51 protein-coding genes and 1 tRNA gene (2 of these 52 only partly in view) are annotated in these 57,671 nt (G+C 59.2%); 22 read left to right on the forward strand and 30 right to left on the reverse strand.

The window, feature by feature from the left end:
* The 10 genes from ACP3TY_RS28385 to rpsU all read right to left on the reverse strand — a co-directional run.
* Positions 1-439: the 5' portion of a carbon-nitrogen hydrolase family protein gene (locus ACP3TY_RS28385; protein WP_426619009.1), read on the reverse strand. Its footprint begins 356 nt before the window's first position; only the first 439 of its 795 coding nucleotides appear in the window; it begins with the start codon at positions 437-439; its stop codon lies beyond the left edge, outside the window.
* 12 nt (positions 440-451) lie between these two features.
* Positions 452-2,134, reverse strand: a complete 1,683-nt coding sequence (locus ACP3TY_RS28390) for a flavin monoamine oxidase family protein (protein ID WP_008085177.1) — start codon at positions 2,132-2,134, stop codon at positions 452-454.
* A gap of 222 nt (positions 2,135-2,356) precedes the next feature.
* Complete coding sequence (locus tag ACP3TY_RS28395; protein ID WP_150749676.1) at positions 2,357-2,818, reverse strand: Lrp/AsnC family transcriptional regulator; 462 nt, start codon at positions 2,816-2,818, stop codon at positions 2,357-2,359.
* A gap of 298 nt (positions 2,819-3,116) precedes the next feature.
* On the reverse strand, positions 3,117-3,557 hold the full coding sequence (locus ACP3TY_RS28400) for a hypothetical protein (protein WP_400648777.1): 441 nt from the start codon (positions 3,555-3,557) through the stop codon (positions 3,117-3,119).
* A gap of 145 nt (positions 3,558-3,702) precedes the next feature.
* Positions 3,703-4,005, reverse strand: coding sequence for a DUF3077 domain-containing protein (locus tag ACP3TY_RS28405; RefSeq protein WP_426619010.1), 303 nt, complete (start codon positions 4,003-4,005; stop codon positions 3,703-3,705).
* Between the two features lie 401 nt (positions 4,006-4,406).
* Positions 4,407-4,483: transfer RNA gene (locus ACP3TY_RS28410), tRNA-Ile, on the reverse strand.
* A 15-nt stretch (positions 4,484-4,498) separates the two neighbouring features.
* On the reverse strand, positions 4,499-8,245 hold the full coding sequence (locus tag ACP3TY_RS28415) for a bifunctional diguanylate cyclase/phosphodiesterase (protein WP_053124422.1): 3,747 nt from the start codon (positions 8,243-8,245) through the stop codon (positions 4,499-4,501).
* Positions 8,246-8,371: 126 nt separating this feature from the next.
* Positions 8,372-10,216, reverse strand: coding sequence for an RNA polymerase sigma factor RpoD (gene rpoD, locus ACP3TY_RS28420; RefSeq protein WP_053124420.1), 1,845 nt, complete (start codon positions 10,214-10,216; stop codon positions 8,372-8,374).
* A 67-nt stretch (positions 10,217-10,283) separates the two neighbouring features.
* Positions 10,284-12,248 (reverse strand): DNA primase, encoded by a 1,965-nt coding sequence (gene dnaG / locus ACP3TY_RS28425; RefSeq protein WP_053124418.1) that lies wholly within the window; start codon positions 12,246-12,248, stop codon positions 10,284-10,286.
* Positions 12,249-12,733: 485 nt separating this feature from the next.
* On the reverse strand, positions 12,734-12,949 hold the full coding sequence (gene rpsU, locus ACP3TY_RS28430) for a 30S ribosomal protein S21 (RefSeq protein ID WP_002551877.1): 216 nt from the start codon (positions 12,947-12,949) through the stop codon (positions 12,734-12,736).
* Positions 12,950-13,148: 199 nt separating this feature from the next.
* Here rpsU and tsaD point away from each other — a divergent pair, with 199 nt between their 5' ends.
* Positions 13,149-14,174 (forward strand): tRNA (adenosine(37)-N6)-threonylcarbamoyltransferase complex transferase subunit TsaD, encoded by a 1,026-nt coding sequence (gene tsaD / locus ACP3TY_RS28435; protein WP_426619011.1) that lies wholly within the window; start codon positions 13,149-13,151, stop codon positions 14,172-14,174.
* A gap of 23 nt (positions 14,175-14,197) precedes the next feature.
* Here the strand turns inward: tsaD and plsY are convergent, their stop codons facing one another.
* Positions 14,198-14,767: a glycerol-3-phosphate 1-O-acyltransferase PlsY gene (gene plsY / locus ACP3TY_RS28440; protein ID WP_212544994.1), complete on the reverse strand. Its 570-nt coding sequence runs from the start codon at positions 14,765-14,767 to the stop codon at positions 14,198-14,200.
* Positions 14,768-14,841: 74 nt separating this feature from the next.
* Here plsY and folB point away from each other — a divergent pair, with 74 nt between their 5' ends.
* The gene (folB, locus tag ACP3TY_RS28445) at positions 14,842-15,198 is read left to right on the forward strand and encodes a dihydroneopterin aldolase (protein ID WP_158953239.1); all 357 of its coding nucleotides are present in this window, start codon (positions 14,842-14,844) and stop codon (positions 15,196-15,198) included.
* Entirely contained in the window at positions 15,189-15,704 is a 516-nt protein-coding gene (folK, locus tag ACP3TY_RS28450) for a 2-amino-4-hydroxy-6-hydroxymethyldihydropteridine diphosphokinase (protein ID WP_426619012.1), read from the forward strand. Before folB ends, folK begins: the two co-directional genes overlap by 10 nt.
* A 91-nt stretch (positions 15,705-15,795) precedes the next feature.
* Here the strand turns inward: folK and ACP3TY_RS28455 are convergent, their stop codons facing one another.
* The 11 genes from ACP3TY_RS28455 to ACP3TY_RS28505 all read right to left on the reverse strand — a co-directional run bounded on the left by ACP3TY_RS28455 (position 15,796) and on the right by ACP3TY_RS28505 (position 29,912).
* Entirely contained in the window at positions 15,796-17,019 is a 1,224-nt protein-coding gene (locus ACP3TY_RS28455; RefSeq protein ID WP_426619013.1) for a multifunctional CCA addition/repair protein, read from the reverse strand.
* A gap of 63 nt (positions 17,020-17,082) precedes the next feature.
* Positions 17,083-18,645, reverse strand: coding sequence for a SpoVR family protein (locus tag ACP3TY_RS28460; RefSeq protein WP_053124404.1), 1,563 nt, complete (start codon positions 18,643-18,645; stop codon positions 17,083-17,085).
* Positions 18,642-19,913, reverse strand: a complete 1,272-nt coding sequence (locus ACP3TY_RS28465) for a YeaH/YhbH family protein (RefSeq protein ID WP_053124403.1) — start codon at positions 19,911-19,913, stop codon at positions 18,642-18,644. The genes ACP3TY_RS28460 and ACP3TY_RS28465 overlap by 4 nt, the downstream gene beginning before the upstream one ends.
* A 121-nt stretch (positions 19,914-20,034) precedes the next feature.
* Entirely contained in the window at positions 20,035-21,957 is a 1,923-nt protein-coding gene (locus ACP3TY_RS28470) for a PrkA family serine protein kinase (RefSeq protein WP_007910115.1), read from the reverse strand.
* Positions 21,958-22,254: 297 nt separating this feature from the next.
* The gene (gene glpE, locus ACP3TY_RS28475) at positions 22,255-22,584 is read right to left on the reverse strand and encodes a thiosulfate sulfurtransferase GlpE (protein WP_016983139.1); all 330 of its coding nucleotides are present in this window, start codon (positions 22,582-22,584) and stop codon (positions 22,255-22,257) included.
* A 33-nt stretch (positions 22,585-22,617) separates the two neighbouring features.
* The gene (locus ACP3TY_RS28480; protein WP_159814854.1) at positions 22,618-23,499 is read right to left on the reverse strand and encodes a symmetrical bis(5'-nucleosyl)-tetraphosphatase; all 882 of its coding nucleotides are present in this window, start codon (positions 23,497-23,499) and stop codon (positions 22,618-22,620) included.
* Entirely contained in the window at positions 23,499-23,879 is a 381-nt protein-coding gene (apaG, locus tag ACP3TY_RS28485; RefSeq protein WP_426619014.1) for a Co2+/Mg2+ efflux protein ApaG, read from the reverse strand. Before apaG ends, ACP3TY_RS28480 begins: the two co-directional genes overlap by 1 nt.
* Before the next feature lie 112 nt (positions 23,880-23,991).
* Positions 23,992-24,810 (reverse strand): 16S rRNA (adenine(1518)-N(6)/adenine(1519)-N(6))-dimethyltransferase RsmA, encoded by an 819-nt coding sequence (rsmA, locus tag ACP3TY_RS28490; protein WP_053124397.1) that lies wholly within the window; start codon positions 24,808-24,810, stop codon positions 23,992-23,994.
* Complete coding sequence (gene pdxA / locus ACP3TY_RS28495; RefSeq protein ID WP_212544990.1) at positions 24,807-25,796, reverse strand: 4-hydroxythreonine-4-phosphate dehydrogenase PdxA; 990 nt, start codon at positions 25,794-25,796, stop codon at positions 24,807-24,809. The genes rsmA and pdxA overlap by 4 nt, the downstream gene beginning before the upstream one ends.
* On the reverse strand, positions 25,793-27,109 hold the full coding sequence (gene surA / locus ACP3TY_RS28500; RefSeq protein ID WP_156316189.1) for a peptidylprolyl isomerase SurA: 1,317 nt from the start codon (positions 27,107-27,109) through the stop codon (positions 25,793-25,795). The genes pdxA and surA overlap by 4 nt, the downstream gene beginning before the upstream one ends.
* Positions 27,090-29,912, reverse strand: coding sequence for an LPS-assembly protein LptD (locus tag ACP3TY_RS28505; protein WP_426619015.1), 2,823 nt, complete (start codon positions 29,910-29,912; stop codon positions 27,090-27,092). Before ACP3TY_RS28505 ends, surA begins: the two co-directional genes overlap by 20 nt.
* A gap of 130 nt (positions 29,913-30,042) precedes the next feature.
* Here ACP3TY_RS28505 and ACP3TY_RS28510 point away from each other — a divergent pair, with 130 nt between their 5' ends.
* Genes ACP3TY_RS28510 through ACP3TY_RS28520 form a run of 3 tightly spaced genes read left to right on the forward strand, consistent with a single transcriptional unit; the run spans position 30,043 to position 32,499 of the window.
* A complete protein-coding gene (locus ACP3TY_RS28510) occupies positions 30,043-31,062 on the forward strand; it encodes an aminoglycoside phosphotransferase family protein (protein WP_426619016.1) in 1,020 nt (339 codons plus the stop codon).
* On the forward strand, positions 31,059-31,730 hold the full coding sequence (murU, locus tag ACP3TY_RS28515; protein WP_212550064.1) for an N-acetylmuramate alpha-1-phosphate uridylyltransferase MurU: 672 nt from the start codon (positions 31,059-31,061) through the stop codon (positions 31,728-31,730). Before ACP3TY_RS28510 ends, murU begins: the two co-directional genes overlap by 4 nt.
* A gap of 1 nt (position 31,731) precedes the next feature.
* Positions 31,732-32,499 carry a TerB family tellurite resistance protein gene (locus ACP3TY_RS28520; protein ID WP_053124388.1) on the forward strand — a complete coding sequence of 256 codons (768 nt, stop codon included), beginning with the start codon at positions 31,732-31,734 and terminating at the stop codon, positions 32,497-32,499.
* A 94-nt stretch (positions 32,500-32,593) separates the two neighbouring features.
* Here ACP3TY_RS28520 and ACP3TY_RS28525 read toward each other — a convergent pair whose 3' ends face one another.
* Positions 32,594-33,583 carry an alpha/beta hydrolase family protein gene (locus ACP3TY_RS28525; protein WP_426619017.1) on the reverse strand — a complete coding sequence of 330 codons (990 nt, stop codon included), beginning with the start codon at positions 33,581-33,583 and terminating at the stop codon, positions 32,594-32,596.
* Between the two features lie 74 nt (positions 33,584-33,657).
* Between ACP3TY_RS28525 and ACP3TY_RS28530 the strand changes: the two genes are divergently transcribed.
* The 10 genes from ACP3TY_RS28530 (at position 33,658) to trpE (ending at position 46,165) form a co-directional block, all read left to right on the forward strand.
* The gene (locus ACP3TY_RS28530) at positions 33,658-36,051 is read left to right on the forward strand and encodes a PAS domain-containing sensor histidine kinase (RefSeq protein WP_426619018.1); all 2,394 of its coding nucleotides are present in this window, start codon (positions 33,658-33,660) and stop codon (positions 36,049-36,051) included.
* 106 nt (positions 36,052-36,157) lie between these two features.
* The gene (locus ACP3TY_RS28535; protein ID WP_008085218.1) at positions 36,158-36,787 is read left to right on the forward strand and encodes a response regulator; all 630 of its coding nucleotides are present in this window, start codon (positions 36,158-36,160) and stop codon (positions 36,785-36,787) included.
* 319 nt (positions 36,788-37,106) lie between these two features.
* Positions 37,107-38,231 carry an ABC transporter ATP-binding protein gene (locus ACP3TY_RS28540; RefSeq protein ID WP_426619019.1) on the forward strand — a complete coding sequence of 375 codons (1,125 nt, stop codon included), beginning with the start codon at positions 37,107-37,109 and terminating at the stop codon, positions 38,229-38,231.
* Positions 38,232-38,279: 48 nt separating this feature from the next.
* Complete coding sequence (locus ACP3TY_RS28545) at positions 38,280-39,323, forward strand: ABC transporter substrate-binding protein (protein ID WP_159814844.1); 1,044 nt, start codon at positions 38,280-38,282, stop codon at positions 39,321-39,323.
* A 198-nt stretch (positions 39,324-39,521) separates the two neighbouring features.
* Positions 39,522-40,769: an ABC transporter permease gene (locus tag ACP3TY_RS28550; RefSeq protein WP_122604300.1), complete on the forward strand. Its 1,248-nt coding sequence runs from the start codon at positions 39,522-39,524 to the stop codon at positions 40,767-40,769.
* A gap of 12 nt (positions 40,770-40,781) precedes the next feature.
* Complete coding sequence (locus tag ACP3TY_RS28555) at positions 40,782-41,606, forward strand: ABC transporter permease (protein ID WP_008084123.1); 825 nt, start codon at positions 40,782-40,784, stop codon at positions 41,604-41,606.
* Positions 41,607-41,894: 288 nt separating this feature from the next.
* Positions 41,895-43,043, forward strand: coding sequence for an iron-containing alcohol dehydrogenase (locus tag ACP3TY_RS28560; protein WP_053124374.1), 1,149 nt, complete (start codon positions 41,895-41,897; stop codon positions 43,041-43,043).
* Between the two features lie 80 nt (positions 43,044-43,123).
* Positions 43,124-43,798 (forward strand): ribulose-phosphate 3-epimerase, encoded by a 675-nt coding sequence (rpe, locus tag ACP3TY_RS28565; RefSeq protein WP_007918813.1) that lies wholly within the window; start codon positions 43,124-43,126, stop codon positions 43,796-43,798.
* Entirely contained in the window at positions 43,795-44,613 is an 819-nt protein-coding gene (locus ACP3TY_RS28570; protein ID WP_053124372.1) for a phosphoglycolate phosphatase, read from the forward strand. The genes rpe and ACP3TY_RS28570 overlap by 4 nt, the downstream gene beginning before the upstream one ends.
* Positions 44,614-44,683: 70 nt before the next feature.
* A complete protein-coding gene (gene trpE / locus ACP3TY_RS28575; protein WP_426619020.1) occupies positions 44,684-46,165 on the forward strand; it encodes an anthranilate synthase component I in 1,482 nt (493 codons plus the stop codon).
* A gap of 219 nt (positions 46,166-46,384) precedes the next feature.
* On the opposite strand, the gene estP is transcribed toward trpE, so the two are convergent.
* Positions 46,385-48,292 (reverse strand): esterase EstP, encoded by a 1,908-nt coding sequence (estP, locus tag ACP3TY_RS28580; protein WP_400755087.1) that lies wholly within the window; start codon positions 48,290-48,292, stop codon positions 46,385-46,387.
* 408 nt (positions 48,293-48,700) lie between these two features.
* Here estP and ACP3TY_RS28585 point away from each other — a divergent pair, with 408 nt between their 5' ends.
* The 4 genes from ACP3TY_RS28585 (at position 48,701) to ACP3TY_RS28600 (ending at position 52,010) form a co-directional block, all read left to right on the forward strand.
* Positions 48,701-49,294, forward strand: coding sequence for an aminodeoxychorismate/anthranilate synthase component II (locus ACP3TY_RS28585; protein WP_034155101.1), 594 nt, complete (start codon positions 48,701-48,703; stop codon positions 49,292-49,294).
* Between the two features lie 9 nt (positions 49,295-49,303).
* Positions 49,304-50,353, forward strand: a complete 1,050-nt coding sequence (gene trpD / locus ACP3TY_RS28590; RefSeq protein WP_150793331.1) for an anthranilate phosphoribosyltransferase — start codon at positions 49,304-49,306, stop codon at positions 50,351-50,353.
* Positions 50,350-51,186, forward strand: coding sequence for an indole-3-glycerol phosphate synthase TrpC (trpC, locus tag ACP3TY_RS28595; protein WP_053124365.1), 837 nt, complete (start codon positions 50,350-50,352; stop codon positions 51,184-51,186). The genes trpD and trpC overlap by 4 nt, the downstream gene beginning before the upstream one ends.
* A 125-nt stretch (positions 51,187-51,311) precedes the next feature.
* Positions 51,312-52,010 carry a lipoate--protein ligase family protein gene (locus ACP3TY_RS28600; RefSeq protein WP_426619021.1) on the forward strand — a complete coding sequence of 233 codons (699 nt, stop codon included), beginning with the start codon at positions 51,312-51,314 and terminating at the stop codon, positions 52,008-52,010.
* Here the strand turns inward: ACP3TY_RS28600 and crp are convergent.
* Positions 52,007-52,651 (reverse strand): cAMP-activated global transcriptional regulator CRP, encoded by a 645-nt coding sequence (gene crp / locus ACP3TY_RS28605; protein ID WP_212544979.1) that lies wholly within the window; start codon positions 52,649-52,651, stop codon positions 52,007-52,009. The genes ACP3TY_RS28600 and crp overlap by 4 nt on opposite strands.
* Positions 52,652-52,887: 236 nt before the next feature.
* Between crp and ACP3TY_RS28610 the strand changes: the two genes are divergently transcribed.
* A complete protein-coding gene (locus ACP3TY_RS28610; protein ID WP_003228794.1) occupies positions 52,888-53,310 on the forward strand; it encodes an OsmC family protein in 423 nt (140 codons plus the stop codon).
* Positions 53,311-53,547: 237 nt separating this feature from the next.
* Positions 53,548-54,342, forward strand: a complete 795-nt coding sequence (gene speD, locus ACP3TY_RS28615; protein WP_053124357.1) for an adenosylmethionine decarboxylase — start codon at positions 53,548-53,550, stop codon at positions 54,340-54,342.
* 119 nt (positions 54,343-54,461) lie between these two features.
* Here the strand turns inward: speD and coq7 are convergent, their stop codons facing one another.
* The 5 genes from coq7 to ACP3TY_RS28640 form a co-directional block, all read right to left on the reverse strand.
* On the reverse strand, positions 54,462-55,109 hold the full coding sequence (coq7, locus tag ACP3TY_RS28620) for a 2-polyprenyl-3-methyl-6-methoxy-1,4-benzoquinone monooxygenase (protein ID WP_053124355.1): 648 nt from the start codon (positions 55,107-55,109) through the stop codon (positions 54,462-54,464).
* A gap of 235 nt (positions 55,110-55,344) precedes the next feature.
* Positions 55,345-55,683 carry a histidine triad nucleotide-binding protein gene (locus ACP3TY_RS28625; RefSeq protein WP_426619022.1) on the reverse strand — a complete coding sequence of 113 codons (339 nt, stop codon included), beginning with the start codon at positions 55,681-55,683 and terminating at the stop codon, positions 55,345-55,347.
* A 57-nt stretch (positions 55,684-55,740) separates the two neighbouring features.
* On the reverse strand, positions 55,741-56,529 hold the full coding sequence (locus ACP3TY_RS28630; protein WP_212550053.1) for an SDR family NAD(P)-dependent oxidoreductase: 789 nt from the start codon (positions 56,527-56,529) through the stop codon (positions 55,741-55,743).
* Between the two features lie 61 nt (positions 56,530-56,590).
* Entirely contained in the window at positions 56,591-57,541 is a 951-nt protein-coding gene (locus tag ACP3TY_RS28635; protein WP_053124349.1) for a DUF805 domain-containing protein, read from the reverse strand.
* A gap of 72 nt (positions 57,542-57,613) precedes the next feature.
* A protein-coding gene (locus tag ACP3TY_RS28640) for an NAD(P)H-dependent flavin oxidoreductase (protein ID WP_426619023.1) crosses the window boundary here: on the reverse strand, positions 57,614-57,671 show its 3' portion. The gene runs 914 nt beyond the window's last position; only the last 58 of its 972 coding nucleotides appear in the window; the start codon falls outside the window, past its right edge; its stop codon occupies positions 57,614-57,616.

Below are 57,671 nucleotides of genomic sequence, written 5' to 3' on the forward strand. Positions count from 1 at the left end.
GGTCGTAGCAGATCAGGAAACCGAGCTTCCAGCCGTTGAGTTCGACGATTGGGAAATCATCATCGCCCGGGCTGAACATCGAGCGGTCGAGATCACCGAACAGGTGCGTCTTGCGGTAATTGCACAGACGCTCGCCGTGCGAATCGATCAACTGCACGGCGTTGTAAATCTGCCCGTCGGCGGTGCGTTCCGGATAGCCATAAACAATCGCCAGACCTGCAGCCTTGGCGATCCGGCCGATGTGCTGCGCCCATTCACCGTTGTAGACCTCGGCCAAGGTACTCACCGCTTCGGCGCCAATGTTGTAGCCGGTCATGAACATCTCCGGCAGCACCAGCAGGTCGGCGCCCTTGGCCTCCATCGCCACTTGATGCAGGCGGTGCAGGTTGGCGGCGGGCTCCAGTGGCAGCGGTGGACATTGGTAAAGGGCTACACGCATCAGGGATTCCTCTTACTCGGGCAGGGCGATAGGGCCGATGTCTTTGAACACATCACCGGGGCCCGGGTTCGCTTTATGTGTCGACCCGCCAAAATGTTTCATGATCCCCCACACCGCGTTGAGCGAGGTCTGCACCGCGCCTTCGACCCAGGCCGGCGTCCAGGAAACGTCGTCGCCGGCAATGAAAATTCCGCGTTGCTCGGCCGGCATTTCGTCCTGCATGAAGTGCGCGTACATGCGCTGGTTATAGCGATAGTGGCCGGGCAGCGCGCCTTTGAACGCGCCGAGGAAGTACGGGTCGGCTTCCCACGACACGGTGATCGGATCGCCAATGATTCGCGCGGCGATATCGACTTTCGGGTAGATCTTTTTCAGTGCGTTCAACGCCAGTTCTACGCGTTTCTCCACCGGGTGCGGGAGCATCTTCAATGCGTCGCTCATCCACGAGTACGACAGGCAAATCACGCCCGGTTTGTCGTCGCCGTTGTCGAACAGATAAGTGCCACGGGTCAGGCGATCGGTGAGGGTCATGCTCATCAAGTCGCGGCCGGTTTCCGGATCCTTGTCCTTCCAGAATGGCCGGTCGACCATCACAAAAGTCTTCGACGACTGCATGTAGCGGGTGCGGTCGAGGGCCATCCACATCTTTTGCGAGAACAGGGTTTCGTCGCATTCGATCTGCGTGGTCAGCAGCCAGCTCTGGCACGTGGTCAGCACGGCGGCGTATTCGCGGGTATCGCCGTTGTTGTCGGTGACCGCGAAACGGCCATCCGGCGCATGAGCGATTTTCTTCACGCCGGAACGCGGCGCGCCACGGTGCAGGGATTTCAGGCTGGTGCCTTCAGGCCAATGCACGCAGCGCTCCGGCACATGACGCCAGATGCCTTGCGGCACTTGCTCGACGCCGCCGACCACCAGGTGTTGGTGATCGTCGCAGTTGGTCATCACCACGCGGAAGATTTCCAGCATCGAGTTGGGGAAGTCCGAGTCCCAGCCGCCGGTACCGAAACCAACCTGACCGAACACTTCGCGGTGATGGAACGATAGTTTGGCGAAGGCTTCCGAGGTGGCGACGAAGTCATAGAACGTGCGGTCGTCCCACAGCGGCACCAAGGTATTCCACAGCTCTTTCAAGCGTGGCACATCGCGGTCGCGGATGGCTTGCTGGATATCGGCGAACTGCGAGCCGGCCTCCAGTGCGTCCGCCCAGGCGTCAGCCACTTCCTGAAACAGTGCAGGAAGATCCGCCAGTTTCTGTGCGTAATGGGTTTTGCCTTCCAGATCGATCACGGTGCTGCCGGAGGCAGGCGTCAACGGGTTCGGGAAAGGTTTGGTCTCAAGGCCGAGCTTGTCGACGTAGTGATAGAACGCGGTGGACGACACCGGGAAGCGCATACCACCGAGTTCAGCGACGATGCCGTCGGTGCCGTTGAACGCTTGCGAACGCAAACGCCCGCCCAGCTTCGAAGCTTCGTAAACCACAGGCTTCAGGCCGAGTTTCATCAACTCGTAAGCCGCCACCAGACCGGCGATGCCCGCGCCGACAATCGCCACTTCTGCGCCGTGATTGTGCTCGGGAATAGTGCCGAGACCGGCCGGGTGTTCGATCCAGTCGTCAAACGCGAACGGGAAGTCCGGGCCGAAAATGGTGACTGGTTTCTTACCGTCTGCAGGATGGCGATTGTTCTTGTTCATGGCTGACCTTGCTGGCGACCCGACGCGGGATGCGCGTCTGAGTATAGGAAAAGATGCCAGCCATTCTAGGGAGCGTGGAACACGTTAATAAGACGCAAAGTGTCGTCGTTTTGCCAATAACCTGATCAATCTGACGATAATCCGCTACACACTGTCCCTTGTAGGAGCAAGGCTTGCCCGCGAATAGATCCTATCCATCAACCGAAAAATCATGATCAACACTCAGACCGGCTGCCCCCGATCAACCTTGCTACTCAAAATAATCGAAGTCGTCGTCTTCTCCACCCCGTCCACCCCGCCAATCTGATCCAGCAACTGATCGAGCTGCTCCGGCGAATCAGTGCGCAACCACGCCACATAATCAAACTCGCCACTCACTGCACACAGCTGCTGCACCTGCGCCATCGCACTCAACCGGCGCACCACCTCTTTGCCGGAACGCGGTTGCACCTTGATCCCGACGTAAGCCTGCAAGCCGCCATCGACCACCCGCTGACCGAGACGCACGCCGTAACCGGTGATCACTTTGGCCTTTTCCAGCCGCGCCAGTCGCGAAGTCACGGTGGTGCGCGCAATGCCCAACTGCCGGGCAAGCATGGCAACGCTTTCGCGGGCGTTGATTTGCAGGGCGGCGATTAGTTGACGGTCGATTTCATCGAGCACGGGCGGGCGGGTGTCTGGCAAGGGGGCGGTTCCATGGTGTGGGGGGCGGTGAGTTGCGCATGGTACATGCTCAATCAGATTGGGCACACGGGCAACACTAGCGCCGGCACTGGTTTTGGCGGTTGCCCTGGTGTGGTTCAAGCGCTATCATCGGCGCGTCAGCACGGACCGGAACTTTGCAAGCAGAGGGTGTTGATTTCGGTGGCGCAAGCTACTCCTAGCCAGTGAGCGGGATAAGCGGGAAACCGTGAAAGGAAAGGCCGATATTGAGATTTACAGAAAGCCCCGATGCGCGAGCATCGGGGCTTTTTGCTTTCTCTCAAACCGATTTCCCCGCATTACGCATTTCCAGGATGTAACGGACGTTATGTGGTTTTCCTTTCGGCAACTTCGCTCGTCCCCATTCAGCGACCTCGTAGGCGGAAATGACTCGAAGCTTGAGTAGGTTCGTTGTGTTCTGCGGTTTGCTGATCGAAAAAAAGACCGCGTAGTCATGTAAATCAAGGCAGTAATAGCGCTGACTGTTTTCTACGTAGAAAGGCACGGCGAGGCCTTTGAAAAAACGCTTGTGAAGGTAATCCGCGATCTGGCTGCTGCAATGGTGACGATCTGCACTGAAATATCGGGTTTCTCCTCTGTGTCGGAGGGGTTGACCATGACCTTTGTCGTCAGTGAAACAATGGAATCCAAACTCGAATTTGACGCTTAGCTGCTGCTCAGCCACTTCATAGCTCAGTTCGAAAGGCTGTAAATGCGCCATGCAGTATTTGCGTTCGCCAACTATCAGATCTTTCCATTCCATGGTGATTGTCGCCGGACGCACGCAGAGGGGGAAACGTTGATGCACTCCCGGTTGAAATTTGAACGCCCGAAGATTGGGGGCGCATGAACGGCTGCGCAGGCGTTTAACCGTGCCCGTAGTTTCTATCCACAGAAGGCTGATGACTTAGAACCTTCACCACATCATCAATCACCGCTTTGCTCATTGCGGCCAAGTAATGCGCAGCCCAGGCATGGCGATCGGTCGCTTTGTCGTAAGCGGCTTCTTCAGCAAAGGTTTTGACCAGAAAGAGAAGATCGGAGGCTTGTGTCAGAGCATCGCCGATTGGTACGCCGGCGCTGACATGGAAGAGGGGTTGGTTGGCGCAGTAGATGAAAGGGGTGAGGCCGATGGTTTTTAAACCTGAGGTCGAGTCTGTTTCAGTCATGGTGAGGCTCCTAATTTCAAGGGACACCACACTCGTTTCCATGCGAATGGGTGACAGCTGTGCGCAGGTTGGAAACCGGAAAATTAGGAAACCGGCACGTCCGAAGACGTCCCGCGCACAGCCGTCATAACTTTTGATCGCAGCTCTGAATCTTTGCGGTCATGAGGCCGAGCACTGTTGTCATTAATTTAACCGGGTTTCCAAGCCCGACCGCTGATAAGCAGCGACGTCTCGAGAGTATCCCGTCAAACCAACCCCCAACAGGCGCAACACCGCTCAAAACCACAGCTTCGGAACTTGCCTACAGCCTTCGGGGAAGTCTTCCGAACATTGCGCTCGCCAATACTGCCCCCCAACCACTCGCCCAAGAAAAAGCCGCGCATTTAGCGCGGCTTTCAATTTGGTGGGCCCACACGGACTTGAACCGTGGACCAAAGGATTATGAGTCCTCTGCTCTAACCAACTGAGCTATAGGCCCTCAGTAGGCCGCGGATTATAGCGACGGTTTCTCGGCTGTGCTATCCGAAAAATCCGATACGGTCACACGCAGAAACGTTGCGGCGAATTCTTCCGGCGGCAGCGGCAGGCTGACGATGTAGCCCTGGATCTGTTCGCAGCCCTCGGCGGCGAGGAATTGTTGCTGCGCCTGGGTTTCCACGCCCTCGGCGATGACGGTGAATTGCATGCTGCGGCCCAGGGCGATGATGGCGCGCACAATCGCCGCATCGTGGGGGTCGTCGGGCAGTCCGCGGACAAAGGACTGGTCGATTTTGAGGATGTCCAGTGGCAGGCGTTTGAGGTAGCTGAGCGAGGAATAGCCGGTGCCGAAGTCGTCAATTGCCAGTTGCACGCCGAGGTGTTTGAGTTGGTGCAGCACGGCCAGCGCCTCTTCGGCCTGACTCATGATGAAATTCTCGGTAATTTCCAGTTGCAGTAAATCCGGCATCAGGCCGTTTTCGTTGAGCAGTTGCTCGATGCGCCCGAGCAGATTCGGCTGGCGCAGTTGCGCGCCGGCAAGGTTCACCGACAACGGGCCGAGGCTGTCGTAGACCTGATTCCACTCGAACATCTGCCGGCACGCGGTCTCCAGCACCCAATCGCCGATCTGCAGAATCATGCCGTTCTCTTCGGCCAGCGGAATGAAGTGCTCCGGCGGCACATCGCCAAAGGTCGGGTGGCGCCAGCGAATCAACGCTTCGGCACCGACCAGACGATGGTCATCGAGGCTGATTTTCGGCTGGTAGTAGAGGTGCAATTCATTGCGCTCGATGGCCCGGCGCAGTTCGTGTTCCAGCGCGATACGCTCGCTGGCCTGCGCGGTGAGGTCGCGGGTGTAGCTTTCGACGCGGTTGCGGCCCTTGGCTTTGGAGCGGTACATCGCCGCGTCGGCGTTTTTTACCAGCGTGGCGACGTCGCAGCCGTCGCGCGGATAGAGGCTGGTGCCGATGCTGGCGCTGATGAAGAACTCATGTTCGCCAGCCTGAAACGGCGCGCCGAAGCAGTTGAGCAACTTGGTGGCGATGTTGTCCGCGTCGCTGGCCTGCTGCAGGCCGGGCAGCAGGATGATGAATTCATCACCGCCCAACCGTGCCACGGTGTCGATGTCGCGCAGTTGCTCTTTGAGGCGCACGGCGATGCCCTTGAGCAGCAGGTCGCCGACCGGGTGGCCGAGGCTGTCGTTGATGTGTTTGAAACGGTCGAGGTCGAGGAACAGCACGGCGCCCTGACCACCGTTTTCCTGTTGTGTGGTCAGCGCCGAGAGCAGGCGACTTTCGAACAGCGTGCGGTTTGGCAGGCCGGTGAGCGGGTCGTGATGCGCCTGATAATCGAGTTTCGCCTGCGCGTGTTTGAGACTGGAGATGTCGGCAAACACAGCAACAAAGTGCGTGATGAATTTGTCGCGGTTGCGCACGGCGCTGATGGTCAGCCAGCTCGGGTACAGCTCGCCGTTTTTACGTCGGTTGGAAATCTCGCCTTGCCAATGACCTTCGTCGGTCAACTGGTGCCACATCGCTGCGTAAAACGCGCTGTCGTGCAGGCCGGAGGCGAGCAGGCGCGGGGTGTGGCCGAGGGCTTCGCTTTCGCTGTAACCGGTGATTTCCGTGAAGGCGCGGTTGACTGCGCTGATGTGCTGCTGGGTATCGGTGATCAATACGCCTTCGGCGGTGCTCTCGAACACGGTCGCAGCCTGTTGCAGTTTTTCCTGCATCAGATGACGTTCAGTAATGTCGCGGGCGATGGTCAGCATGCAATCTTCGTCACCGATCGGCAGTGGTCGGCTGGACACTTCGCACAGACGAATCTGCCCATCGCTACGGCGGATATGGCAGGTGAAATCACGCACGAAGCCGTCGCGGTGCAGCAGGTCGAGCATCTGTTTGCGCTCGTTGAGGTTGACCCAGATCCCCAGATCCAGCGCCGAGCGATCCACCGACATCGCGCTATTAAAACCGGTGATGCGGCTGAACCCTTCGTTGACCTCCAGCAGCAGGCCATCGCTCTGCCGCGACAGCAGCAAACCGTCCGGCGAGGCGTGGAAAGCCTTGGCGAATTTCTCTTCGGAGGTTTGCAATTGCTGCTGGGTTTCTTTGAGCTGGGTAATGTCGCGCACCACGACCACCAGCGCCGGCGTGGTGTCGAGGTCGAACGGTTCGGCGGAAATCAGGCCGGTGAACACTTGGCCGTTGTTGCGGCGGAAGGGCATTTCCAGATTGCGGATGCTGCCGGCCTGCAAACGCTGGAGCAAACCGGGGCCGACACCGGGAATACCCCAGATATTCAGGTCGGTGGCGGTTTGGCCGATGACTTCTTCGGCCTTGAGTCCAATCTGTTCCTCGAAGGCTTCGTTGACCTCAAGCAAACAGCCGTCGGACAGCCGCGCAATCACCAGAATGTCCGGGCATTGCTGGAAGACCGAGGCGAATTTCTGCTCGGAAAGACGCAGCGCTTCTTCAGTGCGCTTGGTTTCGCTGATGTCGATCATCAAACCGCGCATCACCGGCTCATGGCCGTGTTCGATCAGGCTGACGATGTCGCGCACCCACAGGCAGCGGCCGTCGGCGGTGATCACCCGGTAATCGAGACTGTGATCGCGCCCGGCCAGCACCTCGTGATCACAAAAACTCTGGGCGCGAGTGAGGTCGGCCGGATGAATAATGTTGCGCCAGAACCCCGGAATCAGCCAATGCGACAGTGGATAACCGAGCAAGTCTTCGGCGTGCGGTGACACATAGCTGTAGGTGAAGTCACTCATGCGCGCTTCCCAAGCAATCGCCGACAAACTCTCGACCAGCCCACGGTAGTGATATTCGCTGCTGCGCAGCTCCTGTTCGAGGTCGATGCGCCGGGCGATTTCCGAGCTGAGGCGGCGGTTGATGCGGATCACCACGGCCAGCACGATCATCAGCAATAACAGGCCGGGCAAGCCGTAAACCAGCAGGTCTGACCAGAACGTCCGGTGATCGAGGACGTTGCCCACCCAGTGTTCCTGAATGGCGCTGATTTCGGCGGGGCTCATGTCGGCGAGGACTTTGTCGAGAATTCCCACCAGCACTTTGTTTTCGCGCGGCACGCCCATCGCCAGTTGATAGCGATACGGGGTTTCGCCGCTGACATAGAGGCCATCGAGCTTGAGCTGACGCAGGCTCCAGACGCTGGAGGCGAGGTCGCCGACCACGGCGTCGACTTCGTCGGTCGCCAATGCCTGCAACGCCGAGCTGACGTTGGGCATGGCCACCAGATTCAGATCCGGGTGGTGGGTGCGCAGAAGTTCGTGCGGCGCATAGTTTTCCACCACGGCGATTTTCAGGCCATACAGATCATCAAGTTTGCGCGGTTGCGCGCCGCCGACGTGGGCGAGGATGACAATCGGGAAGTCGAGGTAGGGCCGGGTGAATGACAGATAGTTCTGCCGTTCCGGGGTGGACATGATTCCCGGCAGCAGATCGATCTTGCCGGTTTTGACCTGCTCCAGCACTTCCGTCCAGCTGATGGGCTCAATCGGCGTGAGTTTGATCGCCAGACGTTGGCGAATCACGTCGATGTAATCAGCCGCCAAGCCCTGATAACGGCTCTGGTCGTCACGAAACTCAAACGGTGGCCACGACGCATCGACACCCAGGCGCAAGTCCGGGTGAGCCGCCAGCCAGCTACGTTCTTCATCGGTCAGAGTCAGCGCGTTAGCCGTTGCGGTCCAAATCATCAGTGACAGCAAGAAAAGCACGGGCGCCAGTCTGGGCATAACGCTCTCGTTATGGCTCGGGGGTGATTGTTTCGAGTGTAGACGCGGACTGCAGCGGGGAGGGTGGTGCGAGGAATTTAATCTGCCTAAAAACAAAACCCCCGGCCTGGGCCGGGGGTTCTGGTATCACTCGTCGAGGAAGGAGCGCAGATGCTCGCTTCGCGTCGGGTGGCGCAGCTTGCGCAGCGCCTTGGCTTCGATCTGACGGATCCGCTCACGCGTTACGTCAAACTGTTTGCCCACTTCTTCGAGTGTGTGGTCGGTGTTCATGTCGATACCGAAACGCATGCGCAGTACTTTGGCTTCACGGGCAGTGAGGCCGGACAGCACTTCGCGAGTCGCTTCTTTCAGGCTCTCAACAGTGGCGACATCGATTGGCGACTGCATGGTCGAGTCTTCGATGAAGTCACCCAGATGGGAGTCTTCGTCATCACCGATTGGCGTTTCCATGGAGATCGGCTCTTTAGCGATCTTCAATACCTTACGGATTTTATCCTCAGGCATTTCCATGCGTTCGCCCAGCTCTTCCGGGGTCGGTTCGCGACCCATTTCCTGCAACATCTGCCGGGAAATACGGTTGAGCTTGTTGATCGTCTCGATCATGTGCACCGGAATACGGATGGTGCGGGCCTGGTCGGCGATCGAGCGAGTGATCGCCTGACGGATCCACCAGGTGGCATAAGTCGAGAACTTGTAACCACGACGGTATTCGAACTTGTCTACCGCTTTCATCAAGCCGATGTTGCCTTCCTGGATCAGATCGAGGAATTGCAGGCCACGGTTGGTGTACTTCTTGGCGATCGAGATCACCAGACGCAAGTTGGCTTCAACCATCTCTTTCTTCGCGCGGCGGGCCTTGGCCTCACCGATCGACATGCGACGGTTGATGTCCTTGATTTCAGCGATGGTCAGACCGGTTTCGGTTTCCAGCGCGATCAGTTTCTGCTGGCAACGAATGATGTCCGGCTGTACGCGACCAATGGCTTCGGCATACTTGCTCTTGCCTTTGGCCAGGGCGTCGGACCAGCTTTCGTCGACTTCGTTACCCGGGAACTGACGCAGGAAATCAGCGCGTGGCATACGTGCATCACGTACACACAATTGCATGATCGCGCGCTCTTGCTGACGCAGACGATCAAGGGCACCGCGAACACGTTCAACCAAACCTTCGAATTGCTTCGGTACCAGTTTGATCGGCATGAACAGCTCGGCCAGCGCCAGCAATTCGGCAATCGTTGCCTTGTTGCTGCGACCGTGCTTTTTCAGGGCCTTGCGGGTGATTTCCATCTGGTCGGCGACCGCGCCAAAACGCTGGGCGGCGATAACCGGATCCGGACCGCTTTCGGCTTCTTCTTCGTCATCGGAAGATTCGGCTTCTTCGTCGTCGGTTTCGTCGTCGGCTTTCGCGACTTTCGCTTCGACAGGCGGCGGTACCTCGGCAGGCGGCGCAATGCCGTCGTCCGGGTCGATATAACCGCTCAGGACGTCGGACAGGCGGCCACCTTCGGTGGTCACACGAGTGTACTCGGAGAGAATATGGTCAACCGTGCCAGGGAAGTGCGCAATTGCGCTCATCACTTCACGGATGCCTTCTTCGATTCGTTTGGCGATTTCAATTTCGCCTTCACGAGTCAGAAGCTCGACCGTACCCATTTCACGCATGTACATGCGCACCGGGTCAGTGGTGCGACCGATATCGGTCTCCACCGCTGCCAACGCGGCGGCTGCTTCTTCCGCAGCGGCCTCGTCGGTATCGGCGTCGGCCAACATAAGGGCGTCCGCATCCGGAGCACTCTCGTGTACGGGGATCCCCATGTCGTTAATCATGCGGATGATGTCTTCCACCTGCTCTGGATCTGAAATATCCTCGGGCAGGTGGTCGTTGACCTCGGCGTAAGTCAGATACTTCTGCTCACGACCCAGTTTGATCAACTCAATAATACGAGACTGCTGTTGCGCTTTTCCGGACATAACACCCTATCCACTGAAGGTCTTGGCGGGCAAAAAACAAGCCGAGGATTATACCTGAGCTATGACCTCACGCGCCAGTTGAGGTCGGGTTTGATGCGGAAACATTGCGACTTAGAAGGTCGCGCAGTTGATTTTTCTCTTCAATACTCAGTTCGCTTTGACGGGCTTTCCTGAGTAACTGTTCAAGATTTCGCTCGCGTTGGCGGGCTGACAAGCTAGTAATGGTGTCGAAAAACTGTTGTTCAAGGTTATCTCCGTCAATCAACCACTCCTTTTCTGCCAATGCCTTGAGCAATCGACCCTGTTCAGTGCCGTGCCATCGCGCGATCAACTGAAATGAGTTTAGCTTGGGATTCTTCTGTACGGCTTCGAGCAGCGCCACAAGCAGCTGGGCGTTGGTCTGATTCTCGTCCGCAATGTGCCCGGCATCTTCGACGCGCTCGGCCAGTTGCGGGTGATGGAGCAGTGTGCGCAGGGCGGTGAGGGTTGGCGATTCCACGCCAATCGGCGTGCGCGGGCGTTGCTGGTCGCGATCGCCGCCACGCTTGCCGTTTTTATCCCAAGGCTTCTTGTCCCACTTCTTGCCGCCAGCGCCGGGTTTCTTCGGCGTCCATTCCTGCTGCGGCACATACATGTCCTGTGCCTGCGGCTGATGGTAGTCGCTGTAGTCCGGCATTGCGTCGTAATTGATGCCCGGGTCGTAAGCGGGCGGCGCTTCCTGCGGCGCATTTTGCGCAAGCTGACTGACGGTTTCGCTGCTCAGGCCGGTGATTTCGGTCAGGCGCTGACGCATCAGGATGCGCAGGTTGGCGCCCGGCACTTTGTCGATCAACGGTGCGGCGAGGGTGGCCATGTGCGCCTTGCCTTCGAGCGAACGCGGGTCAGACTCTTCGGTCAGTTGCTGGAAGAAATAATCCGCCAGCGGCTGAGCGTGCTGATTGATGCGCGCCTTGAAGGCATCGGTGCCTTCAGCGCGAACCAGCGTATCCGGATCTTCGCCTTCGGGCAGGAACAGAAAGCGTGCGCGACGGCCGTCCTGCAGGCTCGACAGCGTTGCTTCGAGTGCGCGCCACGCGGCGTTGCGGCCAGCCTGGTCGCCGTCGAAACAGAACAACACGTTCGGCACGACGCGAAACAGGCGCTTCAAATGTTCTTCGCTGGTCGCGGTGCCCAACGTTGCGACGGCATTTTTCAGGCCTTGTTGGGCGAGCGCGATGACGTCCATATAACCTTCGACGACGATGATTTCGTCGAGGTTGCGGTTGTTCTTGCGTGCTTCATAAAGGCCGTAGAGTTCCTGACCTTTATGGAAAACCGGGGTTTCCGGGGAGTTCAGGTACTTCGGTTTGTCGTCGCCGAGTACGCGGCCACCGAAGGCGATGATGCGGCCACGGGTGTCGCGGATCGGGAACATCACGCGATCGCGGAAGCGGTCATAGCGTTTGCCGGTTTCGGCGTTCTCGATCAGCAGCCCGGCGTCGATCATGGCTTTTTGCTGAAGGGTGTCGCTGCTCAAATGTTTGAACAGGTTATCCCAGCCAGGCGGCGCGAAGCCGAGGCCGAAATCCCGGGCGATCTCGCCGGTCAGGCCGCGACCCTTGAGGTAATCCACGGCAGCTTTGCGCGCGGGGTGGCTCTTGAGGGCCTGCTTGTAAAAATCGGCAGCGGCGGTGAGTAGCGGGTAGAGCGGCGAATCAGTCGGTTGCCGTGGCTTGCGCTCGCGGCCGCTTTCTTCGCGGGGGATTTCCATGCCGGCGGCTTTCGCCAGATCTTCGATGGCCTGGGGGAAATCCAGGTTGTCGTGATCCATGAGAAAACCGAGGGCATTACCGCCGGCGCCGCAGCCGAAGCAGTAATAGAACTGCTTGTCGGGGCTGACGCTGAACGACGGAGTTTTCTCTTTGTGAAACGGGCAACAGGCGGTGTAGTTCTTGCCGGCCTTCTTCAATTGCACGCGCGAACTGACCACGTCGACGATGTCGGTGCGGTTCAGCAGGTCGTCAATGAAGCTCTGGGGAATTAGCCCGGCCATGGCATTCTCGTCGTCTGCGCTGCAATAAGTCCGATGCGTAAGGCTGCCGGACGCGGGTCGTTGTTTGAAGCACGCAAAAAGTGCGGCTCGACCGGTGTCGTCTGCGTAATCGCTGTCGGGAAGTGTATCTGCCGAAAATCCACTGACGTTAGTACCTATCAGTCTTCGACTATTTGAAAGTGTTGCGCTGAATCCGCTGACGGCCGGTTGAGGGCCTCGGATAGCTCAATAAAGCGGGCACGCATGCAGGTGCCTTGGGCTGATCGTCGTGAGAGGAATCAGTGGGTGTGCTCGTCAGTAGCCTTGAAAGGCTCGTCAGAAAAGACGTGCACCGCTGGCAAAAGAGCCAGGTCTGACGTGTGAAGCAGATTCGTCTTAGTCGCGTGTGCGGCTTCGACGTTGAAGCATCAAGCGTTTTACGCAAATGCCATTAGCCCGGCTCAGAGCCGGGCTTAGGCAAGAAGCTTGCTACGAACGTCTGTGTATTAGTACAGACGAACGGCGCGGCGCTGTTCGCGCTGAACTTTCTTGGCGTGACGCTTAACAGCGGCTGCTGCTTTGCGCTTACGCTCAGAAGTTGGCTTCTCGTAAAATTCGCGGCTACGAACTTCAGCCAGTACACCGGCTTTTTCGCAGGAGCGCTTGAAACGACGCAGAGCTACGTCGAAGGGTTCGTTCTCTTTAACTTTGACGGCTGGCATCCAGAGCTACCTTCATTCATTACCGGGGTCAACATCCTCGCGGCAAAAGAGCACTTGAAGACGTCGGTTTTTAAGGGTTGCGGATGTTAACCCCTCATCGCTCGGAATGCAAAGCCTCTGATCGAAAACCGCTGGTCGGGGCATCACGTGGCGACTATTATGCGCGCCTTCGAAGTCAGCCTAAACAAGGCGCAAACCCATGCTAGTACTGGGATTAGAAACCTCCTGCGACGAAACCGGCGTCGCATTATATGACAGTGAGCGCGGTCTGCTGGCCGACGCACTGTTCAGCCAGATCGACCTGCACCGCGCCTATGGCGGTGTGGTGCCGGAGCTCGCCTCGCGTGACCACGTCAAACGCATGCTGCCCTTGATTCGTCAGGTGTTGGCCGAAGCGGACTGTGTACCCACCGAGATCGACGCGATCGCCTATACCGCGGGCCCTGGCCTGGTTGGCGCGTTGCTGGTCGGCGCTTCCTGCGCTCAGGCGCTGGCGTTTGCCTGGGGCATTCCGGCGCTCGGCGTGCACCACATGGAAGGGCATTTGCTCGCACCGATGCTGGAGCCAAAACCGCCGGAATTCCCGTTCGTCGCTTTGTTGGTCTCGGGCGGTCATACGCAGCTGGTTCAGGTCGATGGCATCGGTCAATACACCTTGCTCGGCGAGACGCTCGACGACGCTGCCGGCGAAGCATTCGACAAAACCGCGAAAATGATGGGCCTGAATTATCCGGGCGGGCCGGAAATCGCCAAGTTGGCGGAGAAGGGCGTTGCAGGACGTTTTACCTTTCCGCGTCCGATGTGCGATCGCCCGGGCCTGCAATTCAGCTTCAGCGGTCTGAAAACCTCCGCGCTCAACGCCTGGCAGCAGTGCGTCAGCGCCGGGGACGACAACGAGCAAGCCCGTTGCGACATCGCGCTGGCGTTCCAGCAGGCCGTGGTGGAGACTTTGACCATCAAGTGCAAGCGCGCCCTGAAACAGGCGGGCATGAAGCGTCTGGTGATCGCTGGCGGCGTCAGCGCCAACAAGGCTTTGCGCGTTTCGCTGGAGAAAATGCTCGGCGACATGAAGGGTGATGTGTTTTATGCGCGTCCGGAGTTCTGCACCGATAACGGCGCGATGGTCGCGTTTGCCGGTTGCCAGCGCTTGCAGGCCGGTCAGCAGGAAAGTCTGGCGATCAGCGTGCAGGCGCGTTGGCCGATGGAGCAGTTGTCGCCGCTGTGATGAGCGGCGCTCATGGGCGGTATTTAAAAATGCCGTTCGCGCCCGGCAAACAGGTCGCGTAGATTGCCGCGGTGGCGCCAGACGATCAGCAGTGTCAGCGCGCTCATCGGCAGTAGCGCCTCCGGTTCTTGCCAGGCCAGCAGTGGCAGGGTCAGCGGCGTGGCGATCAGTGCCGCCAGCGAGCTGGTGCGGGTCAGGTAGAACGTCACCAGCCAGGCGCACACGGCCAGCAGCGCGGCGGGCGGATACAGGCCCAGCAGCATGCCGGCGGCGGTGGCGACACCTTTGCCACCACGGAAGCGGAAATACAGCGGGAACAGGTGACCGATCACGGCACACACGCCGATCCACGCCTGCTCCTGCAGCGAAAGGCCGACAGCCGAGGCAATCAGCACCGGCACCAGGCCTTTGCACAGATCACCCAGCAGGGTCAGGATCGCCAGTTTGCGACCGACCAGGCGGAGCATGTTGGTGGCGCCGGCATTACCCGAGCCACTCATTCGCGGATCCGGATTTCCGGTCAGGCGGCTGAGCAAAATGGCGAAGGACAGCGAGCCGAGCAGGTAGGCGAGAGTCGCCAGTAACCAAAACATGCTAACTATTCCGGGCGAGGACGCCCTGATTCTAACGGCGCATTGCGCCCTTGTCGTGCAGCGGAGAGAAGTGCTTGGACAGAGTGTTTATCGAGGGCCTGGAAGTCGATACCGTGATCGGTGCCTACGACTGGGAGCGCGGCATCCGCCAGTGCCTGCGTCTTGATCTGAGCTTCGCCTGGGACAATCGCCCGGCCGCCGCCGGTGACGACCTGACCCTGGCGCTCGATTACGCCAGCGTTTCCACACGGATTCAGGCTTTCGCCGAGCAAGCGCAGTTTCAACTGGTCGAGACGTTCGCCGAGCGTCTGGTCGAAGTGCTGATGAGTGAATTCAACATCACTTGGGTTCGGCTGAAGCTGACCAAGCCTGGCGCGGTACCGGCGGCCAAGGGCGGCGTGGGTGTGGAGATCGAGCGCGGATGTCGCTGACTCAGGTCTACCTCGGGCTCGGTAGCAATATCGAGCGCGAAACCCATTTGCGTGCAGGTCTCGACGCGTTGGCGACGTTTCTGGTGGATATCCGCTGTTCGGCGGTGTTCGAGAGCCAGCCAGTCGGGATCAAGAGCGGGCCGTTCTTCAATTTTGTGGTGTCGGCGTTTACCGATCTGCCGTTGATTGAACTGGATCGTCGCTTGAAGTTTATTGAGGCGGATAACGGTCGATATGCCCCGGATCGCAAGGGCTTGCCGCTGGATATCGACGTGCTGTTGTACGGCGATCTGGCGGGCAATTTTGACGGTCTGGTGCTGCCGCGTGCGGAAATTCTGAAAAATGCTTTTGTGTTGTGGCCGTTGTCGCTGATTGCGCCGGATCGCGTGCATCCTGGTGTGGGAAAAAGCTTCGCGACATTGTGGGCAGAGGCGCAGATTGATCAGGTGCTGGCACCGGTCGGGTTTGAGTGGCGTGGGCAGCAGCTCACGCCTTCGGGTCTTTAAAAGCAAAAGATCGCAGCCTGCGGCACCTCCTACAGAGAAACGCGTATTCCCATGTAGGAGCTGCCGAAGGCTGCGATCTTTTGATCTTGCTTCAAGCGTTCTCTTTGTACACTTTCAATGCCTTAAGCCGCTCACGCTTCAGCGCCTCACCCAACTCCGGCCCCGTGAATCCCTTCTCCAGCAATGGCTGCACCGCAACCTCCCGCGCTACCTTCGCTGCACCGCGCAAATAATCCGCCTGTGGATAACTTCTCTGCTCCAGCCCCTTGCGGCCCCGGGCATCCATTTCGCACGCAGCAATAAATTCTTCAAACCGCTGCGGCCGGCGATACACGTCAAAACTCTGCAACAACTCCAGCAGCGTCGAAGCCTTCAGCTCCAGCGCCCGGTGCCCATGGGTGTGGTATTTGCCAACCAGCAAGGCCAGTTCCTGGCAATCCTTCGGCGCTTTAAAGCGTTCATTGACCGCTTTGATCAGCTTCAGCCCGGTGTGCTCATGGGCGATGTGCCGTGGCCATTCCTCTTCCGGCGTCAAGCCTTTGCCAAGATCGTGCAGCAGGCAGGCCCAGCGTACGGTCAGCGGTTGTTTGTGCAGCGCTGATTGCTCCAGCACGCTGAGCGTGTGCAGCCCGGTGTCGATTTCCGGGTGATGCGCTTCCGGTTGCGGCACGCCGAACAGCGCATCCACTTCCGGCATCAAGACTTTCAGCGCGCCGCAATCACGAAGCACCTGAATGAATACCTGTGGCTGGTTTTCCATCAGCGCGCGGGAGATTTCTTTCCAACTGCGCTCAGCGGTCAGTGCCTCCAGTTCACCGGACTCACTGAGTTGACGCATCAACTCAAGCGTCTCCGGCGCAACGCTAAAACCGAGCCCGGCATAACGCGCCGCGAAGCGGGCTACACGCAGGACACGCAGGGGATCTTCGGCGAACGCCGGGGATACGTGACGCAGGATTCGCGCTTCGAGATCGCGCTGACCGTGGTATGGATCGGTCAGATTTTGCTGATCGTCTTCAGCGATGGCGTTGATGGTCAGGTCGCGGCGAATCAGGTCTTCTTCAAGCGTCACTTCGGGACTGGCGTGAAAGGTGAAGCCGCCATAGCCGCGACCGCTTTTACGTTCGGTGCGGGCGAGGGCGTACTCCTCGCCGCTTTTCGGATGAAGAAATACCGGAAAATCTGCGCCGACCGGTCGATAGCCCTTGGCGAGCATTTCTTCCGTGGTAGCGCCGACCACGACCCAATCGATATCGGTAACCGGTTTGCCCAGCAAGCGATCACGAACCGCGCCGCCAACCTTGAAAATCTGCATAAAAAACCTCCGTTAGCCCGACAGGATAACCCTTGCGCCGGACTTTCGGAGGCCACAACCGTTTCAAAGATGAATGACGGCGAGGTCGAGCCGGCCGTAATCCCCTTCGCTGTGTTCACTGCGCGGCGGCACGTGATGGGTTTTCATGATCTGGTCGCCCTGCAGCGTTTCCAGATGAATATCGAAGCCCCACAAACGGTGCAGGTGTTTGAGCACCTCTTCAGTGGAATCGCCGAGCGGTTTGCGGTCGTGCTGCTGGTGCCGCAGGGTCAGTGAGCGGTCGCCACGTCGATCGATGCTGTAAATCTGCACGTTCGGTTCACGGTTGCCGAGGTTGTATTGCGCGGCCAGGGTTTCGCGGATGATCCGGTAACCGGGCTCGTCATGGATCGCAGGCACCAGCAAATCGTCCTTCTGATCGTCATCCATGATGCTGAACAGTTTCAGATCGCGGATCACCTTCGGTGACAAATATTGCAGGATGAAGCTCTCGTCCTTGAAGCTGCTCATGGCGAATTTGATCGTCGACAGCCAGTCGCTCCCGGCGATGTCCGGGAACCAGTGGCGATCCTCTTCGGTAGGTTCCTCACACATGCGCCGGATGTCGCGGTACATGGCGAAACCCAATGCGTACGGGTTGATGCCGCTGTAGTAAGGGCTATCGAAACCTGGCTGGAACACCACGCTGGTGTGTGAGGTGAGGAACTCCATCATGAAACCGTCGGTGACCAGGCCCTCGTCGTACAGGTCGTTCATCAGCGTGTAGTGCCAGAAAGTTGCCCAGCCTTCGTTCATCACCTGGGTTTGGCGCTGTGGATAAAAGTACTGGGCGATCTTGCGCACGATACGCACGATCTCGCGCTGCCAAGGCTCGAGCAATGGCGCGTGTTTCTCGATGAAGTAAAGAATGTTTTCCTGCGGCTCGGCCGGGAAGCGTGCGTTGTCCTTGTCGCTGTATTTGTCCGCGCCTTTGGGAATGGTGCGCCACAGATCGTTGATCTGCTTTTGCATGTGTTCTTCGCGATCCTTTTGCCGCCGGCGTTCTTCTTCGGCGGAAATAGGGTAGGGGCGTTTGTAGCGGTCGACGCCGTAATTCATCAGCGCGTGGCAGGAGTCGAGCAAGTCCTCCACCGCGTCGATGCCGTGGCGCTCCTCGCACTGCATGATGTACTGCTTGGCGAACACCAGATAATCGATGATCGAACTGGCGTCGGTCCAGGTGCGGAACAGGTAATTGCCCTTGAAGAAACTGTTGTGGCCATAGCACGCGTGCGCCACCACGAGCGCCTGCATGCAAATGGTGTTTTCTTCCATCAGGTAGGCGATGCACGGATCCGAGTTGATCACGATCTCGTACGCCAGGCCCATCTGCCCGCGGCTGTAGGATTTTTCGGTGCTGAGGAAGTGTTTGCCGTAGGACCAATGGTGATAACCCAGCGGCATGCCCACCGAGGCATAGGCGTCCATCATCTGCTCGGCGGTGATCACTTCGATCTGGTTGGGGTAGGTGTCCAGCGCATAGCCGGCCGCGATACGGGCGATTTCGCGGTCGTAGGTCTGGATCAGCTCGAACGTCCATTCAGAGCCGGTGGAAATGGGTTGGCGCTTCTGCTCTTTGGCGGTCATGTCACTAACCTGCGCTGGAAGAGTTCACGGAAGACCGGATAGATATCCCCGGCCGAGACCAGTTGCTGCTGGGCAAAAGTGTCAGAAAAGGCGTCGGCGATGCGTTCGTACTCGTACCACAAGGCCTGATGTTCGCGCGGGGTGATCTCCACGTAAGTGTAGTACTGCACAAACGGCATGATCTGGTTGATCAGGATGTCGCGGCAGATCGGCGAGTCATCGTTCCAGTTATCACCGTCGGAGGCCTGCGCCGCGTAGATGTTCCATTCGTTGCTCGGATAACGCTCGGCCATGATCTCTTGCATCAGTTTCAATGCACTGGAAACGATGGTGCCGCCGGTTTCCCGTGAATAGAAAAACTCTTCTTCGTCGACTTCGCGCGCACTGGTGTGGTGGCGGATGAACACCACGTCGATCTTGTCGTAGTTCCGCTTGAGGAACAGGTACAGCAGGATGAAAAAGCGTTTGGCGATATCCTTGGTCGCCTGGGTCATGGAGCCGGACACGTCCATCAGACAGAACATCACGGCCTTCGAGCTGGGATTTGGTTGCTTGATCAGCAGGTTGTATTTCAGGTCGAAGGTGTCGAGGAACGGTACGCGATGAATGCGCGCGCTGAGTTTCTCGATTTCTGCTTCGAGTTCCTGAATATCGCCGAAGTTATCTGGCTCTTCGCGTTTCAGCCGCTCGAGTTCTGCTTTGGCTTCGCGCAGTTTCGCCCGGCTACTGCCAGACAAAGCGATGCGCCGTGCATGGGCTGAACGCAGGGTGCGGATGATGTTGATCCGGGACGGGTTGCCTTCGTTACTGATGCCGGCGCGCACGGTTTTGAAGGTGTCAGTACCGCTCAGATTACGTTTGACCAGGTTGGGCAGCTCGAGGTCTTCGAACATGAATTCGAGGAATTCTTCCTGGGTAATCTGGAAGACGAACTCGTCCATGCCTTCGCCGGAGTTACCGGCCTTGCCCGGGCCGCGCCCGCCGCCACCGCCCGGTGGCCGAGCGATGTGTTCGCCGGCGGTGAATTCCTTGTTACCGGGATGAACCACGGTCTGCTTGCCGCCACGGCCGTGGTGAAGCACCGGTTCGTCGATGTCGCGACCGGGAATACTGATCTGTTCGCCATGCTCCATATCGGTGATGGAGCGCCGGCTGACCGCCTCTTCGACTGCCTTTTTGATGTGGTCACGGTAACGCCGCAGGAAACGCTGGCGGTTTACCGTGCTCTTGTTCTTGCCATTCAAACGTCGGTCGATCACATAACTCATAGGAAGCCCTCCGGGCAGCTTCAAGTTGTGAGCTTCAAGCTGCAAGTAAAAGCAGGTTCCCGGGCATCAGTGGGTTACGCGCTTTGTTCTTGCAGCTCGTAGCTAGAAGCTTGCAGCTGCTTCACTGCGACTTCCGTACCCGTAGGTACCATTCGGAAAGAAGCCGTACCTGTTTGTCGGTGTAGCCGCGTTCGACCATTCGAGTGACGAAGTCGTTGTGCTTTTGCTGATCCTCCTTGCTGGCCTTGGCGTTGAAGCTGATGACCGGCAGCAGATCCTCGGTGTTCGAGAACATTTTCTTCTCGATGACCACGCGCAGTTTTTCGTAGCTGAGCCAGGTCGGGTTCTTGCCGTTGTTGTTGGCCCGGGCGCGCAGGACGAAGTTAACGATTTCGTTACGGAAATCCTTCGGATTGCTGATGCCGGCCGGTTTTTCGATTTTCTCCAGTTCTTCGTTCAGGGCGACCCGGTTGAGGATCTCACCGGTTTCCGGATCGCGGTATTCCTGATCCTGAATCCAGAAGTCCGCGTACAGCACGTAGCGGTCGAAGATGTTCTGGCCGTACTCGCTGTAAGACTCGAGGTAGGCGGTCTGGATCTCCTTGCCGATGAATTCGATATAACGCGGTGCCAGGTATTCTTTCAGGTAGCGCAGATAGCGTTCGCGGGTTTCGGCCTGGAATTGTTCCTGTTCGATCTGCTGTTCCAGCACATAGAGCAGGTGCACCGGGTTGGCGGCGATTTCATGCGGATCGAAGTTGAAGACCTTGGACAGGATCTTGAATGCAAAGCGGGTCGACAGACCGTTCATGCCCTCATCAACGCCTGCAGAGTCGCGGTATTCCTGAATCGACTTGGCTTTCGGATCGGTGTCTTTGAGGTTTTCACCGTCGTAGACGCGCATCTTCGAATAAATGTTGGAGTTTTCCGGCTCCTTGAGACGTGACAGCACAGTGAACTGCGCGAGCATTTTCAGGGTGTCGGGTGCGCAATGCGCTTTGGCCAGAGAACTGTTGAACAGCAGTTTGTCGTAGATCTTCACTTCGTCGCTGACGCGCAGGCAATACGGCACTTTGACGATGTAGATCCGGTCGATGAAGGCTTCGTTGTTCTTGTTGTTGCGGAAGGTGTGCCATTCCGACTCGTTGGAGTGGGCGAGCAGGATCCCGGTGAACGGAATCGCGCCGAGGCCTTCGGTACTGTTGTAGTTGCCTTCCTGAGTCGCGGTCAACAACGGGTGCAGCACCTTGATCGGTGCCTTGAACATTTCGACGAATTCCATCAGGCCTTGGTTGGCCCGGCACAGCGCACCGGAGTAGCTGTAAGCGTCGGCGTCGTTCTGTGGGTATTCCTCGAGTTTGCGAATGTCGACTTTACCGACCAGCGCCGAGATGTCCTGGTTGTTCTCGTCACCCGGTTCGGTTTTGGCCACGGCGATCTGATTGAGGATCGACGGGTACAGTTTGACCACGCGGAACTGGCTGATGTCGCCGCCGAATTCGGCCAGACGTTTGGTCGCCCAGGGCGACATGATGGTGTTCAGGTAGCGCCGCGGAATGCCGAAATCTTCTTCGAGGATCGCGCCATCTTCGGTGGCGTTGAACAGACCCAAAGGCGACTCGAATACCGGCGAGCCCTTGATCGCGTAGAAGGGCACTTTCTCGATCAGCTGTTTCAGCTTCTCGGCCAGGGACGATTTACCGCCACCGACGGGGCCGAGCAGGTAAAGGATTTGTTTCTTCTCTTCCAGGCCTTGGGCGGCGTGGCGGAAATACGAAACGATCTGGTCGATGCATTCTTCCATCCCGTGGAAGTCTTCAAAGGCCGGATAGCGACGGATCACCTTGTTGGAGAAGATGCGTGACAGCCTCGAATTGGTCGAGGTGTCGAGCAGTTCCGGTTCGCCGATGGCCAGCAATAGACGCTCGGCGGCGGAAACGTAGGCGCTACGGTCTTTCTTGCACAGCTCCAGGTACTCTTGCAGCGAGAGTTCTTCCTGGCGTGTGGACTCGAAGCGTTGTTGGAAGTGGCTAAAGATACTCATGACGTCACCTCGCTCGATACGTGGAGCCGACGCCGGATCACTCAGTCGATGCTGGCAAACAACCGTTTTGGCAGCTGTTTGTTTACCCCCCAGAACACTTCCACGATCGACAATCGCGAAAGTCACTCCCGATGACCCGTGCGCCGGTGTACCGGCTCTCCCCTGTTTTGGATGGCCTGGGCTTAAGGATAGTTGGGAATTCAGGAGGTAAAGGCGAGATACGTAATTAGTTGTGGCAAGACCGTTCGTCTGCCCGCGCAGGCCCACGGCAGCCGGGGCCTGCGCGTGACAAAAAAATTATTCGGCGGTGCCTTGCGCGGTTTCCGCAGGATAAGTCGTACGCCACAACTCGAAGCCGCCGTCCATGCTGTAGACGTCGGAAAAGCCTTGGCTGATCAGGTACGCCGCAGCGCCCTGGCTGGAATTGCCGTGATAGCAGACGACCACGGTCGGTGCATCGAGGTCAGCGCCTTGAATGAAGGCGTGCAGGGAATGATTGTCCAGATGCTTCGAGCCGCTGATGTGCAGGGCAGCGAAAGTCGCCGGATCACGGACGTCGACGACGACGGCACCTTGCTCACGCAGGGCCTGGGCCTGTTCCGGGGGGATTCGTTTGAATTCGCTCATGGCGGGTTCCTGTTGCTCGGCTGAAAGCGCAGTTTAACGCGGTGCGTTGACTGGCGAAGTTTCGGGGATAAGTGGTGCGACGGTTGGCGCGAGACCACCGTGTTCATCGCATTTGCATGACAGGCGTTCGCCGCTGTCGACGTTCATCAGGGTCAGGCTGCCGCCCCAGACACAACCGGTGTCCAGCGCCGAGATGCCTGGCTCATGGATATTGCCTTCAAGGGCCGCCCAGTGACCAAAGATGATGCGCAGGCCTTTGGTCTTGCGCTCTTTGTGCTGAAACCACGGTTTGTAGCCGGGCGGGGCAGTGTCGAGGCCTTCCTTGCTCTTGAGGTCGAGCTTGCCCTCGGCGGTGCAGAAACGCATGCGCGTGAAGTAGTTGGTGATCACGCGCAGGCGAGTCACGCCTTTGAGGTCGTTGTCCCATTTCGCCGGATCGTTGCCGTACATGCCGTCGAGGTAGGCGGGGAACAGGTTGTCGTCGCGCAGCGCTGTTTCGACTTCATCCGCGCACTTCAAGGCGCGGCGCAGTGACCATTGCGGTGGAATGCCGGCGTGAACCATGGCGACATCACGCATTTCGTCGTAGTGCATCAGCTTCTGCTGACGCACCCACTCAAGCAGTTCGGCACAGTCCGGTGCGTCGAGAATCTCGCGCAAGGTGTCGGACTTCTTCAAACGCTCGATATTTTTGGCGGCAGCCAGCAGATGCAGATCGTGATTGCCCAACACGCAGACCAGCGACTCGCGCATGCCGTACAGAAAACGCAGGGTTTCCAGCGACTGCGGGCCTCGGTTGACCAGATCGCCGACCAGCCATAGCCGATCGAGCGTCGGATCAAACGCGACTTGCTTGAGCAGACACTTCAGCGGTTCGAGGCAGCCTTGCAGGTCGCCGACGGCATAGGTTGCCATCAGTGCAAGGCTCCGGGCACCGCTAGGCGGAAAGGTTTGATGATGGCGTCGAAATGTTTGCCGTCGTCGGCGACCATTTCATAAGTGCCCTGCATGGTGCCGACCTTGGTGGTCATGACCGTGCCGCTGCTGTAGGTGTGGCTTTGCCCGGCATTGATCAGCGGTTGCTGACCCACCACGCCGGCGCCGCGTACTTCTTCGACGTGGCCATCGCCATCGGTGATCACCCAGTGCCGCGACAGCAGCTTGGCCGGGATCGCGCCATTGTTCTGCACGGTGATGGTGTAGGCGAAGGCGAAACGGTCGTACTCGGGTTGCGATTGGTCTGCCAGATAGCGGGTAACGACGCTGACATCGACCTGGTAACGGGAATCGGACATGCAAGGGGCCTTAACGAAGCGGAACGCGGGGCGTAGCTGATGGGGAATCAGTCTAGGCAAGTATCGGGCAGTAAACCAGAGTGGCGTCCTGCCCGATAGCGTTCATCGTATGTCAGTCGGCGGCGGGGGAGGCCGGGACTTGTACTGCGAGCTGATCGGCCAGGCGCACGAACGCGGCCAGATCCAGTTGCTCCGGACGCAGGCTGCCATCGACGCCAGCGGCTTCGATCTCGGCATTGCTGAGCAATTGTTTGAGGGTGTTGCGCAGAGTCTTGCGACGCTGGTTGAAGGCTTCGCGCACAACGCGCTCCAGCAACTTGTGATCCTTGGCCGGGTGCGGCAGCACGGCGTGCGGCACCAGACGAACAATCGCCGAATCTACTTTTGGCGGCGGGTTGAACGCGCCCGGGCCAACGTTGAACAGATGTTCGACGCGGCAGTGGTACTGAACCATGATCGACAGACGACCCCAGTCACCACCGCCAGGGCCTGCGGCCAGACGCTCGACCACTTCTTTCTGCAGCATGAAGTGCATGTCGCGAATGATGCCGGCGTTGTTCAACAGGTGAAAAATCAGCGGCGTCGAAATGTTGTACGGCAGGTTACCGACCACACGCAGGCTGTTTGGCGCGGCGTTGAGCGTGTTGAAGTCGAACTTCAGTGCATCGCCCTGGTGCAGGTTGAAATTGCTCTTGCCGGCGAACTGCTGGTTGAGGATCGGGATCAGATCCTTGTCCAGTTCCACCACGTCGAGCTGCCCGCCGGAATTCAGCAGGCCGGCGGTCAGTGCGCCTTGGCCCGGGCCGATTTCCAGCAGGCGATCGTCAGGCTTGGCGCTGATGGAGCGCAGGATGCGGTCGATAACGCCGGCATCGTGCAGGAAGTTCTGGCCAAAGCGTTTGCGCGCCTTGTGTTGGTATTGCTCGGTCATAAACGGGTCTCGGCCATCTGGTAGGCGGTTTCCAGGGCGACTTGCAGGCTGCCGGTGTCGATCTTGCCGCTGCCGGCCAGATCCAGAGCAGTGCCGTGGTCGACCGATGTGCGGATGATCGGCAGGCCCAGGGTCACGTTGACGGCAGCGCCGAAGCCTTTGTACTTAAGCACAGGCAGGCCCTGGTCGTGGTACATCGCCAGCACTGCGTCGCAGTGCTCCAGATATTTGGGGGTAAACAGAGTGTCGGCAGGCAGCGGGCCACGAAGGTCCATGCCCTCGCCGCGCAGGCGCTCTAATGTCGGTTCAATGATGTCGATTTCTTCATGGCCCAGGTGTCCGCCTTCGCCAGCGTGCGGGTTGAGTCCGCACACCAGAATGCGTGGCTGGGCGATGCCGAATTTGTTTTGCAGATCGCTGTGCAGAATTCGCGTGACCCGTTCCAGCCGTTCCGGCGTGATCGCATCGGCAATCTCGCGCAGGGGCAGGTGCGTGGTGACCAGTGCCACGCGCAAACCGCGTGTCGCCAGCATCATCACAACCTGTGCGGTATGGGTCAGATCAGCCAGAAATTCCGTATGCCCGGAGAACGCGATGCCCGACTCGTTGATCACGCCTTTGTGTACCGGGGCGGTGATCATCCCGGCGAAATCGCCGTTCAGGCAGCCGTTGCCGGCACGGGTCAGGGTTTCAAGGACGAAAGCAGCGTTGGCCTTGTCCAGTTGCCCGGCCACCACGGGGGCGCTGAGCGGGGTATCCCAGACGTACAGGCTGTTGGCGGGCGCCGGGGCGTCCGGCCAGTGATTCGGGCCGACATCCAGCAAATTGACGGCCAGCCCCAACTGCGCGGCTCGCTCATTGAGCAGGTCGCGGCTGGTGATGGCAATCAGGGGATGTGGCTGGGCTTGCGAGGCGAGCAGCAGGCACAGGTCGGGACCGATGCCGGCTGGTTCGCCGGGTGTCAGCGCGAAACGCTTGGGTTTCACTGCGCTGCCTGGTCTGCACCAGGGAGTTTGATCTCTACGTACGCTTCGTCACGGATCTGACGCAACCAGGTTTGCAGCTCTTCGTCGTATTTGCGGTTACGCAGTACGGTCATGGCTTGCTGCTCGCGGGCCTGTTCGGTGCTGTCAGTGGCGCGACGGCCAAGGACTTCCAGAACGTGCCAGCCGTATTGGGTCTGGAATGGCTTGGACAGCTGACCTTGTGGGGTCTTGGCCATCACTTCGCGGAATTCCGGCACCAGTGCGCCCGGATCGATCCAGTTCAGGTCGCCGCCGTTGAGCGCCGAACCCGGGTCTTCGGAGTAGCTTTTCGCCAGTTCAGCGAAGTCTTCACCGGCCACGATGCGGTCATACAGCGACTGCACCAGGGCTTTGGTTTTGGCTTCGTCGCGAATCGGGCTTGGCTTCACCAGAATATGGCGGACATGCACTTCGTCTCGCATCTGGGTCTCGCCACCACGCTTGGCCAGCAGCTTGAGGATGATGAAACCACCCGGTGTGCGCGCTGGTTGAGTGATGTCGCCTACGGCCATACTGCTCAGCTCGCGGTCGAACGGAGGTGGCAATTGAGCAGCTTTACGCCAGCCCATGTCGCCGCCTTCCAGTGCGTTGTCGCTGGCGGATTTGGCTACAGCCAATTGACCGAAGTCGGCGCCTTGTTTGAGCTGCTGGTAAACATCCATGGCCTGACGGGCAGCGTTCTGAATTGCTTCAGAGTTGGCGCTTTCCGGGGTTGGAATCAGGATATTGGCCAGGTGCAGTTCTTCCGACAGCTGCATTTTGCCCAGATCGGAAGCGAGGAAGTTTTTCACTTCCTGCTCGGAGACCTGGATGCGTTCTGCCACACGACGCTGACGTACACGGCTGATGACCATTTCACGGCGGATCTGATCACGAGCGTCGTCGTAAGACAGACCGTCGTGAGCCAGGGCAGCGCGGAATTGATCCACAGTCATGTTGTTGCGTTGAGCAATGGTGCCGACAGCCTGGTTCAGCTCTTCATCGGTGATGCGGATACCGGAGCGTTCGCCGATCTGCAGTTGCAGGTTTTCGACGATCAGGCGCTCAAGCACCTGTTGATCCAGTACGCCTGGAGGCGGCTGACCGCCTCCACGCTTGGCGATGGTCTGCTGAACTTCATGGACGCGTTGATCCAGTTGGCTCTGCATGACCACGTCGTTGTCGACGATCGCGACCACTTTATCGATGGACTGAACGGCGGCGTTACCCGCCGTACTCAGGAACAGCGCGCCCAGCATCAGCGGGCGCAGACAATCAGAAAGCTTGGTCTTCACGTTGACGATAACCTTGGATGCCTTTGTCGAGGAAACTCTCAGCCTTGGCGCCAGTCAGGCCGCCCAGTCCCTTCAGAACAATTTGGAGGAAGACGCCGTGGTCGCCTTTTTCGTTTTGCGGAGCTTCCTGACTGAATTCGTCGTAGGAAACCCAGTAACGGTTGATCAGGCGCAGTTTCCAGCAGCAGTTGTCGTATTCGAAACCACCGAAGGCTTCCAGCGTACGGTTGCGGTTGTAGTCGTACTGCCAGCGGCTGATCGCGCTCCACTGCGGAACGATCGGCCAGATGACCGAGAAATCATGCTGCTGGATTTTGTAGTAGTCCTTCACGTAGCCAGGCTGCCCCGGAGTACCGTAGTCACCGCCGCCCACAGTCCACTTACCGGTGTTCTGGTCGTAGCGAACCTGGTCGTTGCGATAGCGATAGCCGACGTTGACGATCTTGTTCGGATTGTCTTCTGGCTGGTAGTGGAACATCGCGCTGCCGGAACGTGGGCTGCGGCTGTCCGGATCCCAGTTGTAATCGGCAGTGGTGCGCCAATCACGGTTCCAGCGATATTCGTATTCCAGTGCGTAAGGCGAAACGTTCGAGCGCGCATCGTCACGGTCAGCAAAGCTGATGCCTGGCAACTGAACCTTGCGATCCTTGAAGTACAGGGCTTGGCCGACGCTGACGCGTTGGCGTTCGAAGCCGTCGTCTTCAATCCAGCGACTGGTCACGCCCAGCGACAGTTTGTTCTCGTCGCCGACACGGTCGGAACCGGAGAAGCGGTTGTCACGGAACAGCGATGCATAGTTGAAGGTGTATTCGCTGGTATCGAATACCGGAATATCTTCCTGATCTTTCTCTGGTACGTAGAGGTAGTACAGGCGCGGTTCCAGAGTCTGATTGTAATTCTTGCCAAAGTAGGAAGTCTTACGATCGAAATACAGGCCGCTGTCGATGCTGGCGATAGGTACGCCACGGTTCTGGTTGCTGTCGAACGTGCCGTTCAACTTGTCCTGTTCAGGGGTCTGCTGGGCGATCTGGGATTTGCCGGTACCGTCCAGATCCAGTTGGTACTGAGTGTACTGGTACTTAAGCGATGGCTTAAGGAAGCCATAAGTCCAGTTCATCGGCAGGCTGACACCCGGCTTCAGGTTCAGGCGGTCACCGTTAGCACGATCCAGCCCACGAATGTTGTTATCCAGACGCGGCGTGCCGACGGTGCCATCTTCGTTGAACGGCCCGCCATCTTTATCGGTGTAGTTGCCGGTTTTCAAATCCCGGTCGAAACGAACCAGCTCAGTCTCGTAATCGAATTGCAGGCCTTCCGGGTGAACCGGCAGCTGACCATTGAAAGTGATCTGCGGCAGACGGTCATACGGGGTGGTGTTAGCTACGGTGGCCAGTTGATAGGACTGGGCGTTTAAACGCGCCGTGTAACTGTCGCCTCGATAGGTAACCGAACCTTGCTGGTTCACGTAGTCAGCACTTTTCACGCCGATCTGATCGGTTTCCAGATCCTGGAAGTAGTAAGGATCGCTGATCTTGGTGTAGTCGACTTGCGTCAGGATGCGCGAGTCCAGGCCACCCTTGTGTTGCCAGTTGTACATGTAACGGGTCGACTTGGAGTCGGTCTGCTTGTCGCGATCGTCATCCTCGTCGTTGAGGAACGCCGCGCCGAACTGACCTTCGCTCGACTTGGTCAGGTAGCGGAATTCGCCTTCGACCAGCATGCCGCGCTTGCTCATGTAACGTGGATACAACGTGGCATCGTAGTTCGGCGCCAGGTTGAAGTAGTACGGAGTAACCAGCATAAAGCCGGTATCGGTACCTGTGCCGATGGTCGGCGGCAGGAAACCGGACTGACGACGGTCGTCGATCGGGAAGTAGATGTACGGGGTGTACAGGATCGGAATGTCCTTGACCCGCAGTGTCACGTTGGTCGCAGTACCGAACCCGGTGGCCGGGTTCAAGGTGATGTTGTTGCCCTTGAGCTGCCAGGCGTTGCTGTTCGGTTCGCACGTGGTGTACGTGCCGTCCTTCAAGCGGATGATCGCGTTCTCGGCACGCTTGGCGTACAGCGCGCTGCCGCGTATACGCGATTTGTGCATCACGTATTCGGCGTTGTCGACCTTGGCTTCACCGGTGTCGAGCTGCACATCGGCGTGGTCGCCGACGATCAGCGCGCCGTTGTCACGGATGCGAACATCGCCCGCGAGTTCGGCGCGGCTCTCGGCCTGGTACAGGCTTGCCTCGTCGGATTCGACCTGCATGCTGCCCTGACGCAAGACGACATCACCGGCCAACGTACCGACTTGATCATCGGTGTTATAGCGCGAGGCTTTTGCGCCGATAAAGGTAGGCGCGTCGCTTTTGCTCGTCTTGTCATTCATGCCAGGACGAGTCGGCTCGATGTAGGCACCTGAGCAATACGGGCCGGTTTCGGCCAGTTGCGCGGCGGTCAGCTTCTCGCGCGGAACCCAGTCGAGGTGACTGTAGTCTTCGCTACGGGCTTTCAGGCCGCGGCCTTTGGCTTCGGTGACGAGTGCTGTTTTAGGGCCGGTGTCGGCGGTCGAACCGTTCTCGGTCGCAGCGTCGCCGGCAGCGCTGACGGCACTGCCGTCATGCACTGGGCGCGGAGGCAATGCAGCCGCCGTCGCCTTGGGCGCACAGGCCCAACCACCCGTTGCCGAGACGGAGCAGTCATACTGCTCGGCGGCAACAACGAATTGACTGGCCAGAGGTTGCATAGCCAGCAGACTGCCGGTTACCAACAACGGAAATTTTTTACGAAACGCGGGGGATTTCAATGCCATCTTATTAGTCCGGGCTTCCTGCGTGCCATCTGCCCGCGGTGTGGGCCGCACGCCTCTCGATGGTCTGAAAAAGATGCTGGATAATAAAGCATGACCCGCTTGACGGCTAGCGCCGTCGGAGACCCTTGCAATGCCTGACCAAGATGTACGCTTGCAACACCTGAAAGTTTGGCTCGATGAACAGCTGGCAATCCTCTTTGCAGATCAGGGTTGGGGCGCTTTGCCCCCGGCCACGTTGACTGCGGCCAGCAGCGACGCGAGTTTCCGCCGTTACTTCCGTTGGGAAGGCGAGGGCAAAAGCTTTGTCGTCATGGACGCTCCGCCACCCCAGGAAAACTGCAAACCGTTCGTGGATATCGCTTTTTTGCTGGCGAAATCCGGAATAAATGTGCCGAAAATTTACGCAGAAGACCTCGAGCGCGGTTTTCTTTTGCTCAATGACCTGGGCAACAAGACCTATCTCGACGTGATCGATGGCGAAAATGCCGACGCATTGTTCAGCGATGCCCTGCAGGCATTGCTGGCTTTTCAGCAGTTGCCGATGGTGGCGCCGCTGCCGAGTTATGACGTCGCCTTGCTGCGCCGTGAGCTGGAACTGTTCCCCGAGTGGTATGTGAAGCGTGAACTCGGCGTCGAATTCGATTCGGCCCAGCAACAGCAGTGGCAGCAGATCAGCGATCTGTTGATCGACAGCGCCCTGGCCCAGCCGAAAGTGCTGGTGCACCGCGACTACATGCCGCGCAACCTGATGCTCAGCGAGCCGAATCCCGGCGTGCTGGATTTTCAGGACGCGGTCTACGGCCCGGTCACTTACGACGTCACCTGCCTGTTCAAGGACGCCTTCCTCAGTTGGCCTGAAGAACGTGTGCGCGGCTGGCTGGAAAATTACTGGCAGCAAGCCTCGGCACTGAATATTCCGGTGCAGCCGGACTTCGAAGACTTCCTGCGTGCCAGCGACCTGATGGGCGTGCAGCGTCACTTGAAAGTCATCGGCATCTTCGCGCGCATCTGCCACCGCGATGGCAAGCCGCGTTACCTGGCCGACGTGCCGCGTTTCTTCTCCTATATAGAAGCAGTGATCGCCCGTCGCCCGGAACTGGCCGAGTTGCAAGCGCTGTTCACCAGCCTGCGGGGTGGAGCCACAGCATGAAGGCAATGATTCTGGCGGCAGGCAAAGGCGAGCGCATGCGCCCGCTGACCCTGACCACTCCGAAACCGCTGGTGCGCGCCGGCGGCGTGCCCTTGATCGAATATCACCTGCGTGCCCTTGCGGCCGCCGGTTTCAACGAGATCGTGATCAACCACGCCTGGCTCGGTCAGCAGATCGAGGATTACCTCGGTGACGGCTCGCAATTCGGTCTGAGCATCCAGTACTCGCCGGAAGGTGAGCCGCTGGAAACCGGCGGCGGGATTTTCCGTGCGCTGCCGTTGCTCGGTGACGATGCGTTTCTGGTGGTCAACGGTGATATCTGGACGGATTACGACTTCAGCGTGCTGCATCAACCGATCAACGGTCTGGCGCATCTGGTGCTGGCGGACAACCCGGCGCATCACCCGACTGGCGACTTTTCTCTGGTCGATGGGCAGGTGATCGACGGCCAGGCCGATGCTGCGACTTTGACCTACAGCGGCATCGCGGTACTGCATCCGCAACTGTTCGACGGTTGCACGGACGGCGCTTTCAAACTCGCGCCGCTGCTGCGCAAAGCCATGGCCGAAGGCGAAGTCACTGGCGAACGTCTCAAAGGTCACTGGGTGGATGTCGGCACCCACGAGCGTCTCGCGGAAGCGGAAACATTGATAGAAGCGAGTCGCTGACATGTTGTGGCCAGGGACTCTGATTGGAGCCGGAGCGGGTTTTGCGATTGCCAGCATTCCGGGGGCCATGCTTGGGGCATTGTTGGGGCAGGCGCTGGATCGGCGTCTGCACTTGCAGAGCTGGGGGCATTTACGCGAAAAACTCGGCGGTCGACCGATGTTGCGCAACGACGAATTATTGTTTGTGCTGCTCGGGCGTCTGGCCAAGAGTGACGGGCGCGTCACTGACGGGCATATCCAGCAGGCGCGCAATGAAATGCGTGCGCTGGAGATGAGTGATCCGGCAATGCGTCGGGCGATTGCCGCGTTCAATCGCGGCAAGTCGGGTAACGACAGTCTGCGCGGGTATCTGCGTCGGCTCAGCGGCCAGCCGCATGCTGCCGAGGGTGTCTTGCGCGCCTGTTGGCGGATGGTCTGGGCCGATGGTCGCGCCGGTGTCAGCGAGCGTGAATTGTTGGCGCAGTGGGGAAAGTGGCTGGGCTGGACAGTGCAGCAGGTGCAGGCGCTGGCCAGTGATTACGAGCCCGGCAAGCGGCCAATCGTCAGTGCGGCGGTGAGTTATCAGGAGGCGATGCGTTTGCTCGGGGTGTCGGCCAATAGCGAACCGGCGCAGATCAAACGGGCGTACCGGCGGCTGTTGAGTCGGCATCACCCGGACAAGATTGCCGGCACGGGCGCGACGACGGCGCAGGTGCGTGAGGCAACCGAGCGTACGCGTGAGTTGCACAATGCCTACACATTGATTCGTGAGCGGCGGGATTTTCGCTGACCGTTGAAGATCAAAAGATCGCAGCCTTCGGCAGCTCCTACCTTGGAATGCGTTTCCTGTAGGAGCTGCCGAAGGCTGCGATCTTTTAGCTTTATCAGTCGGTGTTCTGCGGATTCAACCAGCCGCGCACCCGGCGGACCAACTGTTCCTGCTCCGCCTTTTTATCCGGCAACGCCTGCAAAGCCACCTGGCTAAACGCCGAAGTCTTCAACCGCTTGCTCGCCTGCATACGCTCCAGCGCTGCGTTGCGATCCAGCGCCTTGTCCATGTAGAAAATATCTGCGGTCGGCAATTTCAATGTCGGTGTCAGTTCCGCCAATGCCGGTTTGGCTTTGGCCGGTGTCTGCGCATCGACCATTACAAACTTCTCCACCTGCGCAGTCTGCTTCTCGCTCAGATAACGCGCCGCCCAATAAGCCCCGGTGCCATGACCGAGCACGACAATGCTGCGCGCGCTCTGCTGTTCGGCGTAGGCAATGGCCGCGTCGATGCGGGCAAAGATGCGCTCGCCGTCAGCCTTTTCCTGTTCTTCCACGGTGTCGGCCGCAACTTGATCGGCGACCTCGGCTTCACCGCCGGCGGCCTGCTCAATCGGCTGCGCGGTGGTGGCATCCTTGCTGGCGGTTTCCGGCGCTTTCGGCGCGGCGACGGGCTCGACGACGCGCGGTGCGATGGCATCGCTTTGCAGGTCGGGCAGGGTGATACTCAGGCTGCTCCACTTGGCGTCGGGCAATTTCTGCCGCAACGGGCCGATTGCTTGCGGCCAGTCAGCGGTTTCGCCGGCGCCGGGGATGATAATCACCGCGCCCTTGGGTTCGGCGGTGTTGGCGGTTTTCCACAGGGCGAGGAAGGTGTCGCTGCCGGCCTGCAACTGTTGCTGCTCTTGCGCCGGAACCGTACGGCCGAGTGCGGCGGCTTCTTCCTGACTACGCTCAAGCAGTGGCTGGCGTTCGACGGGTTTCGCTTCGGCAGGTTTTTCCGCCGAGGCGGCGGGCGCCGGATCGGCGGCTTCGACGGAAAACGCACAAGGCAGGATCAGCGACAGGCACAATGCTGGCATTGCCAGGCGGTAGACAGAGGGCATCGGTTATTCCAGGCCAGAAATGTATCCCGGCAGCCTAATGGGTTGGTCAGAATTTGTCAGTGTATGAGACTTCAATGAAGCGATTTTGCTGCCTCTGGTTTATCGGCTGGTTGTGCTTTCCCTTGATTGCCTGGGCGGTGCCTGAGCCGTCGGCGCACGCTGCGCAATTGACGGCGAGCCAGCAACAGTGGCTGGCGCAACACAAAGAGCTGCGCGTCGGTCTGGTGTTGCAGGCGCCGTTTGCGCAATACGACCGGCGTCTGCAAAAGCTGTCCGGGGCCAACGTCGAACTGATGAAGTCGCTGGCCAAGGTGCTCAATGTCGAACTGAGCTGGCGCAATTTTCAAGACCTCGCGCAACTGGAAGCGGCGGTGCGCGACGGTGAAATCGACATCGCCCCGGGCCTGATGCAAACCCCGAGCGCGCTGCGTCTTTGGCAGTTTTCCGATCCGTACATGCGCGTGCCGCAACTGGTGGTCAGCGATCAGAAAGCCAGCGGCACGATCGATCTGGAAAAACTCGACAGCCAGACCCGCGTCGCCGTGCGCATGCCCAGCGCGACCGCCGACTACCTGCGCGGCAACTATCCCCATCTCAATCTGCAAGGCGTGCCGCTGGAACGTCAGGCGTTGCAGTTGCTGTTGAGTCAGCAGGCGTCCTACGCGGTGGTCGATGAAGCGCAACTGGGGCGACTGTCGGTAGAGCCGGAATTTGCCGAGCTGGTGGTGGTTGGCGATATCGGTCTGCCGCAATTGTTGCGGGTTGCTTCGCGACGGGATTGGCCGGAACTGGCTGGTATCGTCCAAAGCGCCTTGCGCGCGATCCCGGCGAAAGATCTGGAGCGCTTGCACAATCAATGGCTGCAACCGAAATACCCGCGATTGTCGGAGTCGCCGGGCTTCTGGCAAAACCTCGCGCTGTTGTTTGCGGTGATGTTGCTCAGTTGCGTGGCCATCGTGTTCTGGCAACGGCGCCAGCAGCACAGTCTCGAACAACGTTTGCTCGCCGCCCGGGAAGACATAGCCTTGCGCGCCGCCAGCGAAGAAGCGCTGCGGCTGACGCAGTTTTCCATCGATCAAAGCACCGTCGGCATCCTCTGGGTCAACTGGGACAGCCATGTGCGCTACGCCAATCGCGCGGCGGAAAACATGCTCGGTTATCCCTCGGGCGGGTTGATCGAGCGGCCGTTGATCGACTTCGAACCGGGGCTGCACATGGATCGCTGGCTCAATCTCTGGAAGCGTGCGCGAGCCAGCGAAGAAGGGCCGTTGAGTTTTGAAACCAGTTGCGTGCGTGCCGACGGCAGTATTTTGCCAGCGGATGTGTCGCTGAGTTTTCTGCGTTTTCGCGACAGTGAATACCTGGTGGTCTACCTCACCGACGTCACCGACCGTCGTCGCGCACTGGCCGCGTTGCAGGAAAGTGAGGCGCGGCTGCAAGGCATCGCCGCCAACGTGCCGGGATTGGTGTTCCGGCTGGAGCGCGCGCCGGTGACCGGGCAGATCGACTTTGCCTACATCAGCGAGGGTAGCGAAAGTCTGGTGGGCTACGCGCCGGCCGCCATCGCCCATCGCGACATGGGCCTGCGCAGTCTGGTGCACCCGGACGACAAGGCCAGTTATCACCGCACCCAGGATCAAGCGCTGGACACCGACAGCGACTGGTCGTGGCAGGGCAGAATTGTCACGCGACAGGGCCAGCAGCGCTGGGCCGAAATCAAGGCGATCACCCGGCAACTGGAGGATGGCGCGTACGTCTGGGACGGCATCGTCTGGGACATCACCGAGAGCAAACGCATTGAACTGGAACTGGCCGATTCTCGTGAACAGCTGCGCGAACTGTCGGCGCACCTTGAAAGCGTGCGCGAAGAAGAGAAGGCGCGCATCGCCCGTGAGGTGCACGATGAATTGGGGCAGATGCTCACGGTGCTGAAACTGGAGACATCGATGTGCGAATTGGCCTACGCGCAACTCGACCCCGGTTTGAACGAACGGCTCAACAGCATGAAGCGCCTGATCGCCCAGTTATTCCAGTTGGTGCGCGATGTGGCGACGGCGCTGCGGCCACCGATTCTGGATGCCGGGATCGCGTCAGCGATCGAATGGCAGGCGCGGCGATTTGAAGCGCGGACGCAGATTCCCTGTCTGGTGCAGGTGCCGGAGAATCTGCCGGCGCTGAGTGATGCCAAGGCGATCGGGTTGTTCCGGATTTTGCAGGAAGCGCTGACCAACGTGATGCGTCATGCTCAGGCGCATACTGTGGAACTGACGCTGGCGCTGGAGGGCGATGAGTTGTGCCTGACGGTTGCCGATGATGGCGTAGGATTTGTCGCCGCTACGGGTAGGCCGACTTCGTTTGGTTTGGTCGGCATGCGCGAGCGGGTGCTGATCATGGGTGGGCGGTTGGTGCTGGAGAGTGAGCCGGGGGAGGGTACTAGCCTGAATGTTTGGGTGCCTTTGGATCGCTAGAAGATCGCAGCCTTCGGCAGCTCCTACAGGGGAGTGCGATCAATGTAGGAGCTGCCGCAGGCTGCGATCTTTTGCCCTTAAAAAACAACAACCGAGGAGAGTGCAAGTGATCCGTGTACTGGTAGCCGAAGACCACACCATCGTCCGTGAGGGCATCAAGCAATTGATCGGCCTGGCCAAGGATCTGCAAGTGGTGGGCGAGGCGAGTAATGGCGAACAACTGCTCGAAACCCTGCGCCATGTGCCGTGCGAAGTGGTGCTGCTCGACATCTCCATGCCTGGAGTCAACGGCCTCGAAGCGATCCCGCGCATCCGCGCACTGAACAATCCGCCGGCGATTCTGGTGCTGTCGATGCACGACGAAGCGCAGATGGCTGCTCGCGCGTTGAAGGTCGGCGCGGCCGGTTATGCGACCAAGGACAGCGATCCGGCGCTGTTGCTCACGGCGATCCGCAAGGTCGCGGCGGGTGGGCGTTATATCGACCCGGATCTGGCGGATCGGATGGTTTTCGAAGTCGGCCTGACCGATGCGCGGCCGCTGCATTCGCTGCTGTCCGAGCGTGAGTTTTCAGTGTTCGAGCGCCTGGCCCAAGGCGCCAATGTCAACGACATCGCCCAGCAACTGGCGCTGAGCAGCAAAACCATCAGCACCCACAAGGCGCGGCTGATGCAGAAGCTCAACATCACCTCGCTGGCCGAACTGGTCAAATACGCGATGGAACACAAACTCCTCTGAACCCGCCCCCTGTAGGAGCTGCCGAAGGCTGCGATCTTTTGATCCTGCTGTTTATAAAGTCAAAAGATCGCAGCCTTCGGCAGCTCCTACAGTAGACCGTGTTGGCATATCTGTGAGCGACAGGGGCTTTTGCTTGTTCTTGCGGCTCGCCGCTTGTCACTCGCCACTGCCTTATCCGTTAGCGCCATCCGTGTAGGGCAATCCCTACCCCCAACCTTCCATCCGGCTGAGGCGATTCTCTCCTGCGCCCCGATTTGCGTGCCTGTCAGCAACCACTAGGCTTAATCCACAAGCAGTCATCAACAACAAAGGTGTGGGTATGAGCCAGGTCGATTCAAACGCAGGGGCCAGTGATGTGCTGGTCAGCTTTCGTGGAGTGCAGAAGAGCTACGACGGCGAGAACCTGATCGTCAAAGACCTCAACCTGGACATTCGCAAAGGCGAATTTCTCACCCTGCTCGGGCCGTCCGGTTCCGGAAAAACCACCAGCCTGATGATGCTCGCCGGTTTCGAAACGCCGACTGCCGGCGAGATTCTGCTGGCCGGGCGCTCGATCAATAACGTGCCGCCGCATAAGCGCGACATCGGCATGGTCTTTCAGAATTACGCGCTGTTCCCGCACATGACCGTCGCTGAAAACCTCGCGTTCCCGCTGACCGTGCGTGGCTTGAACAAGAGCGACGTCAACGACAAGGTCAAGAAAGTCCTGAGCATGGTGCAGCTTGACGCATTCGCCTCGCGCTACCCGGCGCAGTTGTCCGGTGGTCAGCAACAACGTGTGGCATTGGCCCGCGCGCTGGTGTTCGAACCGCAACTGGTGTTGATGGACGAACCTCTCGGCGCCCTAGACAAACAATTGCGCGAACACATGCAGATGGAAATCAAACACCTGCACCAGCGCCTCGGCGTGACCGTGGTCTACGTGACCCACGATCAGGGTGAAGCGCTGACCATGTCTGACCGCGTCGCGGTCTTTCATCAGGGCGAAATCCAGCAGATTGCTCCGCCGCGCAGCCTCTACGAAGAACCGAAAAACACCTTCGTCGCCAATTTCATCGGCGAGAACAACCGCCTCAACGGCCGCCTGCTCAGCCAGACCGGCGAGCGTTGCGTGGTCGAGTTGGGCCGTGGCGAAAAGGTCGAGGCGCTGGCGGTCAATGTCGGCAAGACCGGCGAACCGGTGACCCTGTCGATCCGTCCGGAGCGCGTCAGCCTCAACGGGTCGAGCGATCAATGCGTTAACCGCTTCTCAGGGAGGGTGGCGGAATTCATCTATCTGGGCGACCACGTCCGGGTGCGCCTGGAAGTCTGCGGCAAGACCGACTTCTTCGTGAAACAACCGATTGCCGAGCTCGATCCCGCGCTCGCCGTCGGCGACGTGGTACCGCTTGGCTGGCAGGTCGAGCACGTTCGCGCGCTTGATCCACTTCTAGAGGCGCATTAATCGCCCCGGCAATACCAACACCAACCCTGCACGTGGAGAGAACAATAAATGTTGAGATCCCTGAAGTTCACCGCCCTGACCCTGGGCCTGATGGGTGCGGCCAGCGCAATGGCCGCTGGCCCGGATTTGACCGTGGTGTCGTTTGGCGGGGCGAACAAGGCGGCGCAAGTCAAAGCCTTCTATGCACCGTGGGAAGCGGCGGGCAACGGCAAGATCGTCGCTGGCGAATACAACGGCGAAATGGCCAAGGTCAAAGCCATGGTCGACACCAAGAGCGTGTCGTGGGACTTGGTCGAAGTTGAATCGCCAGAACTGTCCCGTGGCTGCGACGAAGACATGTTCGAACAACTCGATCCGGCGCTGTTCGGCAAATCCGAAGACTACGTCAAAGGCGCGATTCAGCCGTGCGGCGTAGGTTTCTTTGTGTGGTCGACCGTGCTGGCTTACAACGCCGACAAACTGAAAACCGCGCCGACCAGTTGGGCGGATTTCTGGGACACCAAGCAATTCCCGGGCAAACGTGGCCTGCGTAAAGGTGCCAAGTACACCCTCGAATTCGCCTTGATGGCCGATGGCGTGGCGCCGAAAGACGTCTACAAAGTGCTGGCGAGCAAGGACGGTCAGGATCGTGCATTCAAGAAACTCGATGAGCTGAAACCGAGCATCCAGTGGTGGGAAGCCGGCGCGCAACCGCCGCAATACCTCGCTTCCGGTGACGTGGTGATGAGCTCGGCTTACAACGGGCGCATCGCTGCCGTGCAAAAAGAATCCAACCTGAAAGTGGTGTGGAACGGCGGTATCTACGACTTCGACGCCTGGGCGATCCCCAAAGGTCTCGACGCCAAGCGTGCGGAAGCGGCGAAGAAATTCATCGCCTACTCGGTGCAGCCGCAGCAGCAGAAGACCTACTCGGAAAACATCGCCTACGGCCCGGCCAACACCCAAGCCGTGCCGCTGCTGGCCAAGGATGTCCTGAAAGACATGCCGACCACCCCGGAAAACATCGCCAACCAGGTGCAGATCGACGTCAGCTTCTGGGCTGACAACGGCGAGCAACTCGAGCAGCGCTTCAACTCCTGGGCTGCGAAATAAGCACGTCACACGGGCCGACGGTGTACCAGATGATCGTTCCCACGCTCTGCGTGGGAATGCCGCCCGGGACGCTCCGCGTCCTCGTGTGACGCAGAGCGTCACTGGATGCGTGCCCACGCAGAGCGTGGGAACGATCAGTAGCTAAAGTTCGAGGTGGTTCGCCACCTCTGTAACGATCAAAGATTTGCGGAGTACGTCATGGCCATCGCCGTTCCCCTGAACGAGGGCAACAGCCCCACCTTGAAGCAGAAGCTCAAGCGCGCCGAGCGGGTCAACCGCTGGAAGGCTCAAGCGCTGATCGCGCCGTTGGTGCTGTTTCTGTTGTTGGTGTTTCTGGTGCCGATCGTGGCGCTGCTCTACAAAAGCGTCGGCAACCCCGAAGTGGTCGGCGGCATGCCGCGCACCGTGGCGGCCATCGCCAGTTGGGACGGCCGCGGCCTGCCCGCTGAACCGGTCTACAAGGCCGCCGGCGAAGACCTCGCCGAAGCACGCAAAAACCAGACGCTGGGCGATCTGTCCAAGCGCTTGAACATGGAGTTGGCCGGCTACCGCAGCCTGCTGACCAAAACCGCCCGGGCGCTACCCTTCGCCAGCGAACCGGCCTCTTATAAAGAAGCGCTGGAAGCACTCGACGAACGTTGGGGCGACCCGGCCTACTGGCAAGCGGTTAAACGTAACACCAGCAGCATCACTCCGTATTACCTGCTGGCAGCGGTCGACCACCGCATCGACGACCTCGGCGAAATCGCCCCGGCCACCCCGGATCAAGCGATCTACCTCGACATCTTCGCCCGCACGTTCTGGATGGGCCTGGTCATCACCGTGATCTGCCTGCTGCTCGCTTATCCATTGGCGTACCTGCTGGCGAACCTGCCATCGCGGCAGAGCAACCTGCTGATGATTCTGGTGCTGCTGCCGTTCTGGACGTCGATTCTGGTGCGCGTCGCCGCATGGATCGTGCTCCTGCAATCGGGAGGTCTGATCAACAGCGGCCTGATGGCCATGGGCATCATCGATAAACCGCTGGAACTGGTGTTCAACCGCACCGGCGTGTACATCTCGATGGTGCACATCCTGCTGCCGTTCATGATCCTGCCGATCTACAGCGTGATGAAAGGCATCTCGCCGACCTACATGCGTGCGGCGATTTCTCTCGGTTGCCACCCGTTCGCCAGTTTCTGGCGGGTGTACTTCCCGCAGACCTACGCCGGTGTCGGCGCCGGTTGCCTGTTGGTGTTCATCCTCGCCATCGGCTACTACATCACCCCGGCGCTGCTCGGCAGCCCGAACGATCAAATGGTCAGCTACTTCGTCGCCTTCTACACCAACACCAGCATCAACTGGGGCATGGCCACCGCACTCGGCGGGTTGTTGCTGCTGGCGACCGTGGTGCTTTATCTGATTTATAGCTGGCTGGTCGGCGCCAGTCGCCTGCGCCTGAGCTAAGGGGAATTCGAGATGCTGAGTCCTTACATGTCGCCCATTGAACGGGTGTGGTTCTACAGCCTGCGGATCCTCTGCGGCCTGATTCTGTTGTTCCTGATTCTGCCGGTGCTGGTGATTATTCCGCTGTCGTTCAACTCGGGGAGTTTTCTGGTCTATCCGCTGCAAGGCTTCTCGCTGCAGTGGTACCACGACTTCTTCGCCTCGGCGGAATGGATGCGCGCACTGAAGAACAGCATCATCGTCGCCCCGGCGGCGACGGTGCTGGCGATGATCTTCGGTACGCTGGCGGCGATTGGCCTGACTCGCGGTGACTTCCCCGGTAAAGCGCTGGTGATGGCGCTGGTGATTTCGCCGATGGTGGTGCCGGTGGTGATCATTGGTGTGGCGAGTTATCTGTTTTTTGCGCCGTTGGGGTTGGGTAACAGCTTTTTCTCGCTGATCGTCGTGCATGCGGTGCTGGGCGTGCCGTTTGTGATCATCACGGTGTCGGCGACGTTGCAGGGGTTTAACCACAATCTGGTGCGGGCGGCGGCGAGTCTCGGTGCATCACCGCTGACCGCGTTTCGTCGTGTGACGTTGCCGCTGATTGCGCCGGGGGTAATTTCCGGGGCGCTGTTTGCCTTTGCGACTTCGTTTGATGAAGTGGTGGTGACGTTGTTTCTCGCCGGGCCTGAGCAGGCGACGTTGCCTCGGCAGATGTTTAGCGGGATTCGCGAGAACCTCAGCCCGACGATTGCCGCTGCTGCGACGTTGCTGATTGCCTTCTCGGTCATCCTGCTGCTGACCTTGGAATGGCTACGCGGCCGCAGCGAAAAACTGCGTACTGCTCAGGTTTAAGGGCCAGATCAAGAGCTTACCCCCTCACCCCAGCCCTCTCCCCCAAGGGGGCGAGGGGGAAAGGGAGCAGATCTTCATGGTTTTCAAAGCCTGAGTTCGACTCGATATCGCAAGTCGGTGTATCTCCTTCATCCTCCTCGGTCAGTCCCCTCTCCCTCTGGGAGAGGGCTAGGGTGAGGGGCTCTTGATCTTGCGCTCGATGTGTCATTCATCACCTGAATAGCAGACAACCCCAAATCCCCAGCTAATCTTGTGCCCAGCTCCCACATCTATAAGAGGCTGCGCACGATGAGTCTGTCCCAGTTCAAAATCGCTCACAAACTGATCACCGGCGCCGCCGCCATCGAGCAACTGGCCGCCGAACTCACGCGCCTCGACATCGACAACCCGCTGATCGTCACCGACGCTGCGCTGGTCAAATCCGGCACCGTCGAGCTGGCGCTGTGCCAATTGGGCGGGCGCGAGTACGAGATTTTCGACCGCGTGCTGCCAGACCCGGAAATCGCCATCGTCGAAGATTGCATGCGCGTTTACCGCGAGGGCGGGCATGACGGCTTGATCGGCCTCGGTGGCGGCAGTGCCATCGACATCGCCAAAAGCGTCGCCGCGTACGCCGGTTACCACGGCGCGCTGGAAGATCTGTTCGGCGTCGATCAGGTGCCGCGCAAAGGCCCGCCGCTGATCGCCATCCCGACCACCGCCGGCACCGGCTCCGAAGTGACCAACGTCGCCATCCTTTCCGACAAAGTCGCACAACTGAAGAAAGGCATCGTCAGCGACTATCTTTTGCCGGACGTCGCATTGGTCAGCCCGCAGATGACCCTGACCTGCCCACGCAGCGTCACCGCCGCCAGTGGCGTCGACGCATTGGTGCACGCCATCGAATCCTATCTGTCGGTCAACGCCTCGCCGATCACCGACTCACTGGCGATCGGCGCGATCAAGCTGATCGCCAAAGCCCTGCCCAAGGCCTACGCCAACGGCGCCAATCTGCAAGCCCGCGAAGACATGGCCACCGCCAGCCTGATGGCCGGCATGGCGTTTGGCAATGCCGGGGTCGGCGCGGTGCATGCGCTGGCGTATCCGCTGGGCGGGCGATTCAACATTGCCCATGGCGTCAGCAATGCCTTGCTGCTGCCGTATGTCATGACCTGGAACAAGATGGCCTGCGTCGAACGCATGCAGGATATTGCCGAAGCCATGGGCGTGAAGACCGCTCATCTGAGTGCAGCCGAGGCGGCGGACAAAGCCGTGCAGGCGATGACCGATCTGTGCGCGGCAGTGGAAATTCCTGCCGGCCTGCGCAGTTTCGGCGTCCCCGAAGAGGCGATCCCGGCTATGGCCGCAGAAGCCGCGGGCATCGAGCGCTTGATGCGCAATAACCCGCGCAAACTCAGCGCCGTCGATATCGAGAAGATTTACCGAGCGGCGTACTGATCATCGCGGTCACGGTGCGCGCTTGGAAACTTGAGGTATACAATGCGCGCCATCGTGATTTAGCTCAGAAAAGGTGCGTCATGCAGCCCTTCGTAATTGCTCCGTCGATTCTCTCCGCCGACTTCGCCCGCCTCGGCGAGGAAGTGGACAATGTTCTCGCCGCTGGCGCCGACTTCGTCCACTTCGACGTCATGGACAACCACTACGTACCCAACCTGACCATCGGCCCGATGGTTTGCGCGGCGTTGCGCAAGTACGGCGTCACCGCGCCGATCGACGCGCACCTGATGGTCAGCCCGGTGGATCGCATCGTTGGCGACTTCATCGAAGCCGGCGCGACCTACATCACCTTTCACCCGGAAGCCACGCTGCACGTTGATCGCTCGCTGCAGCTGATCCGTGAAGGCGGCTGCAAATCCGGTCTGGTGTTCAATCCGGCAACCCCGCTGGACGTGCTCAAGTACGTGATCGACAAGGTCGACATGGTCTTGCTGATGAGCGTCAACCCAGGCTTCGGCGGGCAGAAATTCATTCCCGGCACCCTCGACAAATTGCGTGAAGCGCGGGCGATCATCGATGCTTCGGGCCGTGACATCCGTCTGGAAATCGACGGCGGCGTCAACGTCAACAACATCCGCGAAATCGCTGCCGCTGGCGCTGACACTTTTGTCGCCGGCTCGGCAATCTTCAACGCGCCGAACTATCAGGAAGTCATCGACAAGATGCGTTCCGAACTGGCGCTGGCGCGCCCATGAGCGGATTTGAGCAGCTGTTCCCGGGAAAACTGCCACGGCTGGTGATGTTCGATCTGGATGGCACGCTGATCGACTCGGTTCCAGACCTGGCAGCGGCGGTGGACACCATGCTGCTCTCCCTCGGCCGCCAGCCTGCCGGCATCGAAGCGGTGCGCGAGTGGGTTGGCAACGGCGCGCCGGTTCTGGTGCGCCGTGCTTTGGCCGGTGGCATCGATCATTCGGCGGTGGATGACGTCGAGGCCGAGCATGCGCTGGAAGTGTTCATGGAGGCTTACGGCGCCAGCCATGAGCTGACCGTGGTCTATCCCGGCGTGCGCGACACCCTCAAGTGGCTGCACAAGCAAGGCGTGGCCATGGCGCTGATCACCAACAAGCCCGAGCGCTTTGTCGCGCCGTTGCTGGATCAGATGAAGATTGGCCGCTACTTCAAGTGGATCATCGGCGGCGATACCTTGCCGCAGAAGAAGCCTGACCCGGCGGCGCTGTTTTTCGTGATGAAAATGGCCAACATCCCGGCCTCGCAATCGTTGTTCGTCGGCGATTCGCGCAGCGATGTGCTGGCGGCGAAAGCGGCGGGGGTCAAGTGCGTGGCGCTGAGTTACGGCTACAACCATGGCCGACCGATTGCCGAAGAATCGCCGGCGCTGGTGATCGACGATCTGCGCAAGCTAATTCCCGGTTGCCTCGGTTCGGCCGCTGAGATAACGTTGCCCGACGCTTCTCAATCCCATTCTGGAAACGCCATCGTGGTGGTCACTCGCAAACTCTGGATGAAAGTCATCAAGGCCCTGGCCCGCTGGCGTTGGCGCGCCTGACTTTTTTCTGGCCGGCCTGCCGGCGCGTTTGCATACCTGACTGATAGCACCTCACACCACGAGGCACCTTATGATCCGCGAAGAATTCCTGCGCTTGGCCGCTGACGGCTACAACCGCATTCCGTTGGCCTGCGAAACCCTGGCCGACTTCGACACGCCGCTGTCGATCTACCTGAAACTGGCCGACCAGCCCAACTCCTACCTGCTCGAATCGGTGCAGGGTGGCGAGAAATGGGGCCGTTACTCGATCATCGGCCTGCCGTGCCGCACGGTCATGCGCGTTCACGACCATCACGTCAGCATCACTGTTGATGGCGTCGAGACCGAAAGCCACGACGTTGAAGATCCACTGGCCTTCGTCGAATCCTTCAAGGCGCGTTACAACGTGCCGACCATTGCCGGTCTGCCGCGTTTCAACGGTGGTCTGGTCGGTTACTTCGGTTACGACTGCGTGCGTTATGTCGAGAAGCGTCTGGGCAAGTGCCCGAACCCGGATCCACTGGGCGTACCGGACATTTTGCTGATGGTGTCCGACGCCGTCGTGGTGTTCGACAACCTCGCCGGCAAGATGCACGCAATCGTGCTGGCCGACCCTGCCGAGGCCGATGCTTTCGAACAGGGTCAAGCACGTTTGCAGGAACTGCTGGAGCAATTGCGCCAGCCAATCACGCCGCGCCGTGGTTTGGACTTCAGCAAACAGCAATCGGCTGATCCGGTATTTCGTTCGAGTTTCACCCAGGACGATTACGAAAAAGCCGTCGACACCATCAAGGAATACATCCTCGCCGGTGACTGCATGCAAGTCGTGCCGTCGCAGCGCATGTCGATCGACTTCAAGGCTGCACCGATTGATTTGTACCGCGCGCTGCGCTGCTTCAACCCGACGCCGTACATGTACTTCTTCAACTTTGGCGACTTCCATGTGGTCGGCAGTTCGCCGGAAGTGCTGGTGCGCGTCGAAGACAATTTGATTACCGTGCGCCCGATTGCTGGCACGCGCCCACGTGGCGCGACCGAAGAAGCCGATCTGGCGCTGGAAGAAGACCTGCTGTCGGACGACAAAGAGATCGCCGAGCACTTGATGCTCATCGATTTGGGCCGTAACGATACGGGGCGCGTTTCGGAAATCGGTTCGGTGAAACTCACCGAGAAAATGGTTATCGAGCGTTATTCCAACGTGATGCACATCGTTTCCAACGTCACTGGCCAGTTGAAAGAAGGGCTGACGGCGATGGACGCGTTGCGGGCAATTCTGCCGGCGGGCACCTTGTCCGGCGCTCCGAAGATTCGTGCGATGGAAATCATCGACGAACTGGAACCGGTCAAGCGTGGTGTTTACGGTGGCGCGGTCGGTTACTTCGCCTGGAACGGCAACATGGACACCGCGATCGCCATCCGCACCGCAGTGATCAAGAACGGCGAACTGCACGTGCAGGCCGGCGGCGGCATCGTCGCCGACTCGGTGCCGGCCCTGGAATGGGAAGAAACCCTGAACAAACGCCGCGCGATGTTCCGCGCCGTCGCCCTCGCCGAACAAACCCCGCAAACCTGATCCACGCAAAACCCTTGTAGGAGTGAGCCTGCTCGCGATAGCGGATTAACATTTAACAGATGTGTTGAATGAACCACCGCAATCGCGAGCAGGCTCACTCCTACATTTGATTGTGTTCAGTCATAAAAAAAGCGGCGCCTGTGAGGGCGCCGCTTTTTTCATGCCCTGCAACAACCCCCTGTAGGAGCTGCCGCAGGCTGCGATCTTTTGCTCTACCGCTTAAAAATCCAACACCACCCCAACATTCACACCCTGCTGGGTAAAGTCATCATCCTTGCGGAACGAATACCCGCCACGCAACGCCAGATCCGCCGTCAGCTTATGGCTAACACCCAAACTCAAGCGGTTCAAATGACTCTGCGGCGTATAGCCCTCAAGTTTGAAGTCATTCGCCGGCAAGGTATTCAGCGCGATATTGACCTTCTGCACGTCGTCTTCGTACTCGCGCTCATGCGCATACTCACCAAACACCTGAGTTTGCGGGGTGAAGTTGTACTTGCCCTGAATACCAACGCCCAGACGTTTCGAATCGCGGGTCTGATCATCGAAGGTCAGCGCTGTAGCGCGGTTGCTCTTCTCCGAATAACCATCGACATCGACACTGGCGTAATCAGCGCTGACGAACGGCGACAGATGCCATTCGCTACCCGGCTGGGCAATGTCATAACCGATGCGCGTGCTGAACGCCCAGAGGCTGCCGTCGGTATCACCCTTCTCCGCACCTTCGCTGGCGCCCAGATCAAACTTGCGCTTGAGGTTGTCGTAGTCGAGTTTGCCGCCGGTCAACGCCGCGTCAGCCCACCAGCGATTCTGCTGGAACTGGGCAAATGCGGTGGCCATGTAGCTGTTGAGTTTGTAGTCCGAATCGTTATGCCCGGCCTCAAGGTTCTGCCGGTAGAAACCACCCGCCACACCGACACGCCACGCGTCATTCAGACGATAGCTGCCCCCGACATTGAGGTTGTAACCGCTGCCGTCGGCACTGGCGCCGCTGCTTTGGCTGTCGACATCTAGATGCTGGCCGCCGGCGGAGACAATCGCCCGCCACTGGCCGACCGCTTGCCAGTTTTCCCAATCCGCCTGCCATTGGCTGCGCAGTTCATCCTGATGCGCACGCACGGTGGCGTGGGCCATTTCCGGCAGCAGTGTCAGTTCCCACGGCGCGGCCAGCAGGGAATAGGCGTAGTCGGAGATCAGTTTTTGTCCGGCTTCGGTCGGGTGCACGCCGTCGTTGTAAATCAGCTTGGTCGGATCCGGCGTTGCACTGTTGATGCCGTAACGGGCGTTTTCCGGGCAACCGCTGCCGCTGAAGCACGTCGCGGTGAGGTTCTGATCAGTGGCCAGACCAAAACGGCCCGGATCGGCGAACACTTCCGACAGCAATACAGGAATGTTCAGCGGAATGATTTCCGCGTTGATGCCTTGCAGACGACTGACCAACTGGCTGTTGAATTGCGCGGCGAGTTGGCTGCTGAACGCTTGCAGCGGCGTGCCGTTGATGGCCGGGGTCAGACCAACGTCAGGTAGCAGCCAGACCATCACGTATTTGGCACCGGCCGATTGCAACGCTTGCACGCTGTCAGCCAGTCGATCGGCGCCGGCGTTGGCTTGCGGCAGGCTGAGGATGCGGCCCTGCAGGAAGTCGTTACCGCCGCCGGAAATGTAATACAGCGCATTCGGGTCAGCGCGGAAGCCGTTCGAGGGCAGATAACCGGTGCGAGTGCGTTCACCGGTGGCGGATTGTGTGGTGATCGAATCGAGAATCTGGTCGGTGCGATAACCGCCGACCGCCCAGTTGTTGCCGTCGACCTGACCGTTTTCGACGCGCACTTGCGAGCTGGAAGAGGCGGTCTGATCCGGGGTGAAGCCGAGTCGGCCACCGAGCAATTGCGTGGAGTTCAGATCACGGGATTCGCCGCTGCCGTCCAGATAGATTGGCCCGGTACGGTTGGTATAGCGCTGGGTAGCGCCGGCCGGGCCGCCGGTGTCGCGGAAGGTGCCGGCATCGTTGAGACTGTCGCCAAACACCACGAAATTCGAGTAAGGATTGGGGGCGGCATTCGCCTGGGCGCAAGCCAGTGCGAGCAAGCATCCAGCCAGCGGTACAAACAACGTCTGTTTGATCATGAGCAAGTCCGTTTATTTATTGTTGTAGGTGAACGAAACGACAGTACCAAAAACTTCCGGCCTTTTGCCATCGGTCGCGAACCCTCTTATAGATTTAACCCCCAAAGCCCCGGCCATATTGCACGCTCCGCCCAGCTAAGTTACTGTGCCGGAACGTATGAACGAGACCTTCCCCGTGTTGATCACCAGCAAACTTCTGGATCAAGTCATCAAGGCACACGCCCGCTGGCGTTGGCGCGCCTGAATCTTTTCTGCCGGCCCCGCCGGATCTGTATCGCTTTGCCTTCCTTGCCTGTTTGAAATGCCGCTGTGCCGACGCGTCCACCTGCGTCCGACATCGTGCAGTGCCCTGCGGGCAAGTCATCTGAAGGCTGTCTCCAAGTCAGAATTCAAGAGGTTCGAATCGCCATGTTGCTGATGATCGACAACTACGACTCCTTTACTTACAACGTTGTGCAATACCTCGGCGAGCTGGGTGCCGAGGTGAAAGTCGTGCGCAACGACGAATTGACCGTCGCCGAAATCGAAGCGCTGAAACCCGAGCGCATCGTCGTCTCCCCAGGCCCTTGCACCCCGACCGAAGCCGGCATCTCCATCGAAGCCATCAAGCACTTCGCCGGCAAACTGCCGATCCTCGGTGTCTGCCTTGGCCACCAATCGATCGGCCAGGCTTTTGGTGGCGATGTAGTCCGCGCCCGCCAAGTGATGCACGGTAAGACTAGCCCGGTATTCCACGAGGACAAGGGCGTTTTCCAAGGCCTGAATCATCCGCTGACGGTTACCCGCTACCACTCGCTGATCGTCAAGCACGATACTTTGCCCGATTGCCTGGAACTGACCGCGTGGACGCAACACGACGACGGTTCGGTCGACGAAATCATGGGCCTGCGTCACAAGACCCTGAACATTGAGGGCGTACAGTTCCACCCCGAGTCGATCCTGACCGAGCAGGGTCATGAACTGTTTGCCAACTTCCTCAAACAAACCGGCGGCACGCGCTAAGGACTTCCCATGAATATCAAGACAGCCCTGAGCCGTATCGTCGAACACCTCGATCTCAGCACCGATGAAATGCGCGATGTGATGCGCGAAATCATGACCGGCCAATGCAGCGACGCGCAGATTGGCGCGTTCATGATGGCCATGCGCATGAAGAGCGAGAGCATCGACGAGATCGTCGGCGCCGTGTCGGTGATGCGTGAGTTGGCCGATCAGGTTGAACTGAAAACTCTCGACGGCGTGGTCGATGTGGTCGGCACCGGCGGTGACGGTGCGAACATCTTCAACGTGTCGACGGCTTCTTCCTTTGTTGTCGCGGCAGCCGGTTGCACCGTGGCCAAACACGGTAACCGTGCGGTCTCGGGTAAAAGCGGCAGTGCCGACTTGCTCGAAGCTGCCGGCATTTATCTGAACCTGACGCCGGTGCAGGTTGCGCGTTGCATCGACAACGTCGGCATCGGCTTCATGTTCGCCCAGACCCACCACAAAGCCATGAAGTACGCCGCCGGCCCGCGCCGCGATCTCGGTCTGCGTACGTTGTTCAACATGCTCGGCCCGCTTACGAATCCGGCCGGTGTTAAGCATCAGGTAGTGGGCGTGTTCAACAAGGCACTGTGCCGGCCATTGGCTGAAGTGTTGCAGCGTCTGGGCAGCAAGCACGTGCTGGTGGTGCATTCGAAGGACGGTCTGGACGAGTTCAGTCTCGCCGCGCCGACCTTTGTCGCCGAGCTGAAGAACAACGAAATCACTGAGTATTGGGTCGAGCCGGAAGATCTCGGCATGAAGAGCCAGAGCCTGCACGGTCTGTCGGTCGACGGCCCGGAAGCGTCGCTGGCGCTGATCCGCGATGCCCTCGGCAAGCGCAAAACCGAGAACGGCCAGAAAGCCGCCGAGATGATTGTGCTCAACGCCGGTGCCGCGCTGTACGCCGCCGACGTGGCGAGTAGTTTGAAACAGGGCGTGGAGCTCGCGCACGACGCCTTGCACACCGGCCTCGCTCGGGAAAAACTCGAGGAGCTGGGTGCCTTTACCGCGGTATTCAGAGTGGAGAATGAGGGATGAGTGTACCGACGGTTCTGGAAAACATTCTGGCCCGCAAAGTTCAGGAAGTTGCCGAGCGTAGCGCCCGCGTCAGCCTGAGTGAGCTGGAAAGTCTGGCCAAGGCGGCCGATGCACCACGCGGTTTCGCCAACGCGCTGCTGGCGCAAGCGAAGAAAAAGCAGCCAGCGGTGATTGCCGAAATCAAAAAGGCTTCGCCGAGCAAAGGCGTGATCCGCGAGAACTTCGTTCCCGCCGACATCGCCAAAAGCTACGAGAAGGGCGGGGCGACCTGCCTGTCCGTGCTGACCGACATCGATTACTTCCAGGGCGCCGATGCTTATCTGCAACAGGCGCGAGCCGCGTGCAGTCTGCCGGTGATCCGCAAGGACTTCATGATCGATCCGTACCAGATCGTCGAAGCCCGCGCGTTGGGCGCCGACTGCGTGCTGTTGATCGTCTCCGCACTGGATGACGTGAAAATGGCCGAGCTGGCCGCTGTCGCCAAAAGCGTCGGTCTCGATGTGTTGGTTGAAGTGCACGACGGCGATGAGCTGGAGCGCGCGTTGAAAACCCTCGACACGCCGTTGGTCGGGGTCAACAACCGTAACCTGCACACCTTCGACGTCAGCCTCGAAGTGACGCTCGACCTGTTGCCGCGTATTCCGCGCGACCGGTTGGTGATCACCGAGAGCGGAATCCTCAACCGTGCCGATGTCGAGCTGATGGAAATCAGCGACGTGTATTCGTTCCTGGTCGGCGAAGCGTTCATGCGCGCGGAAAACCCGGGCACTGAACTGCAGCGCCTGTTCTTCCCGGAGCGTGGCACCTCGATCAGCGGTTCGACCTTGGACTGACCGAGTCGGCCTCATTCGCGAGCAGGCTCGCTCCCACATTGGAATGCATTTCCCCTGTGGGAGCGAGCCTGCTCGCGAAGAGGCCCTCAAAATCCCTAAAGATTTCAGATCTGCCGGAGTTCTCAATGTCGCTGCCAACCCCCCTGACCATCGAAGCCGGCCTCCAGGCCGAACAAGACTTGCTGGCCTCGGTCTGCGCCGGCGACTCCGAATTCGGCCTTCTATTCTGGCAACCCAGCGATCGCGCGTTGGTGATGCCACGCCGCCTCAACCGTCTGCCCGCATTCGACCACGCCTGCGAAGTCTCCGCCGCCGCCGGCTGGCCAGTCCTGCTGCGTGAAACCGGCGGCGAGCCCGTCCCGCAATCCGCCGCCACCATCAACATCGCGTTGGTCTACGCACCACCGCGCAGCGAAGGCGACCTGAACCGCATCGAAACCGGCTATCGCCGTCTCTGCGATCCGATCTGTCAGTTGCTCGATGAGTTGGGTGGCACGTCTTCCTTGGGCGAAATCGACGGCGCATTCTGCGACGGTCGTTTCAACGTCAATCTCGACGGTCGCAAAATGGTCGGCACCGCCCAGCGCTGGCGCCAGAGTCAGGGCGGACAACGGCCGGTCGGTCTGGTGCACGGGGCGATGCTGATGGATGACGAGCGCGAATCGATGGTTGCAGCGGTCAATCGCTTCAACGAAGCGTGCGGCCTGGAGCAGCGGGTGAGGGCGCAAAGCCACATCGCTTTGCATGAGAAATTCAACGCGCCACAGGCCTTGGCGCGTCTCGATGAGCTGTTTCGTTTGATGCTGGCGCAGATGTACGTTTAGCGCGTACCGAAAACCACCATGGTTTTGCCTTTCACATCGACCAGGTTGCGTTCCTCAAGATCCTTGAGCACGCGACCGACCATCTCCCGTGAACAGCCGACAATCCGGCCGATTTCCTGACGCGTCACTTTGATCTGCATGCCGTCCGGGTGGGTCATTGCGTCTGGCTGTTTGCACAACTCCAGCAGGCAACGCGCTACGCGACCGGTTACATCAAAGAACGCCAGATCGCCGACCTTGCGCGTGGTGTTGCGCAGGCGTTGTGCGATTTGTCCGCCGAGGACGTAAAGAATGTCTGGATCCTGCTGCGACAATTCGCGGAACTTGGTGTAACTGATTTCCGCGATCTCGCATTCAACCTTGGCGCGCACCCAGGCGCTGCGTTCCTGCTCCTGACCGGCTTGCTCGAACAGGCCCAACTCACCGAAGAAATCCCCGGCATTAAGGTAGGCAATGATCATTTCGCGGCCGTCGTCATCCTCGATCAGGATCGTCACCGAACCCTTGATGATGAAATACAACGTATCGGAACGGTCGCCGGCGCAGATGATGTTGCTCTTGGCCGCATGACGACGGCGCTGACAATGCATCAGCAGCTTGTCGAGGTTCTTGATTTTGGGTGTGGGGGTAATAGCAACCATGGTTGTATCCCGAAAAGACTGCACGGTGATGTTTGGTTTTTTTATGAGGCGCTGAAGGCGGTCGCTGCACAGCTGGCATGGGCGCCAGCGAATTGGCGCCAGCTTAACAGACACTTCGTCGCAAATTCGAGAAATTACCTACGTCGTAGACGCATCCGTCCTAGGAACGGCGCGCGCTGGCGGCACAATGCCCGTGCTAAGCTGGCGACCCTTTTTTCTACAGTGGAGTCTTGGCGATGAAGGCACGCATCCAATGGGCTGGCGAAGCCATGTTCCTCGGCGAATCCGGCAGCGGTCATGTCGTGGTGATGGACGGTCCGCCGGACGCCGGTGGTCGTAACCTGGGTGTTCGCCCGATGGAAATGCTCCTGCTCGGTGTGGGCGGTTGCAGCAATTTCGACGTGGTCAGCATTCTGAAGAAGTCGCGTCAGGCCGTGGAAAGCTGCGAAGCCTTCCTCGAAGCCGAGCGCGCGACTGAAGATCCGAAAGTGTTCACCAAGATTCACATGCATTTCGTGGTCAAGGGCCGTGGCTTGAAAGAAGCCCAGGTCAAACGCGCGATCGAACTGTCCGCCGAGAAATATTGCTCGGCCTCGATCATGCTCGGCGCCGCTGGCGTGGCCATCACCCACGATTACGAAATCGTCGAACTCGGTTGAAGCGACATTCAACTATCATAAAAGCAGTGCAGACTCTGGCGATCCCCCGCTGACGTCTGCATAATGCGCCACTTTTTTCAGGGCAGTGATCGGTCAACCGACGGATCATCCGCCTGAACAGATAACCAAAATCGCCATCGCGAAGAGGTGTTAACCGTCCTACGCAGGTGCGTTGTTCGCACTTGACGGGCATGCTTGATCACGCGGCTGCGCCGCATACATAGAGAGTTTTTAACGGTGAAAAGCAAACTCAAGCTCCACGGGTTCAATAACCTGACAAAGACCTTGAGCTTCAACATCTATGACATCTGCTACGCGGAAACCCCGCAAGACCAGCAGGCGTACGTCGAGTACATCAATAAAGAGTACAACGCGAAACGTCTGACGCAGATCCTCACGGAAGTTGTCGATATCATTGGTGCCAACATCCTGAACATCGCGAGTCAGGACTATGAACCCCAGGGCGCCAGCGTCACGATTCTGATCTCTGAAGAGCCGGTCACCCCGACCGACAGCCAGATCGAAGAATCGCCGGGCCCGTTGCCCGAAATTATCCTGGCCCACCTCGACAAGAGCCACATCACGGTGCACACCTATCCGGAAATTCATCCGGACGACGGTATTGCCACGTTCCGTGTGGACATCGACGTGTCGACGTGTGGTGTCATCTCACCGCTGAAAGCGCTCAATTTCCTCATTCACCAGTTCGATTCGGACATCGTGACTGTGGATTATCGTGTGCGCGGCTTCACCCGTGACGTTGAAGGCAACAAGCACTTCATCGACCACGAGATCAACTCGATCCAGAACTACCTCTCCGAAGACACTCGCGACGCGTACCAGATGACCGACGTGAACGTGTACCAGGAAAACCTGTTCCACACCAAAATGCTGCTGAAGAACTTCGAACTGGATAACTACCTGTTCGGCGACGCGACCAGTAGCCTGTCCTCCGAGCAGCGTGCTCAGGTGACCGACCGGGTGAAACACGAAATGCTGGAAATCTTCTACGCGCGCAACATGCCGACCTAAGATTCCCGCACACAAAAAAAGGCGACTGTCTCAGGACAGTCGCCTTTTTTATTACTGAAACAAAGCCCCCTGTAGGAGCGAGCCTGCTCGCGAAGGGGCCCTATATAGCAATACATCTCTCAAATCCGATAAGTACTCTTGGTCATCACCTTAGCCAAAATACTCATCCCGAACTTCACCGGCGCCGGAAAACGAAACCCTCCAGCCTCCAGCGCACTCTCCGCATGATGCTCTTCATCAATACGCATCTGCTCCAGAATCGCCCGGGACTTCTCGTCCTCCGCCGGCAATTGCTCCAGATGTTCATTCAAGTGTTTACACACCTGGTGCTCCGTCGCCGCCACAAAGCCCAGACTCACTTTGTCGCTGATCAACCCGGCCACCGCACCAATCCCGAACGACATCCCATAAAACAGCGGATTGAGCACACTGGTATGGCTGCCCAACTGGTGAATGCGCTGTTCGCACCAGACCAGATGATCAATCTCTTCTTCAGCCGCGTGCTCCATGGCTGCGCGCACTTGCGGCAACTTGGCGGTCAGCGCTTGTCCTTGGTACAACGCCTGGGCGCAGACTTCACCGGTATGGTTGATGCGCATCAGACCGGCGACGTGGCGGGTGTCTTCGTCGCTCATCTGCGTGTCCGGCTGCAAGATCGCTGGCGACGGACGGTACGGCTGGCCACTGGAGGGCAGCAGGGTACGCATCGCGGCATCGGCTTGCAGCAGAAGACGGTCAATCGGCGAGTAGTGACGTTGGGTAGTCATGCTGACCTCCGGGAAGAATCTCGGCGGCCAGTTTAACCGAATCGGCCGGGGAAGGTTTGCGCTGGGTCATCAGCCACGCGGGATGCGCTTTATGTGCTGGATGTACTGGGGGGCTTTATGTAGGAGCTGCCGAAGGCTGCGATCTTTTGATCTTGTTTTGCTACCTCGAAGATCAAAAGATCGCAGCCTTCGGCAGCTCCTACAGGTGACAAACCGCAGGCCTGGTCGGTGAATCTTAGCCCGGCGGCCAGTTCATCTGGCGCTGACCAAGTACATGCATATGAATGTGGTAAACCGTCTGGCCACCTTTTTCATTGCAGTTCATCACCACGCGGAAGCCGTCCTCGCAACCCAGTTCCAGTGCCAGACGCTGCGCAGTGAACAGGATGTGCCCGGCCAAAGCCTTGTCGTCTTCGGTCAGTTCATTGAGGGTGCGCACCGGTTTCTTCGGGATCACCAGAAAATGCACCGGTGCCTGAGGGGCGATGTCGTGGAAGGCCAGAACCTGGTCGTCCTCGTAAATGATCTTGGCCGGGATTTCCCGGTTGATGATCTTGGTGAACAGAGTATCCACTGCTGTTTTCTCCGTTGTTTGGGCTGAATCGAGTGTACCGCGTTGAATCATGCTGCTTCAGCGCGGGCAGTAAGCTTTGTTAACCATGCCGACAATCGTGCGGTTAAGCCAGCGCGAACCCAGTCGCGGCAGGAACGCGAACCAGCGGTTGCGGCGCCCCGGAATGATGATCGCGCGGTTTTTGTCGAGGGCGCGCACGGTGTACAGCGCGACTTCCTCGGGGCTCATCAGCAAATTGCTGCCGTTGAGCTTTTCCGTGTTCAGCTGTGCGGTACGGAAGAAGGCAGTACGCGTCGGGCCGGGGCAGAGCACCGAGACTTTGACCGCGCACTTTTTCAGCTCGACCCGCAGCGCTTCGGAAAAGTGCAGCACATAAGCCTTGCTGGCGAAGTAAGTGCTCATCCACGGGCCGGGATTGAACGCCGCCACCGAAGCGACGTTGAGAATCTGCCCGCCACCTTGCAGCGCCATGCTGTTACCGATCGCATGGCAGAGGCGGGTGAGGGCGAGGATGTTCACTTCAATCAGATCCTGCTCGGTCATCCAGTCCTGCGCGAGGAACGGGCCGCAAGTGCCGATACCCGCACAGTTCACCAGCAGATCAATCTGCCGGTCACCTTCTTCCAGCTCCAACAGAAAACCGGACAAGCGCAACGGCTCGCCGAGATCGCAGGCGCGGAACAACACTTCGACGCCGAAGCGCTGGGTCAATTCGATCGCAATGCTTTCCAGCTGATCACGCTGTCGAGCCACCAGAATCAGGCTGCGGCCGCGCCGGGCCAGAGCTTCGGCCATGGCCAGGCCGATGCCGCTGGAGGCGCCGGTGATCAGAGCGTAACGGGTCATGCAATTCTCCATCGCAACAGCTCCGCGCCGGCGACGCGGGTGTCACGGCGGGGAGCGCTGTTCATTCTTTCGCAGAGTCTACAGGGGCCTGCGCCGGTTCGGCTGCCTCGTCGGCGGAATTCGCTGCGGGTTCGACCTCGACGTCGATTTCATCGGTGGTCACTGAACCGCTTTGGTAGCTGCTTTCGAGGTTGCTTTCATATTCGTCCTGGACGGCCGAGAACCCGCCGAATATTCCACCGACAAAGATCAGCGCGAAGAACACGATCCACAACGAGCACAGGACTTTAACCGCTGTGCTGTTCGGTGGCGGTGGCGGGCCGTAGCGGTTGGCGCCGGTATTGCCCGGCACGACCATGATCACCAGCGGGAAGAAACTCCCCACTACCGGCACCAGGTTGAGCAACCAGAGCCAGCCCGACCAGCCGATATCGTGCAGGCGCTGAACGCTGAATAGAATGCTGACGATGAAAAAGCCGAGGAACAAAAAGAAGGCGAGAATCCCGCCGATGATCAAGCCAGTGGTCGATTCGCCGCTGACCAGCCCCAAGGCGATCAGTGCGAACACACCCACAATCGGTAGCGTCACCAGGCCGAGCACCATTGTCCAGGCGAGAAAACGCAGACGACCGATCCGGCCTTCGACCCCAAACGGCTTGAGCGTTGCGAAGGCCGGCAGGCTTTCGCCGACGCTGGCACGCGGCGGTGCATAAGGGGAATCAGGTTCGGCCACGGCGGGAGCGTGCTCGTGGACGTCATTGAGGTTCAGCTCGATAGCGGTTTCATTTTCAATGCGCGCATCAATCCCGGTTTTGTTCAGCGCTTGCAGGTACGTCTGCGCATCGCTGTGGGAAAGATCACGTTTGAGGGCGACGACGCTGCCATTGAAGAGGCGCTCAATGGCGGCCACATCGCTTTTGAATAGATTCGCCAGATTGAGTTTGGCGGTCGTGATATCGACACCGGGCTGTAGAGCACCGTCGAAAACGATCTTGTAACGGGGGTCGCTCATGGCCGAGGCATCCTTGTCGCGAATGATTGAGGTCAGCAGTGTAAGGCCAGTCAACGGGCGACTGGCCTGTTTTTATTGGCGAGGCCAGCGTAGCGGTAGCTGTGCAGCGCGCTCCTGCGCCTGACGATAC

Source organism: Pseudomonas rustica (assembly GCF_049959085.1).
GTDB classification, from domain to species: Bacteria; Pseudomonadota; Gammaproteobacteria; order Pseudomonadales; family Pseudomonadaceae; genus Aquipseudomonas; species Aquipseudomonas rustica.

Coding starts and splice junctions, on each gene's coding strand:
- ACP3TY_RS28390 (WP_008085177.1), bottom strand. CDS start 2,134: ATGAACAAGAACAATCGCCATCCTGCAGACGGTAAGAAACCAGTCACC.
- ACP3TY_RS28400 (WP_400648777.1), bottom strand. CDS start 3,557: ATGGCGCATTTACAGCCTTTCGAACTGAGCTATGAAGTGGCTGAGCAG.
- ACP3TY_RS28405 (WP_426619010.1), bottom strand. CDS start 4,005: ATGACTGAAACAGACTCGACCTCAGGTTTAAAAACCATCGGCCTCACC.
- ACP3TY_RS28415 (WP_053124422.1), bottom strand. CDS start 8,245: ATGCCCAGACTGGCGCCCGTGCTTTTCTTGCTGTCACTGATGATTTGG.
- rpoD (WP_053124420.1), bottom strand. CDS start 10,216: ATGTCCGGAAAAGCGCAACAGCAGTCTCGTATTATTGAGTTGATCAAA.
- dnaG (WP_053124418.1), bottom strand. CDS start 12,248: ATGGCCGGGCTAATTCCCCAGAGCTTCATTGACGACCTGCTGAACCGC.
- rpsU (WP_002551877.1), bottom strand. CDS start 12,949: ATGCCAGCCGTCAAAGTTAAAGAGAACGAACCCTTCGACGTAGCTCTG.
- tsaD (WP_426619011.1), top strand. CDS start 13,149: ATGCTAGTACTGGGATTAGAAACCTCCTGCGACGAAACCGGCGTCGCA.
- plsY (WP_212544994.1), bottom strand. CDS start 14,767: ATGTTTTGGTTACTGGCGACTCTCGCCTACCTGCTCGGCTCGCTGTCC.
- folK (WP_426619012.1), top strand. CDS start 15,189: ATGTCGCTGACTCAGGTCTACCTCGGGCTCGGTAGCAATATCGAGCGC.
- ACP3TY_RS28455 (WP_426619013.1), bottom strand. CDS start 17,019: ATGCAGATTTTCAAGGTTGGCGGCGCGGTTCGTGATCGCTTGCTGGGC.
- ACP3TY_RS28460 (WP_053124404.1), bottom strand. CDS start 18,645: ATGACCGCCAAAGAGCAGAAGCGCCAACCCATTTCCACCGGCTCTGAA.
- ACP3TY_RS28465 (WP_053124403.1), bottom strand. CDS start 19,913: ATGAGTTATGTGATCGACCGACGTTTGAATGGCAAGAACAAGAGCACG.
- ACP3TY_RS28470 (WP_007910115.1), bottom strand. CDS start 21,957: ATGAGTATCTTTAGCCACTTCCAACAACGCTTCGAGTCCACACGCCAG.
- glpE (WP_016983139.1), bottom strand. CDS start 22,584: ATGAGCGAATTCAAACGAATCCCCCCGGAACAGGCCCAGGCCCTGCGT.
- ACP3TY_RS28480 (WP_159814854.1), bottom strand. CDS start 23,499: ATGGCAACCTATGCCGTCGGCGACCTGCAAGGCTGCCTCGAACCGCTG.
- apaG (WP_426619014.1), bottom strand. CDS start 23,879: ATGTCCGATTCCCGTTACCAGGTCGATGTCAGCGTCGTTACCCGCTAT.
- rsmA (WP_053124397.1), bottom strand. CDS start 24,810: ATGACCGAGCAATACCAACACAAGGCGCGCAAACGCTTTGGCCAGAAC.
- ACP3TY_RS28505 (WP_426619015.1), bottom strand. CDS start 29,912: ATGGCATTGAAATCCCCCGCGTTTCGTAAAAAATTTCCGTTGTTGGTA.
- ACP3TY_RS28510 (WP_426619016.1), top strand. CDS start 30,043: ATGCCTGACCAAGATGTACGCTTGCAACACCTGAAAGTTTGGCTCGAT.
- murU (WP_212550064.1), top strand. CDS start 31,059: ATGAAGGCAATGATTCTGGCGGCAGGCAAAGGCGAGCGCATGCGCCCG.
- ACP3TY_RS28520 (WP_053124388.1), top strand. CDS start 31,732: ATGTTGTGGCCAGGGACTCTGATTGGAGCCGGAGCGGGTTTTGCGATT.
- ACP3TY_RS28525 (WP_426619017.1), bottom strand. CDS start 33,583: ATGCCCTCTGTCTACCGCCTGGCAATGCCAGCATTGTGCCTGTCGCTG.
- ACP3TY_RS28530 (WP_426619018.1), top strand. CDS start 33,658: ATGAAGCGATTTTGCTGCCTCTGGTTTATCGGCTGGTTGTGCTTTCCC.
- ACP3TY_RS28540 (WP_426619019.1), top strand. CDS start 37,107: ATGAGCCAGGTCGATTCAAACGCAGGGGCCAGTGATGTGCTGGTCAGC.
- ACP3TY_RS28545 (WP_159814844.1), top strand. CDS start 38,280: ATGTTGAGATCCCTGAAGTTCACCGCCCTGACCCTGGGCCTGATGGGT.
- ACP3TY_RS28550 (WP_122604300.1), top strand. CDS start 39,522: ATGGCCATCGCCGTTCCCCTGAACGAGGGCAACAGCCCCACCTTGAAG.
- ACP3TY_RS28555 (WP_008084123.1), top strand. CDS start 40,782: ATGCTGAGTCCTTACATGTCGCCCATTGAACGGGTGTGGTTCTACAGC.
- ACP3TY_RS28560 (WP_053124374.1), top strand. CDS start 41,895: ATGAGTCTGTCCCAGTTCAAAATCGCTCACAAACTGATCACCGGCGCC.
- rpe (WP_007918813.1), top strand. CDS start 43,124: ATGCAGCCCTTCGTAATTGCTCCGTCGATTCTCTCCGCCGACTTCGCC.
- ACP3TY_RS28570 (WP_053124372.1), top strand. CDS start 43,795: ATGAGCGGATTTGAGCAGCTGTTCCCGGGAAAACTGCCACGGCTGGTG.
- trpE (WP_426619020.1), top strand. CDS start 44,684: ATGATCCGCGAAGAATTCCTGCGCTTGGCCGCTGACGGCTACAACCGC.
- estP (WP_400755087.1), bottom strand. CDS start 48,292: ATGATCAAACAGACGTTGTTTGTACCGCTGGCTGGATGCTTGCTCGCA.
- ACP3TY_RS28585 (WP_034155101.1), top strand. CDS start 48,701: ATGTTGCTGATGATCGACAACTACGACTCCTTTACTTACAACGTTGTG.
- trpD (WP_150793331.1), top strand. CDS start 49,304: ATGAATATCAAGACAGCCCTGAGCCGTATCGTCGAACACCTCGATCTC.
- trpC (WP_053124365.1), top strand. CDS start 50,350: ATGAGTGTACCGACGGTTCTGGAAAACATTCTGGCCCGCAAAGTTCAG.
- ACP3TY_RS28600 (WP_426619021.1), top strand. CDS start 51,312: ATGTCGCTGCCAACCCCCCTGACCATCGAAGCCGGCCTCCAGGCCGAA.
- crp (WP_212544979.1), bottom strand. CDS start 52,651: ATGGTTGCTATTACCCCCACACCCAAAATCAAGAACCTCGACAAGCTG.
- ACP3TY_RS28610 (WP_003228794.1), top strand. CDS start 52,888: ATGAAGGCACGCATCCAATGGGCTGGCGAAGCCATGTTCCTCGGCGAA.
- coq7 (WP_053124355.1), bottom strand. CDS start 55,109: ATGACTACCCAACGTCACTACTCGCCGATTGACCGTCTTCTGCTGCAA.
- ACP3TY_RS28630 (WP_212550053.1), bottom strand. CDS start 56,529: ATGACCCGTTACGCTCTGATCACCGGCGCCTCCAGCGGCATCGGCCTG.
- ACP3TY_RS28635 (WP_053124349.1), bottom strand. CDS start 57,541: ATGAGCGACCCCCGTTACAAGATCGTTTTCGACGGTGCTCTACAGCCC.